Annotated in this window: 58 protein-coding genes and 2 pseudogenes (1 of these 60 running past the window's edge); 40 read left to right on the forward strand and 20 right to left on the reverse strand. The window is 60.3% G+C overall.

Translation table 11 applies throughout. The features are described from left to right. Positions 1–213, reverse strand: partial view of a LysR family transcriptional regulator gene (locus HFO71_RS32870; RefSeq protein ID WP_221969925.1) — the 5' portion only. It extends 702 nt beyond the left edge of the window; the window shows 213 of its 915 coding nt (coding positions 1–213); its start codon is at positions 211–213; its stop codon lies off the left edge, out of view. A 99-nt stretch (positions 214–312) separates the two neighbouring features. Between HFO71_RS32870 and HFO71_RS32875 the strand changes: the two genes are divergently transcribed. The 7 genes from HFO71_RS32875 to HFO71_RS32905 all read left to right on the forward strand — a co-directional run bounded on the left by HFO71_RS32875 (position 313) and on the right by HFO71_RS32905 (position 5,331). After that, a complete protein-coding gene (locus HFO71_RS32875; RefSeq protein ID WP_221969926.1) occupies positions 313–1,209 on the forward strand; it encodes a pirin family protein in 897 nt (298 codons plus the stop codon). Positions 1,210–1,236: 27 nt separating this feature from the next. Next, positions 1,237–1,833, forward strand: coding sequence for an NADPH-dependent F420 reductase (locus HFO71_RS32880; RefSeq protein ID WP_221969927.1), 597 nt, complete (start codon positions 1,237–1,239; stop codon positions 1,831–1,833). Positions 1,834–1,999: 166 nt separating this feature from the next. Then, complete coding sequence (wrbA, locus tag HFO71_RS32885; protein ID WP_221969928.1) at positions 2,000–2,608, forward strand: NAD(P)H:quinone oxidoreductase; 609 nt, start codon at positions 2,000–2,002, stop codon at positions 2,606–2,608. Positions 2,609–2,681: 73 nt separating this feature from the next. After that, positions 2,682–3,455, forward strand: a complete 774-nt coding sequence (locus HFO71_RS32890) for an SDR family NAD(P)-dependent oxidoreductase (RefSeq protein WP_221969929.1) — start codon at positions 2,682–2,684, stop codon at positions 3,453–3,455. 25 nt (positions 3,456–3,480) lie between these two features. Continuing rightward, positions 3,481–3,927, forward strand: coding sequence for an ester cyclase (locus tag HFO71_RS32895; RefSeq protein WP_221969930.1), 447 nt, complete (start codon positions 3,481–3,483; stop codon positions 3,925–3,927). An 11-nt stretch (positions 3,928–3,938) separates the two neighbouring features. Next, on the forward strand, positions 3,939–4,715 hold the full coding sequence (locus HFO71_RS32900) for an SDR family oxidoreductase (RefSeq protein ID WP_062579293.1): 777 nt from the start codon (positions 3,939–3,941) through the stop codon (positions 4,713–4,715). Positions 4,716–4,896: 181 nt separating this feature from the next. After that, positions 4,897–5,331, forward strand: a complete 435-nt coding sequence (locus HFO71_RS32905; RefSeq protein ID WP_221969934.1) for a DoxX family protein — start codon at positions 4,897–4,899, stop codon at positions 5,329–5,331. A gap of 55 nt (positions 5,332–5,386) precedes the next feature. Here HFO71_RS32905 and budC read toward each other — a convergent pair whose 3' ends face one another. The 10 genes and pseudogenes from budC to HFO71_RS32955 form a co-directional block, all read right to left on the reverse strand. Beyond that, positions 5,387–6,157 (reverse strand): meso-2,3-butanediol dehydrogenase, encoded by a 771-nt coding sequence (gene budC / locus HFO71_RS32910; RefSeq protein ID WP_221969936.1) that lies wholly within the window; start codon positions 6,155–6,157, stop codon positions 5,387–5,389. A gap of 73 nt (positions 6,158–6,230) precedes the next feature. Then, the gene (locus HFO71_RS32915) at positions 6,231–7,070 is read right to left on the reverse strand and encodes an oxidoreductase (protein WP_221969937.1); all 840 of its coding nucleotides are present in this window, start codon (positions 7,068–7,070) and stop codon (positions 6,231–6,233) included. Between the two features lie 22 nt (positions 7,071–7,092). Continuing rightward, complete coding sequence (locus tag HFO71_RS32920) at positions 7,093–7,395, reverse strand: putative quinol monooxygenase (protein WP_221969938.1); 303 nt, start codon at positions 7,393–7,395, stop codon at positions 7,093–7,095. Positions 7,396–7,429: 34 nt separating this feature from the next. Further along, positions 7,430–7,713 (reverse strand): annotated as a pseudogene (locus HFO71_RS32925) (DUF1330 domain-containing protein). A 51-nt stretch (positions 7,714–7,764) separates the two neighbouring features. Beyond that, on the reverse strand, positions 7,765–8,313 hold the full coding sequence (locus tag HFO71_RS32930) for a flavin reductase family protein (protein ID WP_221969940.1): 549 nt from the start codon (positions 8,311–8,313) through the stop codon (positions 7,765–7,767). Between the two features lie 57 nt (positions 8,314–8,370). Continuing rightward, positions 8,371–9,120 carry an SDR family oxidoreductase gene (locus HFO71_RS32935; RefSeq protein WP_221969941.1) on the reverse strand — a complete coding sequence of 250 codons (750 nt, stop codon included), beginning with the start codon at positions 9,118–9,120 and terminating at the stop codon, positions 8,371–8,373. Between the two features lie 145 nt (positions 9,121–9,265). Next, positions 9,266–10,270 (reverse strand): helix-turn-helix domain-containing protein, encoded by a 1,005-nt coding sequence (locus HFO71_RS32940; protein ID WP_376774257.1) that lies wholly within the window; start codon positions 10,268–10,270, stop codon positions 9,266–9,268. Between the two features lie 55 nt (positions 10,271–10,325). After that, positions 10,326–10,565: a hypothetical protein gene (locus tag HFO71_RS32945; protein WP_221970026.1), complete on the reverse strand. Its 240-nt coding sequence runs from the start codon at positions 10,563–10,565 to the stop codon at positions 10,326–10,328. Positions 10,566–10,601: 36 nt separating this feature from the next. After that, entirely contained in the window at positions 10,602–10,853 is a 252-nt protein-coding gene (locus HFO71_RS32950) for an Atu4866 domain-containing protein (protein ID WP_221969942.1), read from the reverse strand. Next, a complete protein-coding gene (locus HFO71_RS32955; protein ID WP_221969943.1) occupies positions 10,850–11,416 on the reverse strand; it encodes an invasion associated locus B family protein in 567 nt (188 codons plus the stop codon). The genes HFO71_RS32950 and HFO71_RS32955 overlap by 4 nt, the downstream gene beginning before the upstream one ends. A 140-nt stretch (positions 11,417–11,556) precedes the next feature. Here HFO71_RS32955 and HFO71_RS32960 point away from each other — a divergent pair, with 140 nt between their 5' ends. Beyond that, the gene (locus tag HFO71_RS32960; protein WP_221969944.1) at positions 11,557–12,456 is read left to right on the forward strand and encodes a LysR family transcriptional regulator; all 900 of its coding nucleotides are present in this window, start codon (positions 11,557–11,559) and stop codon (positions 12,454–12,456) included. 251 nt (positions 12,457–12,707) lie between these two features. On the opposite strand, the gene HFO71_RS32965 is transcribed toward HFO71_RS32960, so the two are convergent. Further along, positions 12,708–13,667, reverse strand: coding sequence for an MBL fold metallo-hydrolase (locus HFO71_RS32965; RefSeq protein WP_221969946.1), 960 nt, complete (start codon positions 13,665–13,667; stop codon positions 12,708–12,710). Between the two features lie 92 nt (positions 13,668–13,759). Here HFO71_RS32965 and HFO71_RS32970 point away from each other — a divergent pair, with 92 nt between their 5' ends. Then, entirely contained in the window at positions 13,760–14,713 is a 954-nt protein-coding gene (locus HFO71_RS32970; RefSeq protein WP_221969948.1) for a LysR family transcriptional regulator, read from the forward strand. A gap of 324 nt (positions 14,714–15,037) precedes the next feature. On the opposite strand, the gene HFO71_RS32975 is transcribed toward HFO71_RS32970, so the two are convergent. Next, positions 15,038–15,715, reverse strand: coding sequence for a transmembrane anchor protein (locus tag HFO71_RS32975; protein ID WP_221969951.1), 678 nt, complete (start codon positions 15,713–15,715; stop codon positions 15,038–15,040). Between the two features lie 20 nt (positions 15,716–15,735). After that, complete coding sequence (locus HFO71_RS32980; RefSeq protein ID WP_221969953.1) at positions 15,736–16,467, reverse strand: HupE/UreJ family protein; 732 nt, start codon at positions 16,465–16,467, stop codon at positions 15,736–15,738. Positions 16,468–16,744: 277 nt separating this feature from the next. Between HFO71_RS32980 and HFO71_RS32985 the strand changes: the two genes are divergently transcribed. The 9 genes from HFO71_RS32985 (at position 16,745) to chrA (ending at position 24,039) form a co-directional block, all read left to right on the forward strand. Continuing rightward, positions 16,745–17,422, forward strand: coding sequence for a hypothetical protein (locus tag HFO71_RS32985; protein WP_221976926.1), 678 nt, complete (start codon positions 16,745–16,747; stop codon positions 17,420–17,422). 166 nt (positions 17,423–17,588) lie between these two features. Further along, positions 17,589–17,870 carry a metal-sensing transcriptional repressor gene (locus tag HFO71_RS32990; protein ID WP_221969957.1) on the forward strand — a complete coding sequence of 94 codons (282 nt, stop codon included), beginning with the start codon at positions 17,589–17,591 and terminating at the stop codon, positions 17,868–17,870. Between the two features lie 9 nt (positions 17,871–17,879). Next, positions 17,880–19,172 (forward strand): nickel/cobalt efflux transporter, encoded by a 1,293-nt coding sequence (locus tag HFO71_RS32995; RefSeq protein ID WP_221988914.1) that lies wholly within the window; start codon positions 17,880–17,882, stop codon positions 19,170–19,172. A gap of 8 nt (positions 19,173–19,180) precedes the next feature. Continuing rightward, positions 19,181–19,609 carry a YqaA family protein gene (locus HFO71_RS33000; protein ID WP_312895278.1) on the forward strand — a complete coding sequence of 143 codons (429 nt, stop codon included), beginning with the start codon at positions 19,181–19,183 and terminating at the stop codon, positions 19,607–19,609. Then, on the forward strand, positions 19,609–20,331 hold the full coding sequence (locus HFO71_RS33005; protein WP_221969960.1) for an urease accessory protein UreH domain-containing protein: 723 nt from the start codon (positions 19,609–19,611) through the stop codon (positions 20,329–20,331). The genes HFO71_RS33000 and HFO71_RS33005 overlap by 1 nt, the downstream gene beginning before the upstream one ends. Before the next feature lie 147 nt (positions 20,332–20,478). Further along, the gene (locus HFO71_RS36260) at positions 20,479–20,607 is read left to right on the forward strand and encodes a hypothetical protein (protein ID WP_276522917.1); all 129 of its coding nucleotides are present in this window, start codon (positions 20,479–20,481) and stop codon (positions 20,605–20,607) included. After that, positions 20,604–21,659, forward strand: coding sequence for a Cj0069 family protein (locus tag HFO71_RS33010; RefSeq protein ID WP_221969962.1), 1,056 nt, complete (start codon positions 20,604–20,606; stop codon positions 21,657–21,659). Before HFO71_RS36260 ends, HFO71_RS33010 begins: the two co-directional genes overlap by 4 nt. Before the next feature lie 155 nt (positions 21,660–21,814). Continuing rightward, entirely contained in the window at positions 21,815–22,627 is an 813-nt protein-coding gene (locus HFO71_RS33015) for a chromate resistance protein ChrB domain-containing protein (RefSeq protein ID WP_221969964.1), read from the forward strand. A gap of 5 nt (positions 22,628–22,632) precedes the next feature. Continuing rightward, a complete protein-coding gene (gene chrA / locus HFO71_RS33020) occupies positions 22,633–24,039 on the forward strand; it encodes a chromate efflux transporter (RefSeq protein WP_221969966.1) in 1,407 nt (468 codons plus the stop codon). Between the two features lie 76 nt (positions 24,040–24,115). Here the strand turns inward: chrA and HFO71_RS33025 are convergent, their stop codons facing one another. From HFO71_RS33025 to HFO71_RS33045, 5 genes are read right to left on the reverse strand one after another with little or no spacing between them, the layout of a single operon-like run. Further along, entirely contained in the window at positions 24,116–25,393 is a 1,278-nt protein-coding gene (locus tag HFO71_RS33025) for an MFS transporter (RefSeq protein ID WP_221976929.1), read from the reverse strand. Positions 25,394–25,433: 40 nt separating this feature from the next. Further along, positions 25,434–26,300, reverse strand: a complete 867-nt coding sequence (locus tag HFO71_RS33030) for an ABC transporter permease (protein WP_221969970.1) — start codon at positions 26,298–26,300, stop codon at positions 25,434–25,436. Continuing rightward, positions 26,297–27,232 (reverse strand): ABC transporter permease, encoded by a 936-nt coding sequence (locus HFO71_RS33035; protein WP_221988915.1) that lies wholly within the window; start codon positions 27,230–27,232, stop codon positions 26,297–26,299. Before HFO71_RS33035 ends, HFO71_RS33030 begins: the two co-directional genes overlap by 4 nt. A gap of 4 nt (positions 27,233–27,236) precedes the next feature. Then, positions 27,237–28,748: an ABC transporter substrate-binding protein gene (locus HFO71_RS33040; protein WP_221969973.1), complete on the reverse strand. Its 1,512-nt coding sequence runs from the start codon at positions 28,746–28,748 to the stop codon at positions 27,237–27,239. 47 nt (positions 28,749–28,795) lie between these two features. Next, complete coding sequence (locus HFO71_RS33045; protein ID WP_221969975.1) at positions 28,796–29,824, reverse strand: ABC transporter substrate-binding protein; 1,029 nt, start codon at positions 29,822–29,824, stop codon at positions 28,796–28,798. A 105-nt stretch (positions 29,825–29,929) separates the two neighbouring features. Here HFO71_RS33045 and HFO71_RS33050 point away from each other — a divergent pair, with 105 nt between their 5' ends. The 21 genes from HFO71_RS33050 to HFO71_RS33150 all read left to right on the forward strand — a co-directional run bounded on the left by HFO71_RS33050 (position 29,930) and on the right by HFO71_RS33150 (position 54,029). Continuing rightward, positions 29,930–30,817 carry a MurR/RpiR family transcriptional regulator gene (locus tag HFO71_RS33050; RefSeq protein WP_221969977.1) on the forward strand — a complete coding sequence of 296 codons (888 nt, stop codon included), beginning with the start codon at positions 29,930–29,932 and terminating at the stop codon, positions 30,815–30,817. Further along, positions 30,807–31,790 carry an ABC transporter ATP-binding protein gene (locus tag HFO71_RS33055; protein WP_221969978.1) on the forward strand — a complete coding sequence of 328 codons (984 nt, stop codon included), beginning with the start codon at positions 30,807–30,809 and terminating at the stop codon, positions 31,788–31,790. Before HFO71_RS33050 ends, HFO71_RS33055 begins: the two co-directional genes overlap by 11 nt. Next, a complete protein-coding gene (locus tag HFO71_RS33060; RefSeq protein WP_221969980.1) occupies positions 31,780–32,550 on the forward strand; it encodes an ABC transporter ATP-binding protein in 771 nt (256 codons plus the stop codon). Before HFO71_RS33055 ends, HFO71_RS33060 begins: the two co-directional genes overlap by 11 nt. 30 nt (positions 32,551–32,580) lie before the next feature. Continuing rightward, positions 32,581–33,657: an MBL fold metallo-hydrolase gene (locus HFO71_RS33065; RefSeq protein ID WP_312885913.1), complete on the forward strand. Its 1,077-nt coding sequence runs from the start codon at positions 32,581–32,583 to the stop codon at positions 33,655–33,657. Positions 33,658–34,245: 588 nt separating this feature from the next. Then, complete coding sequence (locus HFO71_RS33070; protein ID WP_221976933.1) at positions 34,246–34,830, forward strand: TetR/AcrR family transcriptional regulator; 585 nt, start codon at positions 34,246–34,248, stop codon at positions 34,828–34,830. Beyond that, positions 34,827–35,429 carry a 2-hydroxychromene-2-carboxylate isomerase gene (locus HFO71_RS33075; RefSeq protein WP_221985530.1) on the forward strand — a complete coding sequence of 201 codons (603 nt, stop codon included), beginning with the start codon at positions 34,827–34,829 and terminating at the stop codon, positions 35,427–35,429. The genes HFO71_RS33070 and HFO71_RS33075 overlap by 4 nt, the downstream gene beginning before the upstream one ends. Positions 35,430–35,537: 108 nt before the next feature. Then, entirely contained in the window at positions 35,538–36,914 is a 1,377-nt protein-coding gene (locus HFO71_RS33080) for an FAD-binding oxidoreductase (RefSeq protein ID WP_221969988.1), read from the forward strand. 42 nt (positions 36,915–36,956) lie between these two features. Then, entirely contained in the window at positions 36,957–39,257 is a 2,301-nt protein-coding gene (locus HFO71_RS33085) for a molybdopterin guanine dinucleotide-containing S/N-oxide reductase (protein ID WP_221969989.1), read from the forward strand. A gap of 185 nt (positions 39,258–39,442) precedes the next feature. Next, entirely contained in the window at positions 39,443–41,095 is a 1,653-nt protein-coding gene (locus HFO71_RS33090) for an ABC transporter substrate-binding protein (RefSeq protein ID WP_221969990.1), read from the forward strand. Positions 41,096–41,128: 33 nt separating this feature from the next. Then, positions 41,129–42,139, forward strand: coding sequence for an ABC transporter permease (locus HFO71_RS33095; RefSeq protein WP_221969991.1), 1,011 nt, complete (start codon positions 41,129–41,131; stop codon positions 42,137–42,139). Next, positions 42,136–42,984 carry an ABC transporter permease gene (locus HFO71_RS33100; protein ID WP_221976937.1) on the forward strand — a complete coding sequence of 283 codons (849 nt, stop codon included), beginning with the start codon at positions 42,136–42,138 and terminating at the stop codon, positions 42,982–42,984. The genes HFO71_RS33095 and HFO71_RS33100 overlap by 4 nt, the downstream gene beginning before the upstream one ends. Continuing rightward, positions 42,963–44,666 (forward strand): ABC transporter ATP-binding protein, encoded by a 1,704-nt coding sequence (locus HFO71_RS33105; protein ID WP_221988916.1) that lies wholly within the window; start codon positions 42,963–42,965, stop codon positions 44,664–44,666. The genes HFO71_RS33100 and HFO71_RS33105 overlap by 22 nt, the downstream gene beginning before the upstream one ends. Further along, complete coding sequence (locus HFO71_RS33110; RefSeq protein ID WP_221969994.1) at positions 44,663–45,754, forward strand: LLM class flavin-dependent oxidoreductase; 1,092 nt, start codon at positions 44,663–44,665, stop codon at positions 45,752–45,754. The genes HFO71_RS33105 and HFO71_RS33110 overlap by 4 nt, the downstream gene beginning before the upstream one ends. A 138-nt stretch (positions 45,755–45,892) precedes the next feature. Beyond that, complete coding sequence (locus tag HFO71_RS33115) at positions 45,893–46,996, forward strand: LLM class flavin-dependent oxidoreductase (RefSeq protein ID WP_221969995.1); 1,104 nt, start codon at positions 45,893–45,895, stop codon at positions 46,994–46,996. Continuing rightward, positions 46,996–48,192, forward strand: coding sequence for an acyl-CoA dehydrogenase family protein (locus HFO71_RS33120; protein ID WP_221976939.1), 1,197 nt, complete (start codon positions 46,996–46,998; stop codon positions 48,190–48,192). Before HFO71_RS33115 ends, HFO71_RS33120 begins: the two co-directional genes overlap by 1 nt. A 50-nt stretch (positions 48,193–48,242) precedes the next feature. Beyond that, a complete protein-coding gene (gene msuE / locus HFO71_RS33125; RefSeq protein ID WP_206988152.1) occupies positions 48,243–48,803 on the forward strand; it encodes an FMN reductase in 561 nt (186 codons plus the stop codon). Between the two features lie 290 nt (positions 48,804–49,093). Then, on the forward strand, positions 49,094–50,128 hold the full coding sequence (locus HFO71_RS33130) for an ABC transporter substrate-binding protein (protein ID WP_221969999.1): 1,035 nt from the start codon (positions 49,094–49,096) through the stop codon (positions 50,126–50,128). Positions 50,129–50,207: 79 nt separating this feature from the next. After that, on the forward strand, positions 50,208–51,038 hold the full coding sequence (locus tag HFO71_RS33135) for an ABC transporter ATP-binding protein (RefSeq protein ID WP_221985529.1): 831 nt from the start codon (positions 50,208–50,210) through the stop codon (positions 51,036–51,038). Next, the gene (locus tag HFO71_RS33140; RefSeq protein ID WP_221970002.1) at positions 51,031–51,933 is read left to right on the forward strand and encodes an ABC transporter permease; all 903 of its coding nucleotides are present in this window, start codon (positions 51,031–51,033) and stop codon (positions 51,931–51,933) included. The genes HFO71_RS33135 and HFO71_RS33140 overlap by 8 nt, the downstream gene beginning before the upstream one ends. Positions 51,934–51,954: 21 nt before the next feature. Next, positions 51,955–52,965, forward strand: coding sequence for a C-terminal binding protein (locus HFO71_RS33145; protein ID WP_221985528.1), 1,011 nt, complete (start codon positions 51,955–51,957; stop codon positions 52,963–52,965). Further along, on the forward strand, positions 52,962–54,029 hold the full coding sequence (locus tag HFO71_RS33150) for an LLM class flavin-dependent oxidoreductase (RefSeq protein ID WP_221985527.1): 1,068 nt from the start codon (positions 52,962–52,964) through the stop codon (positions 54,027–54,029). Before HFO71_RS33145 ends, HFO71_RS33150 begins: the two co-directional genes overlap by 4 nt. Positions 54,030–54,234: 205 nt before the next feature. Here HFO71_RS33150 and HFO71_RS33155 read toward each other — a convergent pair whose 3' ends face one another. Next, positions 54,235–54,522 (reverse strand): acyltransferase family protein, encoded by a 288-nt coding sequence (locus HFO71_RS33155; RefSeq protein WP_245007057.1) that lies wholly within the window; start codon positions 54,520–54,522, stop codon positions 54,235–54,237. Between HFO71_RS33155 and HFO71_RS36090 the strand changes: the two are divergent. Then, a pseudogene (locus HFO71_RS36090) lies at positions 54,509–54,716 on the forward strand (IS30 family transposase); the annotation flags it as partial. The gene HFO71_RS33155 and the pseudogene HFO71_RS36090 overlap by 14 nt on opposite strands. Between the last annotated feature and the right edge of the window lie 609 nt (positions 54,717–55,325).

The following is a 55,325-nucleotide window of genomic DNA, read 5'->3' on the forward strand; positions in this document are numbered from 1 at the left end:
GACCGTCCTCCCCTCCAAAGTCAGCTGCGGCTTCTTCGTCGAAAGCCGGTCGAAGAGCATGACACCCAGTTGCGTTTCGAGGTTGGCGATCGTGTAGCTGATCACAGAAGTAGCACGGTTGAGCTTCCTGGAAGCAGCCGCGAAGCTGCCGGTCTCTACAACGGTAATGAAGACTTTAAGCTGATCCAGCGTCGGCTGGCCGGGGTCTAACATTTCTAATTCCTCGATCGTTTTCGCCGAAATTATCTGAGTTTTCCGAAACGTCTAGGGGACCTACCTTTAATCCATCGAATTCAACCGCCGGAGCTGACAATGTCCTATTTGTCTAACGCTGACATCGAGCAGGTTATCCTGCCCTCGACCCGTGACCTCGGAGGCTTCTCCGTTCGCCGGGCGCTGCCTGCGGCCATGCGCCAGATGGTCGGGCCCTTCATATTTCTCGACAGTTTCGGGCCGGTGCGGTTCGGTGCTGGCGAGGGGATTGATACCCGCCCTCACCCGCATATCGGTCTTTCAACACTCACCTACCTTCTCGACGGTGAGTTGCTGCATCGTGACAGCGAGAGCTACGTGCAGTCGATCAGCCCCGGGGAAGTCAATCTGATGGTCGCCGGTTCCGGCATTGTTCACTCCGAGCGGACCCCGGAACATATCCGCAAGGATGGGGGCAAGCTCACGGGCCTGCAGAGCTGGATCGCTCTTCCCAAACAAAAGGAAGAGACTGCACCGCTTTTTCAGCACATCGGTGCCCCTGAACTGCCAACGACCAATGGTGAGGGCATCGATATGAAGCTTCTCGCCGGCACGCTGCACGGACGTCGCTCACCTGCCAGCACCTTCTCCGACCTCTTCTCTGCAGAGGTCCAGCTTGAGGCTGGAGCACGCTACAGGATCGACGGTGAGCATATCGAGCGAGCGATCTTCGTCGTCAGCGGTGCGATCGAGATCATCGGACAGGACGGTACCTACGGCCCGGATCGTCTTATCGTGTTCAAGCCCGGCGCGGAGATCGTGGTGAAGGCTAACGAGCCAGCCCGGTTTCTCGCCTTCGGAGGCGAGCCGCTTCCTGAAAAGCGGTTCATCCGCTGGAATTTCGTGGCCACCGACCAGGAGCGCATTCGTCATGCTGCCGACCTGTGGCGCGAACGGCAATTTCCCGGCGTACCGGGCGACGACGAGTTCACTCCCCTCCCCGACAACTTCAACTGAAACCCCATCTAATCAAGGAGAAATACCATGACGACCTATGCAATCATCGGTTCTGGCGCGATCGGCTCTGCACTTGCTGAACGCTTCCACGCCGCAGGCGTTGATGCCGTTATCGCCAACACACGCGGTCCGGGCTCGCTTCAGTCTGCTACCGACAAGTTCGGCAGCACGGTGAAGGCTGTCGAACTCGATCAGGCTCTCCAATCCGACGTTGTTATTCTGGCCGTGCCTTATGACGCCGTACCGGAAGTTGCTAGCAAAAAAGCAGCCTGGGATGGCCGCACCATAGTCGACGCGACGAACGCTATCGACTTTCCTGCTTTCAAACCACGTGACCTTGGTGGCCGGCTATCTTCGGAAATCGTCTCCGATCACTTTCCAGGAGCTCAGCTTGTGAAAGCGTTCAACACCCTCCCGGCCGCCGTCCTGGCTGCCGATCCGGTGAAAGCGAGCGGAAAGCGCGTTCTCTTTCTATCGGGTAACTTTCCGGAGGCCAGCAAGAAGGTAGCAGACCTGATCGCTCGTTTGGGCTTTGCTCCGTCCGACCTTGGCAGTTTCAAAGCCTCCGGTTCACTTCAACATTTCGGGCAGGCGCTGGTCGCGCTCAACCTACTGAAGGATTGAAATCGTTCCATACAAAAAGGGATCGCACGGAAGGCAACATGGATTTTTGACAACGCAATCGGTCGATAAAATCGAACGTAATAGACAAAATTATGCAGCTTTTATCGAATGATGAAAAAGCAGATGTTGCATTCATCGACACCAACATCCTCACGGAGTTACCGAAATGACCAAGGTTCTCGTTCTCTACTACTCGTCCTACGGCCACATCGAGACAATGGCAGGCTCAATCGCTGAAGGCGCACGAAGCACCGGCGCCGACGTTACGATCAAGCGCGTCCCGGAAACTGTCCCGCTCGAAATTGCCGAAAAATCCCATTTCAAGATCAACCAGGACGCACCGATTGCGACGGTAGCGGAACTCGCCGACTATGACGCGATCATCGTCGGTACCGGCACACGCTTCGGCCGGATGTCGTCGCAGATTGCGGCGTTCCTCGACCAGGCGGGTGGCCTGTGGGCACGGGGTGCTCTCAACGGCAAGGTGGGCGCTGCGTTCGCATCGACCGGCACCCAGCATGGAGGACAGGAAACTACCCTGTTCTCGATCATCACCAACCTCATGCACTTTGGCATGATCATTGTCGGCCTGCCCTATAGTCATCAGGGCCAGATGAATATGGAAGAAATTGTTGGTGGCGCTCCTTATGGGGCAACGACAGTTGCCGGTGGCGACGGGTCGCGCCAGCCTTCGCAGATCGATCTCGCCGGTGCCTTCCATCAGGGCGAGATCGTCGCCCGCACTGCAGCTGCTCTTATCGCTGCCCGCAACTAAACCCGCCTAACTCACCCTTTAAATTCAGCTCCAACCAGACCAGCCGATTGCGATCGGCTGGCAAGGAGAAGTCATGTCCTCGCTTTTCTCAAACAAGGTCGTCGCGGTCACTGGTGCAGGCTCTGGGATCGGTCGGGCAATAGCACTTGGGCTCGCTCGCGACGGCGCGACAGTGCATCTGGCTGATCGCGATGCCGACGGGCTCACCCAAACGGCCGAGCTCATCCGCGCCGAAGATGGCCGGGCGTTCACAACCGAACTCGACGTAGCAAGTGAGCTCCAGGTCGTCGGATGGATCGAACAGATCGATGCTGCATCCGGTCGGCTCGACGCGGCCTTCAACAATGCCGGAATAACCGGCCCTGCAAAGCGGATTGAAGACTACCCATTAGAAGACTTTCAGCGGGTCATCGCCGTCAATCTTCAGAGTGTCTTTCTCGGGATGAAGTACGAGATCCCGCTGATCAAGCGCAGTGGTGGTGGATCTATCGTGAACACGGCTTCCGTCGCCGCTTTGACGGGACCGGGAGGCATGAGTGCCTACGCTGCTTCCAAACATGGCGTGCACGGATTGACCCGGGTTGTCGCGATGGAGAATGCAGCGCACGGCATCCGCGTCAACGCGATTGCGCCCGGCTGGACTGAAACGCCCATGGTCGCGGCAAACAGCCGGCAGAACCCGGCTTTTGCGGCACTCGCTCAAAACGCCATTCCCGCCAGACGCGGCGGCAAGCCGGAGGAAATCGCGGCCGCGGCAATCTGGCTTGCCTCCGACGCCGCCTCCTATGTCACCGGACACATGCTGACCGTCGACGGCGGCATGACAATCGGTGGTTTTGAACTCTGACACCGAACCTCGAAAGGAAAATCCCATGTCAGACCAACCTGAAGCATTGAAAGCAATCGTCCGCCGCAACACACTCGAGGTGCAGTCCGGCGGCAACTTCGAACTTTTCGACGCGCTTTTTGCCGACGACTTTCTGGACCACACACCGCAGCCAGGCGGCACGCCGGACAAGGAAGGAGCGCGTCGCCTTTACCACGCGCTGCGGGAAGCCTTCCCGGATTTTCACGCCGAAATTCACTGGCAAGCGGTCGATGGCGACATCGTGACGACTTTCAAGACCTATCACGGCACGCATCAGGGCGTCGTCCTTGGGATCGCGCCAACGGGCCGCCAGATCAAGTTCGAAACCGTCGACGCCATGCGCATTCGCAACGGCAGAATCGCCGAACACTGGGGCGTGGCCAACCTCTATTATCTTCTGCAACAACTCGACGCCCTGCCCTCCTCGGCCCCCAAAGTGCCGGAACATTAAGGATCACCACAATGAGCAACAGTAACATTCTCGACGGCAAAGTCGTCATCGTAACCGGCGCATCAAGCGGCATTGGACGTGCGATCGCCATCCGGGCTGCCGAACATGGCGCCAAAGCAGTTATCGTCTCGGACGTCGTGGAAGCACCGCGCGAAGGCGGTGAACCGACTGCCTCCGAGATCAGAAAACTGGGGGCCAAATCCGTCTTCGTGAAAGCAGACGTCAGCCGCAAGGCTGACAACGACGCCCTCGTTGCGGCGGCAGAAGAATTCGGCGGCGTCGATGTCATGGTCGCAAATGCAGGCATTACGCTGAAGACAGACGGGGCGGAGGTTCCGGAAGACGATTACCGCCGCCTGATGTCTGTCAATCTCGATGGCCCGCTGTTTGGCGCGCAGGCAGCAGCGCGTCAGATGAAAGCACTCAACAAGCAGGGTAGCATTGTCCTCATGGCAAGCATGGGCGGGATCTCCGGCGCCGGCATCACCGTCGCCTACTCGACCAGCAAGGGCGGCGTTGTGCTGATGGCCAAATCATTGGCCGACGCTCTTGGCCCGGACGGTATCCGCGTCAATGCAGTCGCACCCGGTACCATCGACACCGAGCTTCTTCGCACGAGCCCCGGTATCGCCCAGGCCTCCGAGGGCTTTCGCCAGAGGACGCCGCTTCGCCGGCTTGGCAAACCGGCGGAAGTCGGAGATGCTGTGGCCTTCCTTGGCTCGGACCTGTCGAGCTATGTGTCGGGCACCGCGCTCCTGGTGGATGGAGGGCTGCTCTCCGTTATCTGATTTCTCGACCTTCCGGTCGGACCCGCGCCCTCACAAGCGCGGGTTTTTCTTTGCCTCCATCGTTCGATTTTTTCGACGATAATCTGCGATATTATCCAGCTTTTTCGTTCACTCGGATGATGGCAATTTCTCCTCACGACGCAGCCACGGTGGCTACGCCCCAAACTTAAGGAGAACGTCCATGTCTTATTCCGATGCAATTGCCCAGCGCGTTGAAACTCTCTCCCATTCGGCCCTCATCAACGGCGTCACGCCTCTCACCGGCCGTGTCCTGCTGGCGGCAATCTTCCTTCTGTCCGGTATCAGCAAGATCTCTGATCCAGCTGGGACGATCGGCTATATCAATATGGTTGGCCTGCCCTTCCCGCCGCTGTCCTACGGCGCAGCGGTCGTGACTGAACTCCTGGGCAGCGTTGCCCTGATCCTCGGTTTCCAGACCCGCATCGTCGCTCTGATCCTTGCCCTGTTCAGCGTTGCCACGGCACTGACGTTCCACAACAACCTCAGCGACCTGAACCAGTTCATCCACTTCTTCAAGAACATCGCAATGGCCGGCGGTCTGCTGCAGGTCGTGGCGTTCGGCGCGGGTCGTTACAGCCTCGACGCCCGCCGCTAAGCGAAGCACCCGATCAAAGGAAAAGCCCGGACGATGGTCCGGGCTTTTCGCGTTTTTACTTACCCCATTCCGGACCACCGTCCGTGCAGGTCTGGCCCCCATCGACCGGCAAGACAATCCCGGTGATCCAGGCAGCTTCATCACTGGCAAGAAATGCGACCGCCGAGGCAATCTCTTCAGGTTGGCCTGCCCGCCTCAACGGGATTCGGTCCCAGGCTTTCTCCAGAAGAGCATCATCGTCCATGATGGCGTCCACCATTCCCGTGATAGTAAGTCCAGGCGCCACTGTATTGGCTCGGACGCCGAACTTGCCCAGGTCACAGGCTGCTGAGCGCGTCAGGTTTGCCACGCCACCCTTTGCAGCATTATAGGCCGCATGGCTCCAGCCGCCACCAAGGGATGACACGGAGCCGATGTTGACGATCGAACCCTTGGTCTCCTTAAGATGCGGAACCGCTGCACGGCTAATGTAGAAGACACCGGAGAGGTCAGACGCAATGCACTCGTCCCAATCCTGATCGCTCGTCTCTTCGATGGTGCCGACGAGATTCATCCCGGCGGCATTGATGACAGTGTCGATGCGGCCGAAGCGCTCCACGGTCGCGGCAACAAGGGCGTCGCAGTCCGGCCGTGAAGAAACATTCGCGACAAAGGTGCCGCTGCGGTCGGCCGGCATCTTAGAGGCAGCTTCCGATAATCGCTTCCCGGTTCTGCCGGAGATCATCACGGACGCTCCTTCCTCAAGAAGCCGGTTGGCAATAGCGGCGCCGATACCGGAACCACCGCCGGTCACAATTGCTACTCTTCCTTCAAATCGCTTTGACATGACACACTCCTTCAATCTCCGTGGCGATGGCCGCGGTAGTTTTGGTTTCGTGTTGGTTTTTGACTTGATTGGTTCAGGTTGCCGGGAAGTCGGCCGAACGAGACAAGGCCTCCCAGGCAACAACGTTTGCCTTCAGGTCCTCCGCCTTCTTCAGGGCAGCGTCCGCGGCGTCATTGCCGAGCGGAAGATGGTGCGGAGGCTGCTCAGCCAGCACGGCTTCCCGGATGGCCTTCGCCGCACGCGCCGGGTCGCCAGCCTGTTTTCCGACCGATGCGTGGTAAGCCCGACGTGCCTCGCCCGCTGTGCCATCGTAGTCGTCGATGGACGCGGAGACCTCGTTTGACGAACCTGCCCACTCCGTCCTGAAGGCGCTTGGCTCGACTGTCATGACGTCGATCCCGAGAGGGGCAACTTCTTTTCGAAGCGTATCCGACAGGCCTTCCACCGCAAATTTGGTGGCGCAGTAGTAGCCTACGCCCGTGTAGCCAACCAAGCCGCCGATTGATGTCAGATTGACAATCGTACCACTGCGGCAGGCGCGCATGTGTGGAAGGACCGCATGGATCGTGTTTGCGGTGCCAAAGAAATTGACGTCAAACAGGCGACGGGCGTTCTGCTCATCGGTTTCCTCAATAGCACCGAAGAAGCCGATCCCGGCGTTGTTGATCAGGACGTCGATCCGACCGTAGTGCGCCTCTGCGGCATCAACAACCTTCTGGCACTGATCTCGATCGATGACATCGAGTGGAAGGATCAGGGCATCGCCCTTCTGTTCAAGATCCGCAATCTTGTCAGTTTTACGGGCTGTGACCACAACCTTTTCGCCAGCCTCCAGCAGGTGTTCCGCGATGTAGCGACCGAAGCCTGTAGAGCATCCGGTTACGAGCCAGACTTTGGGGTTTTGCGTGCTCATTTCATGAACTCCTTTCTGTTTTTCAGGCCCGCGGGGACCGTTGCTGGTAGCCGCGGATTTCCACGTCTTCGACGCACAGGTCAGGGACCTTCGCCATGAAGGCCTGGACGTAGTTCGTACTCATATGCAGTTTGAAATCCGAGGCATGCCGCCAGTCTTCGAGCACCATCCACACGTCGGGAACGTCACTTGACTGGTGGATTTCGTAGCGCAGGCAGCCTTCCTCATTGCGCGAGGGGGTGACGAGCTGAAGCAGCTCAGCACCCAGATCCTGAGAACGGCCTGGCTTTGCGGTGAAGTAGGCCACGTTGGTCAATTCAGCCATTTTGGCGTCTCCTTATGCGGTAAAGCCGACAGTTTCAGACGCCGTTGATCGCAATGATGCGCGATCCAGCCGCGGCCTGGCGTTGAGCCGCGAGCGGTGCATATTCCGGCAACGCGAAGAGCTCACGGATCGCGTCCTTGTCCGGGAACTCGATGATAAGCATGTTGGTGGCTTTCCAGCCTTCCAGCTCCAGAGGAGCTCATCGAGGGCAATAAGCCTGCCGCCGGCTTTGGCGACGAGCGGCAATGCCTTGGACCGGTAGTCTTCGATCGACTCCATGTCGTGAATGTCGAGATCGACGATGAGGTAAGCAGACATGGTTTCTTCCTTTCGTAATGGGTTGCTGGTGCATTTTGGGGTCGGCGTCTCTCAGGGGAGATGGCGCCATTTGACCATGCGGTCTTTGAGGTCGAGCGTCCCGCCGTCGATGGTGAACGTACCGTCACCACGGTGGTGCATCATTCGACGCTCTTTGCGGCTCTCGTTGATCCAGATTCTCGTCGCCTCAAGGATGAAGAGGTTGTAGGGGTCGCAGAGCCTGGTATCGACAACCCGGCACTCTATGTTGGCCAGGCAGTCGGTGAGGAGCGGGGCTGACACGTCCTTGGCAGGTCGCGTCTTGAGGCCGTACCTCTGGAATTTATCCACCCGATCCCCCGAACAGTTCCCGACGTCGACAACGGTTTCCGCGAGATCAAGACTGGGTACAGCGATGACACATTCTCCGGTTTTCCGAAGAGCCTGATAGCTGTGATCCCAAGGCCCGATGACACAACCGATCAGCGGCGGGTCGTGCTGGATCATCATATGGAAGCCCATCGTCATCACGTTGGGCTTGCCGTTATCACTCGTCGAGACCATGACGATAGGGCCAGGTTCCAGGACGCGATATGCTTGAGATGCGGGTAATTCCTTCATGACAATCTCCCTTTAGAGATCCCTGCATTGATGCAGGGACCCTTCAGGGCCGGTCTGTTACCAACCCTGTTCTACTGGCAGAACGAACAGCTCGGCGACGTCCACATGAGCCGGGGCCAGGGCTGCGAAGACGATCGTGTCGCCGATATCCTCGCCCTGAAGGAAGGTCATCTGGCCGGCCAGCTCATCCATCTGCTTGCGGTAGCCCGGATCTGTGATGTGATCGTAGAGCTCGGTGGCAACCGCGCCCGGCTGGATGCAGGTCACGCGAATGCCATGCTTCTGACCGACTTCCATACGCAGGCCATCAGAGAAAGCCGTGACCGCATGTTTTGTCGCGCAGTAAACCGACAGGCCCTTGAAAACCTTGCGACCAGCGATCGAGGACATGTTGAACACATGGCCGGAGTGCTGCTTGATCATCTGGGGCAGAACGGCAGCTGTCGTGTTGAGCAGGCCCTTCACGTTGACGTCCACCATCCGCTGCCACTCGTCGACCTTGAACTGATCGATATCGGAAAGCGGCATAAGACCGGCATTGTTGACGAGGATGTCGATCGAACCATAGGCATCGATCAGCTTCTTCACGCCCGCATCGACCGAGGTCGTGTCAACCACGTCCATCTCGATCACAAGAGCTTCTCCGCCCTTGGCTTCGATCTGTTTCTTGAGATCTTCGAGCTTGTCGATGCGCCGTGCAGCGATACCGACCTTGGCACCGGCTTCAGCAAGCTTTGCAGCAGTCGCGGCGCCAATGCCACTCGATGCGCCGGTGACCAGTGCGATCTTTCCGTTGAGGTTGGTCATTGTCTTCACTCCTTGTCTTGAAGCCCACCACCGCGGTGGGCGTTTCCTTTTGACAAGGAGGAATTTAAGCCGATCGTCGGCGCCCTTCTCTCGGGGCCTTGCTCGACCTGTCGCGATCTTGCTCGAAAACGCGACAGGTCGAAATTTAGCCTCGCCGATAGTGGCTCGGCGGCAGGCCGGTCTCCCGACGGAAGACCTGGGCGAAGTGGCTTGGGCTTGAATAGCCGACGGACATGCCAATCTCGATGATGCTGGTATCCGTCTCCTGCAGGAGAAGCTGTGCCCGGGCAACGCGCTGGCGAATGAAGTAGCGAGAGGGCGAGAGTCCGGTCGCCTTTTTGAACAAGCGGCTGAAATGGAATTCACTCATGCCCACTGTCTCGGCAAGCTGTGCAAGATTGAACGGCTCGGCCAGATGTTCTTCTAGGTGGGCCACGGCCCGACGGAGCTTGAAGCTGGGCAGCGCATTTTGGCGATCGTCGGGAGCTTCACTGGCGACATAATTCCGGATCAGATGCACGGCGAGACTTTGCGCAAGCCCCTGGATGAACAACTGACTTCCCTTTCCTTCAGCGGTCAATTCCTGATGAACGAGCGCCAGGAGATGTGATAGCTGCGTGTCCTTGCCCCCGGAAATGTCGCGCAAAGCCGGAGGGGCCGCGCAGCCCAGCACGTCATAGGCGACGCGCTCGAACAGCGGAACGGAGAGATAAAGGTGCATGACCTGGAAAGGTGGGTCGCCGATGGCGCGCCAGCGCATCTCGTATGGGGTGGGGGAGCGGGTCAGGAAGAAATCGCCAACTGTGACCGTGTTGGCGACCCAGTCCCCGTCAAGGTCGCGTTCCTCAACGACAGCTTCGCCTGACATCACCCAAACGATCAGGGGCTCCGCGACTGCGGGAACAAGAAATGGCTCCTGCTTGTTGAGACGGGAATAGACCTGCACGAACATGTCATTCCACGCCGGACTATCGCCACTGACAAGCGTGCGACCGGCTATATATTGTTCAAGCCCGAGCGGGGACGTCCGATCGGGCCGAACAGCAATATCTTCCAGTTCAGGCGCCACCGCCGCCGGATAAATGGGATTTCCGGCAATCGCCGGGATGGCGGGCATTACCTTTTGACCGGGTGCTACGATGTTCACCAATGCGGACCCTTTCTGAAACGGAGCGGCACAGCAGCTCTGAACGAGGTGGGGAGCTTCAATGGAACAGCTCGCTGTTCACATCGCCGCCCATGATCACCATAAATGACGCAATGCAGCATTTGGTTTCTTCCGACAGGAAGATGAAACCGGTGTCATTCGTCTCCTTTAGGCAGATAAAGTCGGGATCGACATCACAGGTAAGGATTTCCGGTTTTTCCGCCATGCCGGGGCAATCTAACACCGCGTCGTTTTTCAAAAGCACGCGCTCGCCGCGTGCGAAAGAAAAATGGATCACGCCGACAATGACTATGCCGGCGTGATCAATGTCCGACTACCGCTTGCGATAGAGAACCATCCCGGCATGGTGCAGGACGTCATCGACAAAATCGCCATCGGCCGTAAACCCGGTATCATCCCAATACTCGATGTGATTTCCGGACACCTCGTATCGTCCTTGATAGGCGCTTTCGCGTGAGCCGCGCGCTTCGTCGTAGCGGCCATTCGGGAGCAACTGATGCCGGATGCGGCCGTCTGCGGTCTCCCACATTCCGACATAAGGGTGGGAGGGCGTTGGGGTCGTCATTGTGCTGCCTCCGTCTTGCCGAGGAAAGACTGAATGGTCTCGGGCTCGACGACCCAGGCGTAGTTCAGTTCATGGCGGATCTTCCATTTGCCGGCGGTGCATGTCCAGCCGAGCTGCGAGCGAGCGTCAAAGGCGATAACCTTGCCGTCAAGACGATCAATGCGGCCAACGAAGCCGAGCGTCGTCGAAGCGACGGTGTCGCCGACGATCGCGTCGTGACCTCCGGTCAAGCCGTGGCGAACCGATCGGGCGGCGTTCTGCAACCCCTCCCAGTTGGCGCCATAGCGGGCAGCGTTGTCAAAGAGCTGTGTGCTACCTGGCGCGAAATTGTCGTAGAAAACTCCTTTGGTGTTTTCCAGGTCGTAATACCGGTTCAGCTTTTGCGAGAAAACGAATTTGCCATCACCTTCATTGCGTTCCCAGCCCTTCATGATCCAGTCGGCATGGAGTGCGAGAGGAGCATCGGCGCCGTCCCGAGGGCACGCGCTATCCTGTGCAACGACAGGTCCGGCGCAGATCCCAAGAGCCAAGGCTGCTGCGAGTCTGATCTTGATGTGTGTCATGGGAATATCTCCTTCGATGATCGGTTGTTCTGTCTGCCAGCCGCCAAACTTCACCGGTCGGCTATGGGCAAAAGGTAGACAAATTCGATTGTCGCTTGTATTCCCTTTTCGCTAACGTAATTGGTTAGCAGGATGCGACAATGACGATCGATCTGAACCTGGTTCCGGTGTTTCTCGCGGTCGCCGAAGAGGGAAATTTCAGGGCAGCGGCTGACCGCCTCGGCGTCACACGCTCGGCGGTTAGCCAGGGAATCAGACGGCTCGAGGATATTTGCGGCATTGCACTCGTCAGCCGCACGACCCGCAGCGTGCGGTTGACGGAGGCGGGCAATCGCTTCCATGAAACCTTGTCTCAACCAATGGCCGAGGTCAGATCCGCCTTCGAGAACGTGGCGGGTGACGCCAGGCCCGGCGGCTTGCTGCGGATCGCGGTCACATCAATTGCCGAACAATTTCTTTCCGGCCCGCTAATCGCGTCCTTCGCAGAAGCGCATCCCGGCATCACGATCGACGTCACGGTGACCGACGATATCTTCGACATCGTAGCAGCCGGCTTCGATGCAGGGGTTCGGCTGGGTGAGGTGATCGAGCAAGATATGGTCGCGGTGCCACTCACCAAAGAAGAGAGAGAAGTGGTCGTCGCGACGCCGGGATATTTTGAGGTCCACGGAACGCCCCGCCACCCTCGGGAACTCGTGCATCATCGCTGTATCGGGTGGCGTCCGTCTCCAAGTGCTGCGCCGTATCGATGGGAGTTCGAGGAGGATGGCATACCTTTCGATGTCGCCGTCGAGCCGCAAATCACCACAAACGATCTGTATCTGATGGTACGGACCGCGCTCGCTGGCGGCGGGATCACATTCGCGCTGGAAGAGACGTTTCGTTCATACATCGATCGCGGCGAGTTGATCACGGCGTTGGACGACTATCTGCCGCCATTTCCAGGGTTCTTCCTCTACTTCCCCAATCGCCGAAATATGGCGCCCAAGCTGCGCGCGCTCATTGATCACGTTCGCGCGTACAGACTGACGTCGTCCTAGCTGCAGTGGCTAGAGCTAACTGGGTTTTGTGCGTCGCGTTGGACGCCTATAACACCCTGCAATTCCCTGGTTCGGCGGGCCCAAACCAGGTGCGGGTGACGCCGATTGGTGAGAATGGGCACGCGTCTCCAAAATCTAAGACTGGGCAGGAACCTCGGCGAAACGACGTTCGTCACTGCGGAAGAAGAGGCTGTTGTGGAGCCCCTTCAAGGATCCGTCTGTTTCACTGGATGACAGCTGGCTGTCATCCCTTAAGTGTAGTTGATGGGCAGCCAATCGTAATTCGTGCTGTCTTTGCGGACATGGCCAATGCCCGGAAAGGCGATATGAGCGCCTGCCACCAGATATTTGCCTGCCACCGCCTGCTTGAACGCGATGTCGCGTGCAGCCACGGCGGCGTTCTGGTCGATATCGAATTCGATGGCGACGCCGGGTTCATCGAATTGCAGGATATCGCCATGGGTGATGTCGCCCCAGAATACGATCTTCTGGCCTTCGCTTTCCACTGTGATGGCGCTGTGACCCGGCGTATGCCCCGCGTAAAGAATGGAGCCCAGACCTGGAACGGGCGCTTCGTTGTCTCCGAAGGTTTCGAATTGTCCGGCTTTCACGTAAGGCGTCACGCACTGATCCGCCTCGCCAAAATGCTGCTTGACGATGCCGGTCGCCGCCTTGGCGTTCTCCGGACTCAGCCAGAATTTGGCCTCCCGTTCATTGACCCGCAATGTGGCATTCGGGAAGGTGGGTTTGCCATTGCTCATCAACCCACCGGAATGATCGGTGTGGATATGGGTGAGGACGACATCGTCGATGTCATCCGTCTTATATCCTGACGCCTCGATGTTGGTGACGAGTTTGCCGAGCGATGGCCCGAGATAGGCACCGGTGCCCGCATCGATCAGTACCAGTCGTTCGCCGGTGTTGACGAGGAAAGCGTTGACGGAGGTTGGTACGCTCTCCGGCAGAAAGGCATCCTTCAGCGCGCTCTGCGCGTGCTGTTCGCTGGTGTTGGTGTAGAGCTTTGCCAGCTGCAAAGCAACGGTGCCGTCGGATAGGGCCGTGACCTCGGCTGAGCCGATCTTCAGCCGGTAGAAAGCGGGTGCCTGAATAGCGGCAAAGGGTGCCTTGGCCAAGGCGATTGATGGTGCGACGAAGGGTGCTGTGACCAGGCCCGTCAGAGCGCTTTTGAGGATGGAACGGCGGGATGGCATGGGTTTGCTCCTTGGGTGAGGGTGCGGAACGCTTGCAAGTTCCTGCCCATCAGCTAAGGATGCGTCGGTCAGCAATCAAATCGATACGATTCATGCAAGTCATCGATCATTTCAATCTTCGTTCATTCGACCTAAACCTTCTCGTGGCCTTCGATGCTATGATGGAAGAGATGAGCGTCACCCGAGCAGCGCAGCGGCTGAAAATTCAGCAGCCTGCCATGAGCCACAATATATCCACCCTGCGGACGCTGTTTCAGGATGAGCTTTTCATCCGTGTAGGACAGGTGATGAAGCCCACCGCACGGGCGCTCAATTTGTCTGGTCCGGTGCGCCAGGCTCTGCGGCAGGCACAGGCGGCGGTGTTGATGGCGGACGCATTCGATCCGGCCACCGAGCAACGCACATTCCGGCTGGGACTTTCCAGCGAGGTGGAACTGTTGTTGCTACCCGATCTGACCGCTCAGTTGCGCGATATAGCGCCAGGCATACGCATTCTGGCCCGTGGTGGTGATGCGGCAGAGGTCGACGCGATGCTGGACGCGGGCGTCATTGATCTGTCTGTGGGGTGCAGCTATCTGCCGGACTCACGCCACCATTGCGAGCCGCTGTATCAGTCCAGCGTATTATGCTGTTTCAATCCGCAATTGCTAAAGGTTTCAAATCCGGTGGGCTTGGATGCCTATATGGCCGCACAGCACGCGGTGATTTCGCAGACTGACAGCCTGCATGGCTGCGTTAAGGATGCGCTGGACCATGCAGGAGCAGAACTGGAAGTCGTGGCCGCAGCTCCCGACTTCATGTCAATATTGACCACCGCGCGTTCATCTGCGGTGATTGCCACCGTATCCTCGCGCATTGCGCTGCGTTACGGGCCGCTGTTGGGGCTTGAAGTCAGCCCGGTGCCACTGGCGCTTTCTTTTCCACCGGTGGCGATGGTCTGGCCCCTTCATATGGACAGCGATCTTGGCTGCGCCTGGTTGCGGAAACAAATCCGCGAGGCAATGCTGACGACGACTGGGGGTAATGTCGCGGATATTGCGGCCTGACGTTCCAAAACAATCAGCGTGTGTCTGAAGGCCTCGCCTTGAACCGACTCGAACCGTCGACCCGCCCGTCACTTTCTTAAGCTACTGAAATGCCAGCTTTCTGCGCCTGGATGTCTGGGCCGCCGAAAGATGTTTGCGGTTCATGAGACGATGCGCCGGAGGCTATGCCCTCTGAAGGCTCTCAGTCATCTGCGTCCGGAGGATCGACCACATCGTCTTCCCTCAGCGGGTCGGGGTCACCTCCTTCAGACCTGCAGCATCATCGGTCTCTGGAGATGTCAGAGTGAGGAGACGGCGCGACGAAGCCGCGCCGTCTATATCTGATTACATCATGCGCTTGATGTCGCTGTAGGCTCCGCTGGTCTTCAACGTCACTGTGACTGGGCTGCTGGTGCGATTTCGCCAGAACCAACCGTGCTTTCCGTCGAAGGCGGCTTCCAGTTCGCCGGAATCGGTGGGCTCCGCGCGGCCCTTCTTGTAGCTCGTCGTCTTTCCGCCGTCGCCGTCGGCATGCATGTCATAGTTCACGCCGCCGCCCTGGGCCGTCCATTCGTATGTGGCCTTTGCGCCCTTCGACATTGTCAGCTTGATCTCCGTTGCCTCGCCGGGCTGCAGGGTGACGGACATCTCATCCTTTCTTGTCGCCGCCTGGGCGTAGGCTGCCGAGACCCCGAACTCGCGGATAATCCGGTCGAGAACGCTCGAACCCTGCTGCGGCACGGGTTGCGTGGAGTTCTGAGACGTCGACGGCTGGACTGGAACGGGCTGCCCCCCGCCGCCCTGACGATCCATCTCCGCTTCTTCGGCGAGCTGTGTCTTGATCTCGCCCATCTCGGTCAGACCGAGCACCGAGCCGACCCCGGTCGGATCGATGCCGTATTCCGAGGGAAGGACGACGGTGACGAGGATCGCTCCGGCGGCAATTGCAGAGATGACGGTGGACTTCACGAGCTGCGCCGAGGTGGGCAGGTCGTCAGTCTTGGGAGCCTGGGAATTGAACATGTTGTTTTCCTTTTCTGGAATCAGGAGACGAAATAACCGGTGAGCTGATACCCGATCAGCACCCATCCGGCGGTCATCATGATGACGTTGGCGGTGTAGGCGTGGCGCAGAAAGCTTCCTGTCTTGCGCCAGTAGCTCATGCCGATCAGGATGATGGCCAGAGCGATGAGCTGGCCGACCTCGACGCCGACATTGAAGGCGAGCAGGTTCGGGACGAGCCCGTCCTTGGCTATGTCGTATTCGAGGATTTTGGTCGCCAGACCGAGGCCGTGGAAGAAGCCGAAGATCAGCGTTGCCAGCTTGGTGTTCGGCTGGAAGCCGAGCCAGCGCTGGAAGGCTCCGAGGTTGTCGAGAGCCTTGTAGACGACCGACAGGCCGATGATGGCGTCGATCAGGTACGAGCTGACGTTCCAGCCATAGTAGACGCCGAGCAGCATCGTCGTCGAATGGCCGACGGCGAACAGGCTGACGTAGATGCCGATGTGCTTCAGCCTGTAGAGGAAGAAGATCACCCCGAACAGGAAGAGCAGGTGATCGTAGCCGGTCACCATGTGCTTCGCACCCAGGTAGATGAACGGGATCAGATGGATGCCCGATATCTCCTGGATATAGCCTTTATCCCCTTCAGCGACCGCATGGGCGGCGGCGGCTCCCGCAAACAGCAGCAGGGACAGGGCGACGAGCGTCAGTAGGAGTGCGAACTGCCGGGTTTGCGAACCGAGCAGCGCGCCTCCGAAGGGAGGTGCTTTCATAATTGGATTTCCATGTACGTGTTGAACCAGCCGCCGGGGCGGCGTCGGATCACGTCATGGAGCGCGGAGGTCTATCGATTCCATATAGCGGACCGCCAGGAAGATTGAGGTCCGCCATCGGTCGGGATGAAGATCGCGTTGCAGGCGGCAGAACGTGAGCAACCACCACTAGGCCCGCCTTATCGTGGGTGTGATCGGCGTGATGATGGTCGGTTTCATCGGACGTTTCATCGGCGACATCCCAGACATCGTGAGAATGGCCGCCGTGGTCGTGTGAGTGAACGCTCTGACTTACGAGCAAGGCCTTCCCGTGAAGGTCCGGGGAGTGAGATGCCTGCTTGGCGAAGAGGAACAGGAAGGCCAACAGGAAGGCCGAGAATACGACCAATGTCCGAGCTGTTCCGGTTTTGAAGCGAAGCATCATAGTATGCACATAACCCGCCGACCACGTCGAAACAAGGACGGCTTGTCATTTCCGCTGGACAAGACATCGTTTCGGCATGATCACCGTATTCACATCGAATTCTTTACGAGCACGTGGTTTGGAAGAAGGTTGATGACATCGATCAGGCTGATATCGGCAGCCATTTTACTCATGGCATCCATGGCCCCGGCGGTCGCCGCTCCGGCCGACGAGGCTCCTCGGGACCTCGCCAATACGTCATATCGGCACCTGAACATGGCCTACATGTGCCGTCAGGCAATCGGCATCTCGCAGTTCCGCGAGGCCAGAATTGCCGTTGAAAATGTCCTTCGGATGACGGGTCTGCCTGCTGACGCCGCTATGTCCTCTGTGGACAATATGGTGTCGCGCATCATCGCCGCACCTCAGTCGACCCCGCCTGCGTTCAACGAGTGCATTGCCCGTATCGCCCGGACGCGCCAGGCGCTTCTTGTCTTGAGGGCACAGTTCCACCAACTCGCCGACCACGGTCTCGATGCCGACCAACCTTAGTCATCCTTGTCCGGACTGGTTTCGTTGTGCGTGGCGGCTGCGGGTCAAATCCGCCGTCGTCAGGTAGTTGAGCCTCGTCACCAGGTTTCGAAAGATACCTTCCCCTAAAGTCCGTACCGCTGAAAGGAGTATTGCCTTATCCACTCCAGGGGGATAGGTAGCCCATATGACAGAACACGAACATACACACGAATCCCATCCGGAAATCGTCAAGCGGCTGAAGCGGGCCGAGGGGCACCTGAAGAGCGTCATCGCGATGATTGAAGCTGGTAAACCCTGCCTCGACATCGCCCAGCAGCTCCATGCGGTCGAGAAGGCGATCATCAACGCCAAGAGGACGCTGATCCAGGATCACCTCGACCATTGCCTGGAAGATACGGTCGGCGCTCTTCCCCGCGAGCAGCGCCAATCTATCGACGAGTTCAAGGCGATCACCAAGTACCTCTGAGGTTGCCCGATGCCAGAATTTTCCCAGTTGCTCACCCAAGGGGCGGCCAACGCCTGGCTGTTCATTCCGAGCGCTATCCTGCTCGGCGCTCTCCACGGCCTTGAACCGGGCCACTCGAAGACGATGATGGCCGCCTTCATCGTCGCGGTCCGGGGAACCGTCGGCCAAGCGGTGCTGCTCGGCATCGCCGCCACCATCTCTCATACAGCCATCGTCTGGGCTATCGCCTTCGCGGGCATGTATATCTGGCAGGGTGTGGACGCGGAGACCTTCGAGCCATACTTCCAGCTCGCATCGGCAGCGATCATCATTGCCATCGCGCTGTGGATGCTGTGGCGTATCTGGCAGGACCAGCAGATGGCAAAAGAGGCGGCGGGACATGTCCACGGCGGGCATCATGGCCACCATGGCGGCCACGACCACGGGCATTCTCACGGCCATGACCACCATTCGCGTGATCACGATCACGATCATGCACACGGCCACGCCTCAGAAGGTCATGGTCGCTCGCACGCTGCCCATGCTCATGGCGATATCCGCCGTGTCGACACCGGACATGGTCTGATCGCCCTCGAGGTCTTTGAAGACGGCGTGCCGCCGATATGGCGTCTGCGCAGCGAACGCGGGCAAACCTGGAAGGCCGAGGACGTGAAGATCACGACCGAACGCCCGGATGGCTCGCTGCAGACATTCGCCTTCACCGACAAGGGCGGCTACCTGGAATCCACTGCCGAAATTCCCGAGCCTCACGAGTTCATGGCTCGCCTGAGCCTGGGCCACCGCAACCATACGCATGACTACGACCTCTCGTTCGTTGAAGGGGAAGGCCACGATCACATGCACGAGGAGCTGCGCGGTCTCGAGGTCGGCACGGACGGATATCAGGACGCCCACGAACTGGCCCATGCGAATGACATCCGCCGCCGTTTCGCAAACCAGAACGTCACGACCTGGCAGATCATCCTGTTCGGCCTGACGGGCGGGCTGATCCCTTGCCCCGCGGCGATCACCGTGCTGCTGCTCTGCCTGCAGCTTAAGCAGTTCACCCTCGGGTTCGTTCTGGTGCTTTGCTTTTCGATCGGGCTGGCCATCACGCTCGTGACCGTTGGCGCTCTCGCGGCTCTCAGCGTTCGCCACGCAACAAAGCGCTGGAGCTGGTTCAATACGGTTGCTCGCAGGGCCCCGTACGTTTCGAGCCTGCTGATTATCGCCGTCGGCATCTATGTTGGCATCCACGGCTGGCAGGGCCTGAATGCCCAGGCCGGGGACGCCCCGCCGTCCTCGGTTACGCAGCCGACGTAGGGCTGAGAGTGGGCGGCTATGTCGGTCTGTTTGTGGCAGCGTTGATCGCCGCCACGATCTTTCCAGCTCAGTCCGAGGCGGTCCTCCTCGGGCTGATCCTGAGCGGTGACTATTCTGTGGTGGCACTAACAGCGGTCGCGTCTGTGGGGAACATTCTGGGAGCCGTCGTGAACTGGCTCCTCGGCCGTGGATTGGAACAGCTCAAGGACAAGCGCTGGTTTCCCATCCGGCCGGACAAGCTCGTCCACGCCCAGCGCTGGTATCAGCGCTACGGAAAATGGTCTCTGCTCGCGAGCTGGGTGCCTTTTGTCGGAGACGCCATCACCGTGGTCGCGGGCGTCATGAAGGAGCCGCTTCCGATCTTTATCCTCCTGGTCGGCATTGCCAAGACCGCGCGCTATGGCATCCTCGCCGCCGTCACCACGGGACTGATCTAATGTGGACCTGGATCATCGGCTTCCAGAGGGAAATCTACCTCGCATTCGCCGACCATATCCGCGCCTTCGCCGAGGGCGGCAGCCTCGCGGCTTTTCTCGCCTTCCTGCCGATGGGCATCGCCTTCGGCTCCGTCCACGCGATGACACCGGGCCACAGCAAGGCGCTGCTGGCCACCTACCTTGCGGGATCGTCGGCCGGGATGTGGCGGGCGCTGCTGACTTCGATGGCATTGTCGTTTACCCACGTGTTCGTATCGGTCGCCATTGTTCTTTTCTCGCTTCCGTTGGTGAACATGATGTTCGGAGGCAGCGGTCCGGGATCATCGCCCGTCCTCGAAAACCTCAGCCGTGGCCTGCTGGGGGTGATCGGCGTCTGGATGATCTGGCGCGCCTTCTCGAGGCGCAGTCATGCGCACCATGACCGCGAGGGCATTGCCGTGGGAGTAGTGGCAGGCCTCATTCCATGCCCGCTGACCCTCTTCATCATGAATTTCGCGGTCCTGCATCAGGTCGTCTTCGTGGGAGTCCTATTCGCGGTTTCGATGATGGTGGGGATTGCGCTTACGCTGGCGGTCGTGGCTGTGGCGGCCGTCCGGTTCAGAAGCCGGATCGCACGACTGCTCGAGACCCGACCGAGACTGCTCGACTATACCTCGAAGTCGCTGGAGACCCTGGCCGGACTGGTCCTGATTTCCGTGGCCGCCATCGAGCTGTCGCGGTGAATTTGATGCGGCTTATGCATTCGGTGGAATGAGACGCTTGACATCCAGTGCGAGTGCGGCAGATTCCAACGTATGGGGTTGCGATCACCCCACGAGGCCACGGCTAGAGAATCGCGTCCATGAACCCGCAACAACGGAGGACGCGTTATGCCGTCATTTCTTGAAATCACACCTGACAAACTTGGCCGCATCCCAGGGGCCGGGCTGTTGACCGCTCTGGCGGCGAGCGCTGTCGCCGGGCTGGCCTATGGCCTGACGTTGGGAGCGCATTCATGACGAACTCGCCTCCACGTGTTGCGATCGTCTGGCGCGGCGACCGGGAAGCCCGGCGCGCGGCGACGCCACAGAACAACCGCTTCCACCGGATCTTCGAAGAACTCGCGGCAGTCGGCCTTGCGCCGGAGCCCGCCGTCTTCGACGAAGAATTCGCCGACGAGGTCCTCGAACAGCTCCTTTCAGTCGACGCCGTGCTTGTCTGGGTGAACCCGCTCGACGATGGAAAGACGAGAAAGATCCTCGATCCGCTTCTGCGACAGGTGGCGGAAGCCGGCCGATTTCTAAGCGCGCATCCGGACGTGATCCTCAAGATGGGCGTCAAGGAGGTGCTCTATGAGACCAGGCATATGGGCTGGGGCGTTGACACACGTCTCTATCGCACCGCGGCAGACTTCCGCCAGGCGTTCGTTCCAACGTTCCTGGCCGCCGGGCCGCGCGTGTTGAAGCGGAACCGCGGCAACGCCGGGCAAGGTATCTGGAAGGTCGAACTCGCTGGAACGCCCGCCGGCGATGCGACCTTGATCAGTGTCCTGGAAGCGAAATCCGGCAGTGTCCCTGAAACCATCGATCTTTCAGACTTCATTTGCCGCTGCGAAGCCTACTTCACCGAGGGTGGCTGCATCGTCGATCAGCCGTTTCAGTCCCGTCTGCCCGACGGCATGATCCGCTGCTACATGTCTGGAAGCAGGGTCGTGGGCTTCGGACAACAGTTGGTCAAGGCGCTGGTGACGCCGCCGTCGGGACCTGGTCGTGAGCCACTTCAACCCGGTCCACGCATCATGCATCCAGCATCCGCAGAACCGTTCCAGACCTTGAGGACAAGGATGGAAAGCGAGTGGACGCCTGAGATGTTGTCGACGCTTGGGATCGAAGCAGCGTCGTTACCGATCATCTGGGACGCCGATTTCCTCTACGGGCCACCAGACGCTTCAGGCAACGACACCTACGTTCTCTGCGAGATCAACGTCAGTTCCGTCTTCGCCATTCCTGACGAAGCCCCTGCGGCGATTGCGCGCGCGATGGCGATGCGGCTGCACCGGCCAGCAGTGTAGTTACCGTATTGGACGCGGCTTTTGTTCTTCCTTGCGTACTTCGCCTTGACATTTGATGTCAGTATTGCAGAATCCCGGCCATGGGGTTGCGATCACCCCACGAGGCCACGGCTAGAGAATCGCGTCCATGAACCCGCAACAACGGAGGACGCGTCATGCCGTCATTTCTAGAAATCACACCAGACAAACTTGTCCGCATCATCGGCACGCCCAACCTGCCGACGATCATCGACGTCCGCAACGATGAGGATTTCGGAAGTGATCCTCGGTTGATCCCCGGATCGGTCCGCCGCGACTTTCGCCGCGTCACCGAATGGGGCCCTGAAATATCCGGTCCTGCCATCGTCCTCTGCCAGAGAGGACAGAAACTCGGCCATGGAGTCGCGGCATACCTGCGGACGATGGGAAAGGACGCCGAGACACTCGAAGGAGGATTTGAGGCCTGGCGCGACGCGCAAGGCATCCTCGTTCCCGAGGACAAGCTTCCCCCTCGCGACATGCAGGGACGCACTGTCTGGGTAACCAGGGCTCGGCCGAAGATCGACCGTATCGCCTGCCCATGGCTGATCCGCCGCTTCGTCGATCCATCCGCAGTGTTTCTCTTCGTTCCCGCCCCCGAGGTTGCGCTCGTTGGAGACCGCTTCAACGCGACTCCCTTCGACATCGAGGATGTCTTCTGGAGCCACCGCGGCGAGCTATGCACTTTCGACGTGATGATCGAGGAATTCGACCTCAACATCGAGGCTCTCCTGCGCCTGGCCACGATAGTACGTGGTGCCGATACGGCGCGACCGGACCTCGCTCCTGAAGTGCCGGGCCTGCTCGCGGTATCACTTGGCCTCTCGCGCATGTTCGATGACGATCTTGAACAACTGGAAGCGGGATTGACGATCTACGACGCCTTCTACCGCTGGTGCCGTGACGCGACCGACGAGACCCATAACTGGCCCAATCCAAGGAAGGGGTGACGACTATGACCGACCTTACTAAAACCGAAGTCGAGAACGGTTCCGAAGCCTCGGGGGATGTTGTCCCCTTGGCGGACGCAGTGAAAGTCTGGGCACGGGTTGCGGCACTCAGCTTCGGGGGCCCGGCGGGACAAATTGCCGTCATGCACCGAATTGTCGTCGACGAGAAAAAATGGGTGGGAGAACATCGCTTCCTCCACGCCCTCAACTACTGCATGCTTCTGCCAGGTCCAGAGGCTCACCAGCTCGCAATCTACATCGGCTGGCTACTCAACAAGACCAAGGGCGGCATGATCGCGGGCCTCCTGTTTGTCCTGCCGGGCTTCATCTCGATCCTGGCGCTCAGCTACATCTACGTCCTGTTCGGAAACCTGACCTTTATCGAGGGAATGTTCTTCGGCCTGAAATGCGCCGTGCTCGCGGTCGTCATTCAGGCGGTCTTCCGGATCGGCAGTCGCGCCCTCAAGAACAAGGTAATGATAGCGCTCGCGGCGGCTGCCTTCGTGGCGATCTTCTTCCTTCATGTGCCGTTCCCGTTGATCATCATCGCCGCTGGCATCATCGGGTATTTCGGCGGTCGCGCTGACATTGCCGCGTTCAAGGTCGGTGGCGGTCACAAATCAGGCTCCGGGAAGATACTGGAAGACAGAGACTCCGTCCTCGGCGAAGAAATTCCAGCTCATGCCCGACCAAACCTTGCGTGGTCGTTGAAAACATCGGGCGCTTTGGTTGCACTCTGGCTGCTGCCGGTCGCAGCACTGCTGCTCACGCTCGGCTGGAACAACGTCTTCTCGCAGATTGGCGTGTTCTTCAGCCAGATGGCGGTTGTCACCTTCGGAGGTGCTTACGCCGTGCTGGCATACGTAGCGCAGGAGGCGGTCGAAGGTTTTGGATGGCTGCGGCCGGGCGAGATGCTGGATGGGCTCGGAATGGCGGAGACGACCCCGGGGCCGCTCATCATGGTCACGCAGTTCGTTGGCTTCCTTGCCGGCTACCGTGATCCCGGCAGCATCAATCCATTGATAGCCGCTACTCTGGCCGCCATCCTGACGACTTGGGTGACGTTCCTGCCGAGCTTCCTCTGGATTTTTGCAGGCGCGCCATTCATCGAGAAGATGCGGGGCAACGCGGCTCTCAGCGGGGCGATGTCGGCGATCACCGCCGCCGTCGTGGGCGTCATATTGAACCTTGCGATCTGGTTCGGCCTGCACGTGCTGTTCAACGAGGTGCGGGCGGTCTCCTTCGGCCCGTGGACGATGGATATTCCGGTTCTCGGCTCCGTCGCGATACCATCGCTAGTCCTGACCGTGCTGGCCGCTATCGCGATCTTCCGCTTCAAGCTCTCGGTGATCACGACACTTCTTGCGTCCGCTGTTCTTGGCATCATATGGACCTTTATTGCAGCGCGGTGAATTTGGCTGAAGGTCAGAGGCCTTTCCAAGTGGCTTCACTGACATCGGCCGTCTACCCGATGCCGACCTTCACAGCTCACCGCTTGTTGGCCCGGCGGCGTTCGAGACGCTCGATCTCTTCTTTGGGTCGGACGTTTCGGAAGGTCTGCCAGATGATCAGATCGTACCCAATCTTTATCGCTCCAGCGACGACGAAGGGCAGGCCCAACGATGCCGAAGCGAAGGCGGCGGTGCTGATTACGGGCGAGATTGCGGATGCAGCCGCCCTGGCGACGTTGGTTATACCGGCCGCCGGAACGCATTCGGCTGGATCGACTATCGCCATCATATAGGATTGACGAGCCGGCACATCCATCTGCGATACCAGCATGCGACCCACGAACAGGGCGATCGCGATCTCAACGTTTGGCGCCAGCGGAACCATCATCAGCATGATGTTGGAAGGGATGTGCGTCCACACCATGGTGTTGAGCAGTCCGATCCTCTCGGCCAAGACGGGCGCGAGCAACATGGAGAGCCCCGCCACCAGGTTCACCGCAAAAAACACGGATCCCAGCGACATGAGATCGAGGTCCCAGCGCAGGTGGAACCAATAGGCGACCACAGACTGCACCACTAAGCCGCCCGCAAAGGCATCAATCGCAAACAGAGCGCTGAGCTTGAAGACCACAGCCTTGCTCCGATCCAGGCCAAGATAGCGGCTGGCGCCGTCAACCCGGCTCAATTCCACCGCGGGCGACAGAATGCCGAACAGGAGCGCGTTGGCGACACCAGCCAATCCATAGGCCACAAAGACGATCTGAAGGCCATCGCCTAGAATTCCCGGAAGCATGGATGATCCGGCAAACCCGGCGAGCAGGCTGCCAATGGCTGCGGCGATGTAGGCGGCCATGTTGTAGATCGAAAAGGCCCAGGTGCGATGGGCAGGAGACACGACCTGCGGAAGAATGGCCTGGTCGATCGATTGGAACGGTCCGACTTCGGAAGCCGTGGCTGAAATCGTCCCGGCGAAGGCGGTGATGACCAGCAGCCATACCTCATTCGTGATTGCAAAGATGAAGCCGCTCACGGCCATCACCAGCGCCATTACCACGACCGTGCGGCGACGACCGAAGCGGTCGGCGGTAAGCGACCATATTATATTGGCGGCAAGGGATCCGACGAGTGCGCTGGTCAGGACAGCGCCAACCTCGAGTGCCTCGAGTCCAATACGTTCGAGGTGGATCGAGAGCACCGTTGCGAGTGCGCCGTAGGCCGCGCTGCGCAAGATACGCGCGATGAGGATCCACCAGGCATCGGCAGACAGGCGCTTGGTCGTTTCGCGGACAGTTGGAGAAGCGTTGCTGGTCATCATCCTGTCTTTTTCTTTGAGTGCAAGCTGCCGTCACGGGTGGTCAGGCGACGGTGGCGGCGCGGCCGGCGGGGTCAAGCATATCCCTCAACGCATCACCGATCATATTGACTGCGAGCACCGCGATGACGATGGCAAGGCCGGGAACGGCCATCAGCCAGGGTTTCAGTTGGAAGAAGGATCTCGCCTCGCTGATCATCAATCCCCATTCCGGAAGCGGGGGCTGCGGCCCAAGCCCGAGGAAGGACAAAGAGGCGAGACTGAGGATGTGCGAGCCAAAGGCAGCAGTCGCCACCACGATCGCCGGTCCGATGATATTCGGTAAGATGTGCTGGATCGCGACCATTGCCGGATGCACGCCAAGCAGACGGGCGGCCGTGACGTAGGTCTGGGTCTTCTCGGCCCGGATCAGCGAGCGGTAGATGCGAGCGTGCCAAGGCCAGTGCGCGAAAATGATTGCTAGCACGACGTTGTTGAATGAACGGCCGAGCAGTGCGGCAATCGCGAGAGCAATGACAATGGTCGGCAGTGCGAGCCAGGCATCGACGATGCGGCTGATGATGGTGTCTACGATCCTGGGACTGAATGCCGCCAGAGCCCCGACGAAGAAACCGAGCAGCGCTGTGCCTGCGGAGATCGCCAGCGCCCCGCCGAGGGACCAGCGCGCGCCGACCACGATACGGGCGAGGATGTCCCGGCCATATTGGTCGGTGCCGAGCAGGTGCTGCGGTCCGGGATTAAGCAGTCGCGCGCCGGTAGGAGTAACCGGATCCATGTGAAATATCGCCGGAACGAGAAACAGCGCGGCCACGAACAGAACGACTGTCCCTCCGAACAACCATTTGAAGCTTCTAAACCGCCGGCGCTTCGGTGTGCCGTCAGGGATGATCGAGGCAGACGGATAGGTCATGGGTTTCGTAGCCTGGGATCAACGATCAACGTTATGACGTCGATCAGCAAGTTTACCACGACGAAGGTGAGGCCGGCGAACAGGCAAAATCCGACGACGACCGGCATGTCCGCGCCGATTACGGAATCGATCGCCAGCTTGCCGATCCCAGGCCAGGCAAAGACATATTCCACCACGGCGGCACCCGTCATGAGGTTTGCGAATTCCAGGCCGGAGACCGGCAGCATCGGCCCAAGCACTGCCGGAAACAGATGATGGAAGGCACGCCGAAAAGGAGGTACGCCCTTGGCGTTAGCCATGTGCATCCAGGGTTGCCCCAGTGCATCAAGGGCCGCCGAGCGGGCAAGCCGGGTTAGCACGGCCGTCTTCTGAAGAGCCAGCACCGTGACGGGGAGAATGACGCCAGCCGGGGTTGGGGTGCCGAAGGCCGGCAGCCATCTGAGGGTCACCGCGAACAGGACGATCAGCATGAAGGCTAGCCAGAAACCGGGAATAGCCGCGACCAGAATGACGAAGAACTGGATCACCCGGTCCACCCAGCTGCGATGAAAGAAAGCAGCCAGAATCCCCAAGGGTAGGGAAATCAGGAAGGATACGACGGTAGCGAGGATCGCCAGCAACAGTGTGTTGGGTAGCCTGTTCAAATAGAGATCAAGGACCGGTGTATAGGTGCGATACGAGTGGCCCAGATCGCCGTGAATTGCATCCGAGAGCCAGCCAAAATAGCGGAGGAACAGCGGTTCATCGAGCCTCAGTTCCTCTCGCTTGGCCGCAAGGTCCGCCTCCGTGATTGTCTCCAGTCCCTGAGCCTGTAGCAAGAGAGTGGCCGGGTCCGCCGGGTCCAAATCCGAGAGCACGAAGCAAAGGACTGAGATTGTCAGAAGGACAACCAGCATCCAGGGCAGGCGCTCTCGAATAAGGGAGGCGATCATCGGATCAATCCGCCGACAGGATCAGGTCGGGACGGATAAAATAGGACGATGCCGGATGGACGACGACTTCACTCACCTTTTGCTTGCTCCACATCACGGTCTGCGACGGTGTCAGCAGATAGATATTGGCGACGTCGTTCAGCACGATCTCCTGCGCGCGCCGGAACAATCCGGCGGCCTTGGCCGGGTCGTTTTCACCGCGCAAGGCACGAACGGTGCTATCGAGTTCCTGGTTCTCATAGCCGCCAAAGCCCTCCGGAGCGCCCTTGACCAGGGAATTCAGGAAGGTGCGCTGCGGGCCCGCCCCCATCGCGTTGGTGGAAATGATGCAGACATCCCACTGACCCTTCATGGGTTCGCGGATGTCACGCACTTCCTGTACGGTGGTCTTGTAGCCCAACGCATTGAGTTGAATGGAAACCGCAACCGAGATCGGCGTCATTTCAGCGCGCGAAGCATAGCTGAAGATCGTGAACGCGAGAGGAACTCCGTTCTTGGCGCGAACGCCGTCGGACCCGACTTTCCAGCCAGCCTCGTCCAGGATGCTGGCCGCTTCCTTCTTGTCGGTGCCGAAACCCTCGACCACGTCCACGCCGATGGTCGATGGAAACATGCCCTTGAGGGCCTCGCCCTGCCCCGCGAGCGTCACATCGAGAAGCTGCTGGCGGTCGATCGCCATCGATGTGGCTTTCCGCACGGCCTTGTCACCGAAGATCGGGTTGCGCTGATTGACGACGAGATAGTGGATGCGGGTCGAGGGCTTGGAAGCGCCGACGAGGTTGCCCGACAGAGTGCCAAGCATTTCCGGCGGCATGCCGTTGACGACGTCGAGTTCGGCGGATTGCAAACCGAGCAAGCGCGCGTTGGCGTCGACGATCGGACGAAGTTCAATGCGTGAGAAGGCCGGCTTGCCGCCCCAGTGCAACGGGTTGGCGACCATGACCAGGCGCTCGTCGGCGACGAAGGTTTCCGGCTTGTACGGCCCGGTCATGATGCTGTCGCGGTTCCCGGCAGCCTTGTGGATCTTGAACTCCTGACTAGCCAGCATGTGCGGAAGGTCGGACTGGGGTTCGACAAGCTTCAGTACCAGGGTCTTGTCGTCCTCGGCCTCGAAAACTGTCTTGTCGGAAAGCAGAAGCTTGTGGCCGGGAACCGCTTCCCAGATGCGCCGGAAGCTGTTCTCGATATCACGGGGCCTAACGGGCGTGCCGTCCCAGAAGACGGCATTTTCGCGCAGCTTCACCCGCCAGGTCGTGGCATCGATCTGTTCGTAAGACTTTGCCAGCCAGGGCACGACCTGCATGTTGGTGTCATAACGCAGCAAGGTCTCTCCAAGACCACTCTGAAGGATGCCGCTGGTGCGTGCCGCATCCATGGTTTTGGGGAAGTCGATGCCAACCCCGATCGTGAGTTGGTCGTTTTTGCCTTCGGAAGCCAGGGCCCCCGAGCGGGTCGCGATAAAGGCAACGGCGCCGGCAGCGCTTGCCTGGAGAAGGTTACGACGAGAGATCTGCATGTTCTGCCTCCTGAAGTGGCCAGGTGCAAGGTGAAAGGGAAAAGGGATCAGGCAGCCTTGCCGCCTGGTTCCCGATCATCGCGGCGGCCGGTGCGGCCGACCGATATGAAACGCCGGTTCTCGTCGGTGACAGCTCCCACGTCAAAACCCTTGGCGCGTAGCATCGTCTCGGTTGACGCGACGAGCGGGGCGATCTGATTGAGAGTGGCCGGGATGCGGCGGATGGAGGATGTCGGACGCAGCCAATCGACGCGGGCAGCGCTGTTGACCGGCGTCTCGCCGTAGAGGCGGGCAAGGAATTCCTGGATTTCGCGGCTCAGCAGAAAGTCGATGAAATCGCGCGCCGCCTCCGGATTGCGCGCGCCCTTGAGCACGGCCACGGTATGGGCTTCGATCAACGTGCCGACCTCGCCATCGCCCTGATCGAGCCAGGCTTCGCCGACCGGGTGGCCTTCCAGGAAGAAGGCATGGGTATTCGAACCGTTGGCGAGGGTTGCGGCATAACCTTCGCGCACCAGCGCATTGCGGCAATCGATATTGGACCGGTAGATCCGCATGCCGTTCGCGAGCAGGCCATCGACAAGTTTTTCGACCCATTCATCGCCCTTGCTGACCCGCAACGCGGCGAAATAAGACGTCATCATGGTTTCACCAGCCGATGAACAGAGCGTGGCGTCGCGAAGTTCCGGCGACAGAAAGTCTTCGATGCGGGTTGGCCAGCGCGAGCCGTCCTGGCCCAGAATGCGCCAATTGATCATGGCGGTCCGCGGCCAGACGGTAAAGCTCAACCAGCTGAAGTCTTCGGCCCGGAGCCAGGGATCGTAATCTGCGGCGACAGAGGCCCGGTAGGGTTCGAACACGCCTTCCCGGCGCACAAGTTCGGGCATGACCTGGGTATTGGTAACCAGCAGGTCGACTTGCGGGTCGTTTTTCTCAGCGACGATCCGATCATAGACATCCTCGGAGGGAATGTGGATCATCTCGACCGTTCGCCCGGTGAGTTCCTCGTACATGGCGTAGATAGGCGTAAGGTCAGGGCGGTTTCGGCCGGAATAGATCCGCAGGGTATCGGTCATAGGGTGGAGATCCTGTCACATGTTTGTAGCGTTTGTTACGTAAATTGACGCTACATAACGTTTGTTACAGCAAGATGTCGGTCTGACATCACTCATGAGGACCCGATGCCCAAGCCGGAAAATGCCCAGATCGCCGATCGCTTCGCCGAACTCATCCGTCAGAGTCAGGACAAACTTTCACCTGCCGAGCAGCGGGTTGTGAGCTTCATCGACAGAAACAGGGCGGCGGCGCTCGCTCAGTCGGCGACCCAACTGGCGGCCGACATCGGAACCTCGAACGCGACCGTGGTAAGGGCGGTGCAAACTCTGGGCTTCAAGGGTCTTGCCGAGCTTCGACGGTTGATCGCCACCGACATGGATCGGCAGCCGAGTTCGACCGAGAACATGCGGCGCACATTGGCCCAGGTGGGCGAGAGCAGCGAGCTTGCCGCCACACTGGTGTTGGAAAGTCACCTCAAGGCGCTGCAGGCGCTGCACGAGCCGGAGGCCAGGAGGCGGCTCAATCAGGCTGTCTCGTGCTTTGCGTCGTCCGAGCGGATCGTGCTGCTGGGAATTGGGCGCGCCGGACCGATCGCCAGCTACGTTGCCGTCATGCTCGGCCGGATTGGTCGCCGGGCGCGTGCATTTACGGCGTCAGGCGCCGGTCTGGCCGATGACCTGCTCGATTTGCGCCGAGGAGACGTCCTCGTCCTTCTTGCGAACGGCAATCCCTATAAGGAAGCCGTGACGGCGATCCGCCAGGCACGTCTGGTCGGGATTCAGGTGGTTCTCCTCACCGAAAGCGAGACCAGCAAAATCGCCAAGCGATCCGATATCGTGGTGCCCGCCCCCCGCGGACGCACCGAACATGTCAGCCTGCACGGCACCACGATGTGCGTCATGGAAGCGCTCGTCACGGGCCTGGCCGCTTGTGACCGGGATCGTACACTGCTCGAGCTCGATCGGTTCGAAGATCTGCGCACCCAGTTGGGCGGACGCGACTATGTCGAATGAGCCTAACAGACCTCTGCTAGATGTCCGGAATCTCAGCGTCCATTTCGGCGCCACCGAGGTGGTGAGCAGCCTGTCCTTCAGCCTGGCTGCCGGTGAGATCATGGCTGTTGTCGGTGAGAGCGGATCGGGAAAAACTCAGACGGCCTTGGCGGTCCTCGGCTTGTCTCCACCTTCAGCAACGGTCACGGGCTCGATTGTGTTCGAAGGAACTCGACTGCCGGATCATCCTGCACAACGGCGGGCGCTACGCGGAAGCCGTATCGCTCTGGTGCCTCAGGACCCGATGAGTTCGCTCAATCCCTATCATATGATCGGCGGGCAAATCGCCGAAGTCATGACCCTGCATTTGGGCGTGCAGGCTTCCACCGCGAAGATCCGGGTGCTCGACCTGCTTGATGCCGTCGGCATTTCCGATCCCAAACGCGTTGCGCGTTCATATCCCCACCAATTGTCTGGTGGGATGCGCCAACGCGCATTGATCGCAATGGCGCTCGCGGGTGAGCCTCGCCTGATCATTGCCGATGAGCCGACCACCGCGCTCGATTCGATCGTCCAGGCCCGCATCCTGGACCTGCTCGGCGATACGGTGAAACGGTTTGGGCTCTCGATCCTGCTGATCTCTCACAATTTAGCGGTCGTATCCCGCATCGCGAACCGCGTCGCGGTCTTCTATGCCGGCAATATGGTCGAAACCGCCAAGGCAACCGAACTCTTTGCGGATCCGCGCCATCCCTACACCAAGGCTCTGATCGCTGCGATTCCAAGGCTCTCCGAAGACGGGCAGTTGCCGCATGCCTTGCCGGGGTCGCCGCCACCCGGAAACGCCGCCGGCCAGCCCGGCTGCATCTTCCACCAAAGATGTCCCGTGTCCATTCCACAATGTCGATCTGTGACGCCCGATTGGCGCCATACAAACGGGCGCGGTGTGGCTTGTCACCGTGTGCTGGAGGGAGAGGCATACCGTGCGGCTTGAGGTCGACAATCTGGGGGTCTCGATCCGCAGCGATAACATGCTGGGTCGTGCCAGGACGGTTCATGCCGTCAAAGGCGTGAGTTTCTCGATCGGCACCGGAGAGGCCGTGGGCCTGGTCGGCGAAAGCGGCTCGGGCAAAAGTACGATCGCCCGAGCCATCATGGGCGTCGTTCCAGCGTCAACCGGGGAAATCCGTTTTCGTCAGGAAGGTCACCCACCCGGTCAGCCAAAAAACAGTCGGGCAAAACTTGCGCAGATGATTTTTCAGGATGCGGCGGCAAGCCTGAACCCGCGCCTGAAAGTGAGTTCAGCTCTGAACCAGGTGATCGCCGTACATCATCCAAAACTATCGGTGCGGGAGCGTGAAGCGATGGGACTCCGGCTGCTGCGCCGGGTGGCGCTCGATGAAAATATCTCCGATCGGTTCCCGCGAGAACTGTCGGGCGGTCAGGCGCAGCGAGTGGCTATTGCCCGAGCACTTATCCCTGAGCCCTCCCTCCTTGTTTGCGACGAACCGGTATCCGCCCTCGATGTGTCGGTGCAAGCCGGCATTTTGCGGCTTCTCGACGATCTGCGACGCAATTCCGGGACGGCTCTCCTGATGATCAGTCATGATCTGGCTGCCGTCAGGGCGCTCTGCGATCGCATCATTGTCCTCAAAGAGGGTGAAATCGTCGAAGCCGGACCAGCCGGCAGCATATGCTCTTCTCCCACCCACGCCTACACGAAGGCACTCGTTGATGCGGTGGCGCAGATCTGACCACCGTTCGTCCAAGATCCTCGAAACAGAGTGCTCGACTTGTTGATACCATCCCTGTCCGTTCGCCCTCTCGCTGGTTATGGCGAAAAGTCCCCCGCATGCTTTTTGGTGGAGTTCGAGGGCAGACGTTTTCTTCTCGACTTGGGCGAAGAACCCGCAACCGGCAGACTGCCCGAACTTTCTGAAGCCGGGCATATTGATGCGGTGCTGATCAGCCACGGCCACGCCGACCATGTCGGCGGGTTGCGGGCGCTCGACCGCATCGGCAATCCACCGATCTACGCTTCGGCGATGGTTCGCGCACTCGATGACGCGCCGCTAAGGTCCGCGCAAGATCTGCCGCTTCGAGGACGGATCACGATCGGAGGCGTCGAGATCGAGACCGGCCGATCTGGTCACGCGCCGGGTGCTGTCTGGATTCGCGTCGGCGGCCCGGCGGGAGTGCTCTATTCCGGGGACTTCTCCCGGGAGGGAACGCTCTATGCTTTCGATGCGCCCTTACCCGCCAGATACCTGATCGTCGATGCGTCTTACGGCACATACGATGAGCCGCTCGAACCGACGGTGGATATACTGGCCAGGATGGCGAGAAGCGGACCGTTGCTGCTGCCGACCCAGCCCAACGGCCGGGGCCTGGAAATGGCTGTTCACCTCCATGAACGTGATATTCCGATCGCACTTTGCGACAACCACATCGCGATTGCTCGGGACGTGCTCGAGAGCGACCAAAGCGCACTGAACGACAACGCTGCTGACCGCCTGTCGGCGGCAGTTGCCGCGGCAGTCGATTATAGGCGCATTGAATCCACCTATGGTGCCATTCTCGCGGCCGACGGATCCGCAGCGAGTGGCCTTTCCGAAACCCTGCTGGCGACTTTCCTCGAAAGAGGGCTTTCGGTGATGTTCACGAGCAGCCCGGCTGAAAAGTCCGCCGCGGGCCAAGCGATCGCTAGTGGGCACGCACAATTCTATCGCTGGAATGTGCATCCGAGGCTCCGGGACTTGCGTTGGCTTATCGAGCGCGTTCAGCCGGACCTAACTATGCCAGCTTTTCTGAGGAAAGGGGAAATTGAGAACCTCCCTAGAGATTTAGCGTTCTGGCAGTGACATATTTGAAGTCGTGTCCCGACAAGGCCCCCGATCGTTAGACGGCACACCAACGACCGTGGCGCCGGAAACGCTACCTGCGAATTCGCTTAAGTTGCTCGTGCCGCACATAGCAGCGGTTACACGAAGCTGAATCAGGGCAGCTGTCTGGCTGATCGAGAACGAGGAGCCTCTACCCCTTGAACGGGCAGAACCAGCGACGGAGCCGGGAGCGGGAAATCCGCTACCTGGCGCATGTGCCGGATAGCTGCCGTTCAGCAACCAGCCTCGTTGGTGGGTTCAGGCTTCTCTCATCGCGGCGCGAAGCTCGCCATTCGCTCGCCGCATCTGGCGGAAAAGTCCGTTTTTCCTCATTGCTCGCCCAAGATGGCGAGGCGTCCCGCGGCAGCTCGACTTGGGGTTCTCGCCTGCGCGTGAACGGTCGCACGTCCAAAGACGCTTCCACAGGCGTCAGAGCAAAAATATTTCCAACGATGCATCCAAACGGAATGACCTGTCTTTCTCTTATCGGTCGGCGCGCATAGAAACCTCTCCTGCTGCACTCGCATGTCAGGGCGCACGTTTTGAGAAGGCTCCGCAAGCAGTTCGATGAAAGCTTCCATTTCAGATCACATCCTCGCGTCTGCCGGCGCACTCTTCTACCGCGAAGGCATCCGCGCTGTCGGCATCGACCGCATCATCGAAGAAACCAAGGTTGCCAAGGCAACGCTGTATAGGCATTTCCCGTCCAAGGATCATCTCGTGGCGGCCTATCTTCAGGACCGTCACGAGCGGGTCATCCGTTCTCTGGAAGAGGCTCTGAACGAAGTCCCGAGCCCGCGGGATCAGCTCAATCTCATCTTCGAGCGGCTGCATGAGAAGGCGGACAGCCCCGAATTTCGTGGATGCGCATTCGCCCTGGCGGTGGCCGAGCACGGCGATTCAGAACGCGTTGTTACCGTCGCGCGCGTGCACAAGGCGACCGTCAGCCAGATGTTTCGAGCGCTGATGGAAAGAGCGGGTATTGAGACAGCGCAGCCGGCCGGCCATCTTTCCCTCCTCTACGAAGGAGCTTTGGCGACCGTCGCCGTTGGTCGCGATCCGCATACTGTGCTGACCGCCAGAGACTGCGCTCTCTTTGTATTCGACACCGCACTTTCTTCGATCAATACCGCTGAAAAAGGCAGAGCATGACAAAGGCAATAGACTATTTCTTCGGCATCGGTTCACCCTGGTCCTTCATCGGTCTTGATGCTTTTTCGGAAGTCGCGTCCAGGCACGGTGCCGTGATCCGGCCGCAGGTCATCTCTCTGATCGAGGACAATGGTGGCATCTATTCGCGCAATCGGCCGGAAGCCCGGCGTGCGTATTGGACCAAGGACTTGAAGCGCTGGGCATTCCTGCGCGGCAAGACGCTGAACTTCGAAAATCGCGCTGCCCTGTCCGATCCAACGCCCGCCGGCTTTATGGTCATCGCCGCCGTCGAAGACGGCTTGGACTGGCTCGGGCTCACCCGCGCGCTGCAGACCGCATTCTGGACCGACGCGGCGGATATCGGGCGGAGCGAGGTGCGTCAGGCGATCGCCAGTTCTGTAGGGATCGACGGGGCAAAGCTGGAAGAACGCGCCCAGGCCGAGGTCACCCAATCGATCTGGAGATCCAATATCGAAGGCGCCAGGTACGCCGGCGTCTTCGGCCTTCCGACGTTTCGTTACGAAGACGAGCTTTACTGGGGGCAGGACAGCCTGCCCTTCCTTGAGCGCCACCTGAACGGCGAGAAGATCGCCGTCTGACGGCTCGCCTGTTGAGACTTGGTACTAGTCAATCTGCATCCATGCCCGATCGCGCCGGCATGGCGCGATTTCGGCTGGCACGGTGAGCACCGAAAGAGGATGTGAAAGATGGGGATCCTATCCGCTGAACTATCGGACCGATTGCTGGCGAGGTTCGGCGATCGCTTCTCGATCTCGCAGGCGCTGCGCGAGCAGCATGGCCGCGGCGAGTCCCATCACACGCCGGCAATCCCGGATGCTGTGGTATTCGCGCAAAGCACCGACGACGTCGCCGAAACTGTCCGGCTCTGCGCCGCGGCAGGCGTGCCCGTCATCGCCTTCGGCGCCGGAACCTCGCTCGAGGGGCACCTGACTGCGGTGCGCGGTGGCGTGTCGATCGATCTTTCGCAGATGTCGCAGATCATTCGTGTCAGCGCCGAGGATCTCGACTGCACCGTCCAGGCCGGCGTCACGCGCGAGGAACTCAACGCGCATCTGCGCGACCAGGGCCTGTTCTTCCCGATCGACCCTGGGGCCAACGCGTCGATTGGCGGCATGGCGGCGACACGGGCATCGGGCACCAACGCCGTGCGCTACGGCACCATGCGCGAGAATGTGCTGTCGCTGACCGTCGTGCTGCCAACGGGTCAGGTCATTCGTACCGGTGGCCGGGCGCGCAAATCGTCTGCCGGCTACGATCTCACGCGCCTCTTCGTCGGCTCGGAAGGCACGCTCGGCATCATCACCGAAGTCACCTTGCGGCTCCAGGGCGTTCCGGAAACCATTTCGGCGGCCCTCTGCTCGTTCGAGAGCGTGGAGCAGGCAGTGAGCGCCGCGATCGCGGTTGTGCAGCTTGCCATCCCAGTCGCCCGGATGGAACTGATGGACCGTGGCCTGATTGCTGCCGCCAACGCCTACTCAGGCCTGTCGCTGAAGATCGAAGATACCCTCGCCTTCGAATTCCACGGGTCTCCTGCCTCGGTTCAGGAGCAGGTCGAACTGGTTGCGGATATCGTCAAGGATCACGGCGGCAGGGATTTCGAATGGGCCAATGCGCCGGAGGAGCGAAATCGTCTCTGGAAGGCCCGGCATAGCGCCTTCTACGCAGTCGTCTCGCAGAGACCGAACGCCAAGGGCTGGTCATCCGATGTCTGCGTTCCGGTATCCGAACTTAGCGGCTGCATTCTCAGGACCCGCGCCCTATTGCAGGGCTGCAGTGTTCCGGCTGCCATTCTCGGCCATGTCGGCGACGGCAACTATCATGTGGTCTTCGCCGTGGATCCCGAAAACACTTCGGAACTCGCCGAGGTCGCGGCCATCAACAAGGCGATGGTCGAACACGCAATCTCCATCGGCGGAACCTCGACCGGGGAACATGGCGTCGGCACCGGCAAGATCGGCTATCTGCGTCAGGAACACGGAGACGCCGTCGAGCTGATGGCCCTGCTGAAACACGCCATTGACCCCAAGGGCATCATGAACCCCGGCAAGATCCTGCCGGTGTGAGTGTTGCCGATCTTTCCACCCTTGTTCACGGGAGACGGTGCGATGGACGGCTTCAAACCCCACAGCTCTCATTGGGGCGCATTCTATGGTCGTCATCAGGGCGAAACCCTCGAAATCCGTCCGCATCCCGCCGACCCCCACCCATCTCCCCTGCTCGGCAACCTGCCCGCAATCGCCAAGAGCCCCGCCCGCATCCGGCGCCCGGCCGTCAGGCGCGGATGGCTTGAAGGCCGGCCCGACAATGCCCGGAAGCGCGGGAGCGACGGCTATGTCGAGGTCAGCTGGCCGGAAGCGCTCGATCTGGTCGCCATCGAGCTTCGCCGCGTTCACACCGAAGCCGGACCGCAGGCCATCTTCGGCGGCTCGTATGGCTGGTCCAGCGCAGGGCGGTTTCATCACGCCCAAAGCCAGATCCATCGTTTCCTCAACGTGCTCGGCGGATATGTCAGATCGGTCAATACCTATAGTTCGGGCGCGGCGATGGTCATCATTCCGCATGTGCTCGGTCCTTACGATAGCTTCGATCGAAAGAGCGTCACCTGGGAGGCGATCGAGCGCAGCAGCGAGCTGATCGTTGCCTTCGGCGGCATGGCGGTCAAAAACACCGATGTCCATGGCGGCGGCATCAGCCGGCACGTGGTGCGCCCGGCGCTGAGTGGTGCCCGTGCGCGCGGCGCGCGCTTCGTGCTCATAAGCCCGCTCAAGGATGACATCGCAAGTGATCTCGATGCCGAATGGCTGCCGGTCACCCCTGGAACCGATGTCGCGCTCATGCTGGCGATCGCCTTCGTCCTGGTCAGTGAGCGGCGCCATGACCGGGAATTTCTCGACCGCTATACGACAGGCTATCCACGCTTCGAGGCTTATCTGCTGGGACGAGAAGATGGCATCGAGAAGAGCCCGCAGTGGGCAGCCAGCATCTGCGGTATCGCTGCCGATACGATCGTGGATCTGGCGCGGCGCATGGCGAACGCCCGAACGCTGATCACCGTCAGCCATTCCCTGCAGCGCGCCGACTACGGCGAACAGCCGGTCTGGATGGGGATCGTGCTCGCGGCCATGCTCGGACAGATAGGCTTGGATGGCGGCGGCTTCTCCTATTCGCTCGGCGCGCTCGGCAATATCGGCAAGAGCCAGCTCGCCGTTCCCTTGCCGACGCTCAAGCAATTCCACAATCCCGTGCCGGACTTCATTCCCGTTGCACGGATCGCCGACATGCTGCTGAACCCGGGAGAACCGTTCCACTACAATGGCCAGGCTCTGCGCTATCCCGACATCCGCCTCGTCTATTGGGCCGGCGGCAACCCGTTCCATCATCATCAGAATCTCAACAGACTTCGTCAGGCATTCAAAAAGCCGGAGACGATCATCGTGCACGAGACGGCCTGGACGTCCTCGGCGCGCCACGCAGATATCGTCCTGCCCGCAACCACGACGCTTGAGCGCGATGATATCGGTGCAGCCGACCGCGATCCGATGATGATCGCGATGAAGAAGTTGATCGAACCGGTCGGCGAAGCACGCGACGACTACGAGATATTCGCGGATCTCGCAGAGCGCCTCGGCAAGCGCGGCCAATTCACCGAGAACCGGTCGAGCCGCGAGTGGCTCGCTTTCCTCTTCGAGACAATACGCGCCGCACTCACCGCCGCTGGTCGCCCGGCGCCGGATTTCGAAACGTTCTGGGAGATGGGCGAACTGCAGCTGCCGGTAAAGCCGGACGATGGCGGCCCTGCGCGCGCATTCCGGGCCGATCCGGACGCCAATCCGTTGCCCACGCCATCTGGCAAGATCGAGATCTTCTCTGAAACGATCGCGAGCTTTGGCTATGACGATTGCCGCGGCCATCCGCGCTGGTTCGAACCGGACCCGACGGCCAAGGTGGTGGACAGCCGCTATCCTCTCTATCTCGTCTGCAACCAGCCCCACTCGCGTCTTCACAGCCAGCTGGACTATGGCGACTTTAGCCGCTCGACCAAGATCGACGGCCGCGAACCGGTGCGCATCAACCCGGCGGATGCGGCAGAGCGCGGCATTTCGGATCGCGATATCGTCAGGCTGTTCAACGCCCGCGGCAGCTGCCTGGCGGCTGCGGTGATCAGCACGGATGTCAAACCTGGGGTGATGCAGCTTGCCACCGGCGCTTGGTTCGAGCCTGATGATGCCGATGCCGAGTTGGCCATGTGCATTCATGGCAACCCGAATATCCTCACCCGTGATGCCGGCACGTCGCAGCTTGCCCAGGCCTCGACCGGACAGCTGACAAAAGTCAATGTCGAGAGCTATGCCGGAGAATTGCCGCCGGTGCGCATTCTCGACGGGATGACTTTCATCGAGGAATAGAACGCCGGCGCGATTGCGCTCATCGCGCTGGCAGTTGCCGGAAATCCTGATCCTCGTGCTTCAGATTGCGCTGATAAAATAATCTACAAAATTGATGGAAAAAGAACAACCAGTCTTTCTCGAAATCGATCCACTGCCCTAGGCTCCTGTTCGCAATCAGCCCGGCAACCGAACAGGACCGCTTCATGAACGACCGCTCTTTCCGCCCTCTTCTTTCCCGGTGCCGTCTGCTGACCGCCACCTCTGCACTGGCATTTGCTGCCCTGGTCGCGACAGCTGGTATCAACCCGGCCCTGGCTGAGGGCGGAGCGCATGATGGCGGAAACGTCGTCTTCCTGATCGACTCCCTGGGCGACACCTGGATCCCCAACAACAGCGCGATCTCCAGTTTTCAGGGCCATATCTGGGGCCATGTGACCGACAAGCTTCTCTATGTCGATGCCGATGGCAAGGTCAGCCCGTGGATCGCCGAGCGCTGGGAGCAGAACGACAATGCAACCGAATTCACCCTGCATCTGAAGACCGGCGTGACTTTCTCCGATGGCAGCCCGCTCGATGCGGCAGCCGTCGTCGCCAATCTCGATATCTGGTATGCCGGGCGCAAGAGCGAGGGCATCAATCCGATTGGCCTCTTCCCCAAGACCTACGATCACGCCGAAGCCGTCGATGCGGCGACTGTGAAGGTCTTCTTCAAGAAGCCGACGCTCGGCTTCATCCCGACGCTCGGCTATCACGGCTCGATCCTCATTTCCCCAAAGACCATCGCCTCGCCGGCGAGCGCCCAGGCGGACCTGAGCAAGACCTCCGGCAGCGGCCCTTATGTCGTCGAGTCCTGGAAGGAGGGCGACTACGTCACGCTCGCCAAGCGCAAGGACTACAACTGGGGGCCGGTAGCGGTCGGCCAGACCGGTCCTGCCCATCTCGATACGATCACCTACAAGCTCGTCTCCGAACCGTCGCTGCGCGTTGCCGCAGTCCAGTCTGGTCAGGCCGACGTCGCCTACAACGCATCGCCTCAGGAACTTGAATCCCTAAAGTCGGAAGGCTTCACGGTGGCGACGCCCCGCTATCTCGGCTTCGTCAACGGCTGGGCTGTTAACACCAAGCTTGCCCCTTACGACGATGTGAAGGTGCGTCAGGCACTTCAGGCCGGTATCAATCGCCAGGAAATCATCGACACCGTCTATACGCCCGACTGGAAGCTTGCGACGTCGTTCATCCAGAGCAACGTTCCGGGTGCGACCGACCAGAGCGCGCTGCTGGCCTACAATCCTGAAAAGGCGGAGAAGCTTCTCGACGAGGCAGGCTGGAAGAAGGGCTCGGATGGCATCCGCGTCAAGGATGGCAAGCCGCTGTTGCTGACGCTGAACTCGAACCCCTACCTCGCGACGTCGAAGTCGATCGACGAACTGATTTCGCAACAGCTCGGCAGGATCGGCTGGAAGGTCCAAATCCGTGCCTATGACGTCGTCACCTTCGGCCAGAAGGTCAAGTATGGCGGCGCCGGAGTGCCTGCCTATGAGGTGACGCGCTCCTTCATCGATGCCGGCACCGTCGCCAGCATCCTGACCAACGCCAACAATGGCGAGAACTGGTTTGCGCTCGACGAGAGCGACAAAACCCTCAACGATCTGCGCGACAAGATCGCCGGCGCCGGCTCTATCGAGGCTCGCAAGCCGCTTCTCGACGAGCTGCAGAAATATGTCCTCGACCAGGGTTATTTCATTCCGCGAACGCAGATCGTCCAGCGCATCTACGTGCAGTCGCCGAAGCTCAAGGGCGAAGTCTATAACGGCGTCGCCTATGCCAGCTACTACACGGCAACGAAGAGCGAATAGCCCGACCATTCAACAGACACAGAGGTGATGGGCATGAGCAAAGCCTATTTCAACTATGCCGGAAAACTGCTGCTGCAGGCGATCGTCGTGATCCTGCTGTCTTATGTCTTCACCTTTGTCGTCGTCAGCATCCTCCCCGGCGATCCGATTACCAATGTCCTGAACAACCCGCAAAACGGCTTCACGCCGGATGAGATCAAGGAGATCATCGCTGCGCAGGGACTGGACAAGCCGATCCCCGTGCAGCTCTGGAACGCCTTTTCCGGCTTCGTGACCGGCGATCTCGGCCTGTCGATGCGGACCAACAGGCCGGTGGCGACGCTGATCGGCGAGGTTCTGCCGTCGACGCTCGTGCTTGCCTCGGCGGGCCTTGCGGTAGCACTTTTCCTGGCTGCGATCATCGCCTACGGCACGCAATTTTTGCCCCGACGCTACGGACAGGGTCTGCTGCGCGGCTTCCCCTCGCTGTTCCTGTCGGTTCCGAACTTCGTGATCGGCCTGGTGCTGATCCACCTCTTCGGCTTCCAGCTGAGCGTCTTTCGCGTCATCGAACCCGACAGCTTCTGGGCGACGCTTTTCGCAGCGATCGCCCTCGGCATCCCGATCTCGGCGCAGATTGCCGAAGTGCTGATTGCCAATCTCGACCATGAGTCCGGCCAGGACTACGCCGCCGTCGCACGCGGCCGGGGACTTGGCCAGATGCGGCTCTTCGTCATGCACCTGCTGAAGCCGTCATCGCTGCCCGTCATTACCGTCGTCGCTCTGACGATCGGCGAGTTGCTCGGGGGCTCGCTGATCACCGAGACGGTGTTTGGCCGCAACGGGCTTGGCAGCCTGGTGCAGCGGTCAGTCAGCACTCAGGACCTGCCGGTTCTACAGGCGGTCGTTTCGCTCGCCGCGGTGGTCTTCGTCGTCGTCAATCTGATCGCTGACCTGACCTACCCGCTGCTCGATCCTCGCGTAAAACTCCTCGGCACGCAGCAGCGTCGGCCGACGACCGCTGATGACAGCTCTCTCCCCATCTCCAAGCCGGTGACCCCATGACGCTCGCCTCGCTTTCGTCCACTCCGCGTGCGACGCTGATCAGTCGCCTGACGGGCCTGCGTGTGCCGCCGGTCGTGATCCTTTCGTTCCTGGTCGTAGCCCTCGCAATCGCCTGGTCCTTGGCGCCTGGCCTGTTCACGAGCTACGATCCGGTAAACGGCACCCCCGCCCAGAAATTGCTCGGCCCAGGTGCGGCGCACTGGTTCGGCACCGATCATCTCGGCCGCGACCTCTACGCACGCGTCGTCTATGGCACGGCCTCATCGGTGGCGAGCGCTCTGATCGCGGTTGTGATCGGCGTTGTCGCCGGCGGGATCATCGGGCTACTGGCCGGCTTCTTCGGCGGCTGGGTGGACACCGTCTTTGCCCGCCTCGTCGATGTCTTGCTGGCAATCCCCAAATTCCTGCTTGCCGTCATCGTCGTCACCGCAATCGGTTTCGACACGACCAATGCGGCGGTCGCGACGGGCGTCTCCGCGGTTGCCCTTTTTGCCCGGGTGATGCGCTCCGAAGTCATCAAGACCCGGCAGGCGACATTCGTCGAATCGTCCTTCCTGCTCGGCGGATCGCGCTGGCACATTCTGTGGCGCCATGTGCTTCCGAACGCATCGAGATCGGTGCTGCCGCTTGCCGTCTTGCAGTTCGGCGATTCCATCCTGGTGATCGCCAGCCTTGCCTTCCTTGGCTACGGCGACCCGCCGCCTGCTTCCGATTGGGGTCTGCTGATCTCGATCGGCAAGGATTACCTCAAATGGCCGTGGCTCGTTTACGCCCCGGCCCTCGTCACGATCGCAACCGTTCTCTCTGTAAACAGGATCAGCCGATGGCTCCGCAAGACAGACTGACCACGTTTTTGAAACGCCCATCTTCCCCGTTGCTGCGGGCCGAGGGATTGTCGGTGGCCTACGGCACCCACAGGGTTGTGACCGATGTCGGCTTCGAGCTTGGACGCGGCAAAAGCCTCGCGCTGATCGGCGAATCCGGATCGGGCAAATCCACCATCGCCCGCGCCGTCCTGCGGCTGCTACCCGCAACGGGACACGCCACCGGCCGCGTCGAATTCGATGGCCAGGAACTTCTGGGGCTTTCGGAACGCCGCTTCCGGGCATTCAGGGGACGCAGGATCGGCTTCGTGCCGCAGGACCCCGGCAATTCCCTGAACCCGGTCCGCACCATCGGCGCGCAGGCAATGGAAGCGGCCGCTCTGCTGGACGAACCGGACAAGGCGCTTCGCAAGGCACTTGTTCTGGAGACATTCGCGCATGTCGGGCTCGACAATCCGCAGCGCGTCTATGACTCCTACCCCCACCAGCTTTCCGGCGGCATGCTCCAGCGCGTTCTGATCGGTCTCGCCGTTCTGCCGCGGCCGTCGCTGCTGGTCGCAGACGAGCCGACCTCCGCACTCGATGTGACGATCCAGAAGCGAATTCTCGACCTGCTGTCGAAGCTGCAGGAGGAGCTGCAGATCAGCCTTCTCCTGATCACCCATGACCTGGCGATCGCAGCCGAGCGCGCGAATTCCATTGTCGTCCTCAAGGACGGCGCCATCCAGGAAGCCGGAAACACCGCTACCGTATTCTCCGCCCCTTCCTCGTCCTACGCCAGAAAACTCCATGGCGACGTGCCGGCGCTCAATCCTGACCGTTACAGGCCATTGCGAGAGCCCGGCTTCCGGCAGCTTGCCGCGAGGGGCGAAAAGACACCGAAGATCGAGGTCAGCGGCGTAACGAAGAAGTTCACCGTCGACGGCAAGGTTCTAACCGCCGTCAACGACGTCTCGTTCGAGGTTCAGGCGGGGACGACGCATGCGCTGGTCGGGGAATCCGGATCCGGGAAGACAACGGCGATCCGGCTTCTGCTCGGGCTGGAGCAACCCGATGACGGAAAGATCGTCGTTGGCGGCGAACAGGTGAACGGTCGATCCCCCGAGCAGCTTCGCTCTGTCTGGCGGCACCTTCAGCTTGTCTACCAAAACCCGTTCACATCCCTCGATCCGACCTGGACCGTCGAGAAAATCGTGCGCGAGCCGCTGGACCGCTTCAAGATCGGAACACATCAGGAGCGGGCACTCGCGGTGCGCAAGGCGTTCGCAGATGTCGGCCTGGGCGAGCATCTCTTGTCCCGCAAGCCCGCCGCCCTGTCGGGCGGCCAGCGCCAGCGCGTTGCCATCGCCCGGTCGCTTGTCCTGAGACCCGATGTGATCGTGCTTGACGAGCCTACCTCGGCGCTCGACGTAAGCGTTCAGGCCGACATCGTCGAAGTGCTGCTGTCGCTGCAGGTCAAGCTCGGCCTCACTTATGTTTTCGTGTCGCATGATCTGGCGCTGGTGCGCCAGCTTGCCCACACGGTCTCGGTCATGCAGCGCGGCCGCATCGTTGAGCACGGCACTGTCGGAGAGATCTTCGACAGGCCCCGCCAGCCCTACACCCGCTCGCTGCTGGAATCGATCCCTTCAGGGACCGCGCGTTTTGCGCGAACCCCGCCTCTGCAGCAGCGGCAGATCTTCAAGGAGGAAAAGATCGCATGACCGTCATCGCCCCCGCCCCGGCACCGTCGGCGTCATTCCGTCCGAAGAAGCGCCTTGGGTTCAACACGCGCGTCTCGTTCAACGATGAAACCGGCCCCGCCCACGGCTTGTGGGAGGGCATCGAGCTTTTCAAGGCGGCCGAACGCCTGGGCTACCAGTCAGGCTGGGCTTATCAGCGGCATTTCGATCACTATCTATCTTCGCCGCTGCCCTTCTTTGCCGCGGCAGGTCAGCATACCAGCCATATCGTGCTGGGCTCTGCCGTCATTCCGATGCGTTATCAGGATCCTATCCTGCTGGCGGAAGCCGCAGGCACGACCGACCTCCTGATCGGCGGCCGATTGGAACTGGCGATCTCGACCGGCACCAACGCCGCCTTTGATGCCGTCTTCGGCACGGTCGACACCGACGCCAGGACGGAAGCCAGGCGCCGTCAGGCGCGTTTTCTGTCCGCGATCTCCGGCGAGGTTCTGCACACCGTCGCAGAACCAGGCGAGGGTGCCGCGGAAGGCAGCCAACTGAGGGTGACACCACACAGTCCGACCCTTCGCTCACGCATCCGTCAAGGCTCCGCCAGTCTCGGCTCGGCGATCCAGGCCGCCGAACTCGGCATCGGCCTGATCGCCGGAACCGTACAGCACGACCACGCCGAGGGTGAGAGCTTCGGAAATTATCAGGCCCGTTGCATCGAGGCCTTCCGAGCCACCTGGCGAAAGCAACGGACGAGCGAGCCGCCGCCGGTCGCCGTCGCGGCTTCGGTCCTGGTCGGCACGACGCCGGAGCTTCGTGAGAAATACGCAGCCTATGATCTCGAGCGCCGTACCCAGGGCATCGCCGCATCGCGGCCGAAGGGCGCTCTTCAACCGAACTCGCGAACCAACCAACCGCCAGGAAGCCAGATCTCGCCGGTCTTCCACGGCACACCGGATCAGGTAATCGAAGCAGTGCTGAGTGATCCTGGACTCGCCGCGGCCGACGAAATCGTTCTCTTCCTGCCGCCGGCCTTCCGCCTCGCCGAGAATATCCAGCTGCTGACCGACCTTGCCAGGACCGTCGCCCCAAGCCTCGGCTGGTCGCCTGACTGGTAGAACCTACACGGATCTTAAAGGCCGGCGACCGCGGATGAGAGATATTTTCTATAGTTTCGGTAGAAATAGAAAGACCTGTCTTCCTCAGCCTGTGTCCGCCGCCTAACTTTCAACCCATCGACAATCAGAGGAGCTCCCATGTCTGCGGAATTCATCAGCGTCAGCTTTCCCAACGCCTCGAACGATCTTAATCCGATCCCGGACGCCCCGGTCGATCCCCGCTATCTCGAACGTTACTCGCGTGCCCTCGACGACTATGGCTTCAACTATACGCTGATCCCTTACTCCTCGTCTTCCTTCGATCCCTTCACGATCGGCGCCACGGTTCTGGCCCATACGAAAAACATCAAGATCATCGTCGCGCTGCGGCCCAACACCGTTTACCCCACGGTCGCGGCCAAATCGCTTGCCACCCTTGATCAGTTGAGCGGCGGACGCGTCGTCGTCCACTTCATTGCCGGCGGCAGCGATGACGAGCAGGCCCGCGAAGGCGATTTTCTCAACAAGGAGGAGCGGTACGAGCGGCAGGAAGAATATATCCGGATCCTGCGTCAGGCCTGGACGTCCAAAGAACCCTTCGACTTCGATGGGAAATATTATCAGTTCAAGCAGTTCCGCAGCGCGGTGCACCCAACGAACGGGCTGATCCCGATTTCCGTCGGCGGCTCTTCTGATGCCGCGTATCGCATCGGGGGATCACTGGGGGACATTTTCGGGCTGTGGGGCGAGCCGCTGGCTGAAACCAAGCAGCAGATCGAACGTATCTACGCCGAGGCGGCAAAGGCAGGCAGGACGGACCGGCCTCGGATCTGGGTGACCTTCCGGCCGATCGTCGCGGAAACCGACGAACTGGCCTGGGAGAAGGCCCACCGGGTGCTCGACCGTCTCAAGGACAACCGGGAAAACGGTCTTCACCGCGCGCCGCCCTCCGCCCCTCGCCCCGCCAATGTCGGATCGCAGCGGCTCCTTGATATCGCCGCGCGTGGCGACGTGCACGATCGCGCCCTTTGGTATCCGACGGTCACGGCGACCAACGCCTCCGGCGCCACGACCGCACTGGTCGGATCACCGCGCACCATCGCCGATTCCATCCTCGACTATATCGATCTCGGCGCCGACCTGATCTCCATCCGCGGCTATGACAATTTCAACGATGCCGTCGATTACGGACGCTATATCCTGCCCCTCGTGCGCGAGGGCATACGCGAACGGGAAGCGGCAAAGAAGAAGGCCGCGGCCTGATGCTCGAGCGCGAGACGGCTTTCGATCCACGTCTGCTGAGCGCGACGACGCGCGCTCTTGCCGACGCTGCTCCCGAGGCGGACCGGACCGGGGATTTTCCCTGGGCGGGCATCCGGGCGGTTCATCAAAGCGGCCTGCTCGAAAGCACTGTCGCGGCAAGATACGGCGGCGCCGGCGCGACGCTCCATGAGGCCGCAACGATCCTTGCGGCCCTCGGCCGCGGTGATCCGTCGGTCGCGCTGATCAGCGCCATGACGATCTTCAACCACCTCGGTCAGGCAACGAAAAGCCATTGGCCCGAAGACCTCTACAAACGCCTGCTTACTGAGGCCAAGCAGCATCCGCTGCTGCTCAATGCCGCGCGTGTCGAACCGGAACTCGGCTCGCCCGCCCGTGGCGGCCTGCCGGCAACGGTTGCCCGTCGTACCGCGTCCGGCTGGTCGATCACCGGCCGCAAGCGGTTCGTCACCGGGGCGTACGGTCTGACCCATTTCCTGGTCTGGGCACACACCGATGAAACACCTGCCCGCGTTGGAACATTCGTCGTTCCGAACGAGCTTCCCGGCATTCGCGTCATCGAGAACTGGAACAGCCTTGGCATGCGTGCCTCCGGCTCCCACGATGTCGAATACACCGACGTGGAAATCCCGCTGGAATACGTCATCGATCTGGTCGATCCATCCGTTGCGCAACAGGACAACCGCGCCCACGCAGCAATCACGCTGGCGCTGACAGCGCTCTATCTCGGAGTGGCCGAAGCGGCTCAGGAGGCGTTCATCCGCTTTGCTCACGAGCGCGTTCCGACTAACCTTGGCCATCCGATCGCGCGCACCGAACGCTTCGTAACGCTTTCCGGCGAGATCGACCTTCTCGTCTCCGGCGCCCGGCAAATCATTTTCGATGCCCTGAGAGACAAGCACGCCGAGGCAGAAAAGCACATTCGGGCCCGGCTGCTTGCAGGCGGGCAGCTGCGGGACGCGGTGCAGATCGCAGTCCGCGGAATCGGCAATCCGGGCCTTAACGCCGATCTGGGCCTTGAACGGCATTTCCGGGATATCCAGTCCGTGCTCGTCCATGCCCCGCAGGAAGATACGTCCATCTCCATTCTCGGTCGCGCCGCCTTCGACCGGTGGAACCGGGGTGAGGCCGACCGCTCAAGCAATTCCACGAGCATACCCATTCTCAGGACGGCCTGAAGCAATGGGCATCGTCTCCGGCCTCTGAACACTTTTTGAAAGGAACTGGAATGAGCAACAACCTGATCGTCGGCTTCTCGGGCAACATCTCCCGCCCGTCGAGCACGAAACGCTTCGTTGAAAGCGTGACCGAAGCGCTGGCGAAACAATCTGGCCTGCAGCATGTGGTCTTCGACGTCGAGGACCTTGGATCATCTCTGACAGCAGCAAGATCGGTGGCCGATCTCGATCCCGCCGCACGCAAGGTGATCCGAACGATCATCGAGGCCGACGCCCTCGTCATTGGGTCTCCGACCTACAAGGGAAGCTACACCGGGCTGTTCAAACATGTCATCGATCTGCTCGATCCCTCCGATCTGCGCGGCAAACCGATCGTGCTGACGGCGACGGGCGGAGGGGACCGGCATTCGCTTGTCGTCGAGCACCAGCTGCGCCCGCTTTTCGCATTTTTCGAAGCCTTCGTTACACCGACCGCGATCTATGCCTCGGGCCGTGATTTCACCGATGGCGCCCCTTCGCCTGCCATTCTCGGTCGCGTGAACCAGGCGCTTGGCGAAGCAGCCTTGCTTATCAATGCACGCTCGATCTCCGCGGCGATAGCGGCGGAATAACAATCCCGCCGCGGCATCGTACCGGACACTCGGGAAGTCTCGTGCCTCAAGCGGAACACCCGCGCCAAGTAGATTTTTCGACAATTCGACAGAGCGGAGCGATTCTGCTCTCATTTCACGCGTCGAAATAGAACACCCCAATGTTGATAGATTTGATGTTGATACTTAGCCTGTGGGCATTAAGCTGGTTCCCGACTCAAGCGAAGAAGCAGCTTTCCAAGAAATCCTCGCGGAGAAGCATGCGCGTCATCCGTGTTCACTCAGATCATTTGGCCGAATAGGGGTATTTTATGAAGGCACTTGGCCTTACGACATTGAGCGTCAAACTTGGTCGCCGCAAGGCTCTCGCCGCGGCGTTCGGTATTGCCGCCGCGCTGATCGCAGGACAGGCCGCAGCCGAGGGCAAGATCAGGATCGCACAGCAGTTCGGCATATCCTACCTGATCCTGGACGTTGTTCGCGACCAAAAACTCATCGAAAAACATGGCAAGGAAGCCGGCGTCGACATCGAGGTCGAGTGGGCAAGCATTTCCGGCGCGACCGCGATGAACGAGGCGCTCCTGGCCAACAATCTGGACATCGTCTCCGCAGGCGTGCCGCCGGCGCTGACGATGTGGGATCGCACCAAGGGTAACGTAAAGCTGGTGGCAGCCCTTGGCTCCTTGCCGAACTATCTCATCACCACCAATCCGGATGTCCATGCCCTAAAGGATTTCAGCGAGAAGGACCGGATCGCCGTGCCTGCCGCTGGTGTTGGCTTCCAGTCGCGGACGCTGCAGATCGAAGCTGCCAAGCTCTTCGGGGCTGACAATTTCCAGAGGCTCGACCAGATCTCCATCAGCCTGCCGCACCCGGACGCGACCGCAGCATTGATTTCGGGCGGCACTGAGGTGAACTCGCACTTTTCCTCTGCACCCTTCTATTATCAGGCGCTGCAGGGCAACAAGGCCGTGCACAAGGTCATCAGTTCCTATGACATTCTGGGCGGGCCCGCGACGTTCAACGTGCTTTATACCAGCACGGCGTTCCACGACGAGAATCCGAAAACCTATGCCGCCTTCTACGCCGCGCTGCGCGAAGCTGCAAACTGGATCAACGCAAACAAGCAGGAGGCTGCAGAAACCTTTATCCGTCAGCAGGGTTCCAAGCTCTCGCCTAAACTGGTTCTCGACATCATCAACGATCCCGAGAATGACTTCACGGTCATCCCGCAGAACACCTTCGTTTACGCGGCGGAGCTTCACAAGCTGGGTGTGCTGAAGAGCGAGGCCGGCTCCTGGAAGGACTATTTCTTCCCCGAGGCACACGGCGAAAACGGCAGCTGATATCGCATCACAACATTCACGGCTCAGGGCTGGATGCATTGAAACCGGTTCTGGGGCCGTCAACATGGTGGAAGTGAGAATGGACGGCATGTCTGCACCCATTCGGGAAACCGGTGTCCCGCCTTCCCGGCCCCTTCTTTCGGTCGAGGGCGTCACCCTCGAATACCAGGCGCCCGGTCGGGTGGTGCGCGCAACGCAAAATGTCAGCTTCGATGTTTGGGAAGCCGATCGCTTCATCCTGCTCGGCGCTTCGGGCTGCGGCAAGTCCACCCTGCTGAAGGCCGTCGGCGGCTTCTTTGCACCGCGCCAGGGTCGGATCCTGCTGGACGGCCGGCCGGTGCACGGTCCCGGTCCGGATCGCGTCGTCGTTTTCCAGGAATTCGACCAGTTGCCCCCATGGAAGACGGTGCGGGAGAATGTGGCGTTCCCGATGCGCGTTTCAAGCCGCCTCAGCCGCAAAGAGGCTGCTGAACGAGCCGAGCACTATATCGAGAAGGTCGGCCTGGCCCGTTTCGCCGATGCCTATCCGAACACGCTGTCCGGCGGCATGAAGCAACGCGTGGCCATTGCTCGCGCGCTCGCCATGGAGCCGCGCGTCCTGCTGATGGACGAACCATTTGCCGCACTCGATGCCCTCACCCGGCGCAAGATGCAGGAGGAGCTCCTGGCGCTCTGGGAGGAGGTTCGCTTCACCCTGCTGTTTGTCACGCACTCCATCGAGGAAGCTCTGATCGTCGGTAATCGTATCGCGCTTTTGTCGCCGCATCCCGGGCGAATGCGGGCCGAGATCAACAGTCATGAATGGGATCTGAAAAGTGGCGGAAGCCCGCAATTCCAAGCGGCTGCCAACCGCATTCACCGGCTTCTCTTCGAAGAGGCCGGAGCAGCCGATGGAGCCAGCCATGAGTGACATCTTGAGCCCCGGCCTCAAAACAACGACGCCCGCCATACCACCGGTCCGGCCAGAATATGAGCGACCGCTCGAGCCGCTGGCCGAGACGAAAAGCCAAGAGGCTTTGCCGATATACCGGCGTCTCTGGCAGTACGCCTGGCTGAGGAAGAGCCTTATCCTGATCTGCCTTGCCCTGCTGTGGGAAATTGCAGCCAAGCTTCAGGGAAATGAGCTGCTCCTGCCGTCGTTCACCGCCTCGATGAAAGCCTTGGTAGAGGATATTTCCAGCGGCATCATCCCAAGCCGAGCCGTGACCTCGCTGGAAGTCCTGATCAAAGGCTACGCGGCAGGGGTCGTTCTGGCCTTCGTGCTGACGTCGCTTGCCGTTTCAACGCAGATCGGACGCGACCTCCTGTCGACCCTCACCTCCATGCTCAATCCCTTGCCGCCGATTGCATTGCTGCCGCTGGCACTCCTCTGGTTTGGGCTGGGACAGGGAAGTCTCGTCTTCGTGCTGATCCATTCGGTGCTCTGGCCGCTGGCGCTCAACATGTATACCGGCTTCACCGGCGTGCCGGAAACCTTGCGGATGGCGGGCCGCAACTACGGACTGCGCGGTTTGCGGTATGTTTTGCTGATCCTCGTGCCGGCCGCGCTGCCCTCAATCATTGCGGGGCTCAAGATCGGCTGGGCTTTCGCCTGGCGCACGCTGATTGCGGCCGAGCTCGTCTTCGGCGCCTCCTCGGGCAAGGGTGGGCTTGGCTGGTACATCTTTCAGAACCGGAACGAACTCTACACCGACCGGGTGTTCGCCGGGTTGATCATGGTCATCCTATTCGGCCTGCTGGTCGAAAACGTCCTGTTCCGCCAATTGGAGCAGCGAACCGTGGCAAAATGGGGAATGACGCGCTAGCGCGAAAACATCGGGACTAGAATGACAGATCGTAAGAAATACGTGGTCGGGATAACCGACCACATGATCGGCGCGCCCGATCTTGAAGCCGACGTGCTCGGCGATGATGTCGAGATAGACTTCTTCGCCAGCACGGACGAAGCATCATTCGCCCCCGATCGCCTGACCAGGCTCGACGCCCTGATAGTCTGGGGGGCACCGCTTGGGCCAAAAAGCATCTCGCACCTGACCCGCTGCAGGGGCGTCGTTCGTTATGGTGTCGGCTACGAGAAGATCGATCTCGCCGCGCTCCGCAGCGCCGGCATCCCCTTCGCCAACAACCCTGATTATGGGACTGAAGAAGTCGCCGATCACGCGCTTGCTATGATCCTGTCCTTGCATCGACGGCTTTGGGAACACGACGCTCGTGCCCGTAGCTATACGTCGGGATGGCAGGTCCACAGCCTCAAACCGCTTTCCCGATCCAACCGGGCGACAGTAGGCGTTGTCGGCGTCGGACGGATCGGAACCGCGGTGATCAACCGGCTCAGACCTTTCGGCTTCCGCATCCTTGGCTATGATCCCGGTCAGCCGCCAGGACATGAAAAAGCGATCGGCTATGAACGCACGGAGCGACTGGAGGAGCTTCTCGTTCAGTCTGACATCGTTACGCTCCATTGCCCGGCGAACGCAGAGACGCGCGGCCTCCTGAACTCTGATGGTCTTGCCCGACTGAAGCCCGGCGCGATCGTCGTCAACACCGCACGCGGCGAGTTGATCGAAGATCTCGACGCGCTTGAGGCCGCGCTGCGGAGCGGACACCTGGCCGCCGCAGCAATCGATACGCTGGTCAAGGAGCCGCCTGGTGACCATCCGTTGCTGACGACGTGGCGTAACCGCGAGGACTGGCTGGCCGGGCGGCTGGTGATTACGCCGCACAATGCCTTCTACTCCGATCATGCAGCAGTCGAGATGCGCCTGAACGCGGCGAAGACAGTCAAGATATTGCTCGAAGAAGGAAGACTTCGAAATCAGGTAACGGACAGATCATGAGCAGTCGCTCCGAATTTCTCTGGTACATTCCCAACGACATCAAATCCGGTCACCGAGGCGATGTGGCTGTTCCGGATCACAACAGCCTGGATACCCTGACGAGCCAGGCCGAAGCTCTGGAACAGCATGGCTGGAAAGGTGCTCTCATCGGCACGGGTTGGGGACGGCCCGATACTTTCACCATCGCCACTGCGCTCGTCGCCCGGACGACGACTTTCGAGCCACTGATTGCGGTTCGGCCGGGCTATTGGAGGCCAGCAAATTTCGCCTCCTCAGCGGCAACCCTCGATCACCTGAGCGGCGGCCGCGTGCGGGTCAATGTCGTATCCGGGCCGGACGCGCTTGCCGCCTATGGGGACCAGGAAGGCGATCAGGCGCATCGTTATGCGCGGACCAAGGAATTCATGCGGCTGGTCCGCAGGCTGTGGACAGAAGAAAACGTCACCTTCACTGGTAAGCACTTTCAGGTGGACGGGTCCACCGTGGCTCCAAGGCTCGCACCGATTGGTGATCGCCGCCATCCCAAACTCTATTTCGGAGGTGCCTCTGAAGCAGCCGAGCGGGTCGCCGCCACCGAAGCCGATGTGCAGATGTTCTGGGGCGAACCGCTTGATGGCGTGCGACAGCGGATCGATCGGCTGAAGACGCTCAGCAACGCACTTGATCGCGATCTACCGCCACTGGAATTTGGCCTCAGGATCACCACCCTTGTTCGCGACACGACGGAGCAAGCCTGGGCGGATGCGGAAGCGAAGGTTGCCAAAATGGCGGAAGGAGCGGCGGGAAGCTGGCAGGATCATCACCACGGCATTGCCGTTGGTCAGCAACGCCTTCTTGACCTTGCCCGACAAGGCGACGTTTTGGATGACAATCTCTATACGGCACCAGGCAAGTTCGGCGGAGGTGGAGCGGGAACGACTTGGCTGGTTGGCTCAGCAGAGGATGTTGCGCGATCATTGCGCAGATATGAAGAGCTTGGGATCACCCAGTTTGTGCTCTCTGATACGCCATACCTCTCGGAAATTAAACGGCAGGGTCACCAGCTACTTCCGCTTCTGACCTAGCTGGCCGTTCGTAGTACGTGGCTAGCGGTGTCCCATTCCATCCACTTCGATAGGTGCGACGCGCTGAGCCTGTATCCGTAGCTCTTGAAGGGATGTGAACCGGCGACGCCCTACTCAGAATAAGCCGCTGTTGTGTAACCCTTATTTATGGAACTATTCCGTCTCCGCGGATTCGCTGCGATGTGTGGGTGGAAGTCAGCTTTTCTCAAGCGCTGACAGGCTGTCGCTGGCGGAGCGAGATCCGTTTCAAGCGTAGCGCACGCTTTTCAAGTAGATGCCATGAAAGCCAGCCGAGCAACCACGCTGTCGGCAGGGAAAGGGCAAAGACCGCCCACCACGTGCTGGACGGGCCGAGGGCATGGTTCACCACCTGCTCCGCTGGCCAGCCATAGAGATAGGTCCCGTAGGAGACGTCGCCCAACCGCTCGAGAGTGGGCAGGCGTATGATCGGCGAGGTCGCGATGTAGACAAGCGGATAGGAGTGCGATCTCATCCAGTTTCGCAAGATGTTCGGCAAGGCCAACTGACGTCACTGGTCGAGCGGGTTAGTCGCTTTGCCATTTTCCTGCGCAGCAACGACCGACAATCCAGGCCGGTGACCGACGGCCCGATCCAGGTGCTGCAACCCCTGCCCCACCTCGCCGTCGTTCGATCACCTTCGACCGTGGTACTGAGTTCACCGACTGGCCCTAACTGCAGGCAAGCGTCTGTCGGCACCTTGTTTCATCCGAATAAGAGCACATCTCGATGGAGTAAGCGTCGTCAGGAAAACAAATGGCTTACGAGCCTGATTGGCCATCGTCTTCGATAGCGCGACAAAGGCGGTGATCGTCAGTTTCCGCGGAGTCACAGTCTATCTGCCAGGTCCCTATGCTGACCGAAAGGCGGCCGTCCTGACCGCCGAAGCGCATTGCCGCCGGCTTGGCTGGCGAGATTGATTGCGATTTATATCAACGATCCACAAAAGGCAGATATTACTATTAGGAATCGCTCGTCCTTTCGCAATGAGCGCGCATGCCGAGGCAAAATGTGCTAAGGTCTTTGGCAGGTATCGAAAGATCGCTACCGATTTTCCGTCGCTGGTTGTCAACAATTTCAGCGGCTTATGTGCGGTTTTGTCATAAACGCACAGTTCCTTGGGACCTATGGTCAAACCAACGGCCGTCCCGTAGTTTTTCACCAACTCACAGGCGTTTGGTTTTGACATCCAAGCTCCCATGCGGAGCCGCTATGACTCACATTGACCAATCGACTGTCGAAAACACTCTGCTGAAAATGTTGAGCGCGGACCGCTTC

This window comes from Rhizobium laguerreae, from assembly GCF_019778565.1.
Classification (GTDB): Bacteria; Pseudomonadota; Alphaproteobacteria; order Rhizobiales; family Rhizobiaceae; genus Rhizobium; species Rhizobium laguerreae.

Bases quoted from the DNA above. Each gene is read 5' to 3' on its own strand.
- HFO71_RS32875 (WP_221969926.1), top strand. From the start codon at position 313: ATGTCCTATTTGTCTAACGCTGACATCGAGCAGGTTATCCTGCCCTCG.
- HFO71_RS32950 (WP_221969942.1), bottom strand. From the start codon at position 10,853: ATGACGACCCCAACGCCCTCCCACCCTTATGTCGGAATGTGGGAGACC.
- HFO71_RS32920 (WP_221969938.1), bottom strand. From the start codon at position 7,395: ATGGCTGAATTGACCAACGTGGCCTACTTCACCGCAAAGCCAGGCCGT.
- HFO71_RS33080 (WP_221969988.1), top strand. From the start codon at position 35,538: ATGGGGATCCTATCCGCTGAACTATCGGACCGATTGCTGGCGAGGTTC.
- HFO71_RS32975 (WP_221969951.1), bottom strand. From the start codon at position 15,715: ATGTTCAATTCCCAGGCTCCCAAGACTGACGACCTGCCCACCTCGGCG.
- msuE (WP_206988152.1), top strand. From the start codon at position 48,243: ATGAGCAACAACCTGATCGTCGGCTTCTCGGGCAACATCTCCCGCCCG.
- HFO71_RS33145 (WP_221985528.1), top strand. From the start codon at position 51,955: ATGACAGATCGTAAGAAATACGTGGTCGGGATAACCGACCACATGATC.
- HFO71_RS33075 (WP_221985530.1), top strand. From the start codon at position 34,827: ATGACAAAGGCAATAGACTATTTCTTCGGCATCGGTTCACCCTGGTCC.
- HFO71_RS32955 (WP_221969943.1), bottom strand. From the start codon at position 11,416: ATGACACACATCAAGATCAGACTCGCAGCAGCCTTGGCTCTTGGGATC.
- HFO71_RS33005 (WP_221969960.1), top strand. From the start codon at position 19,609: ATGTGGACCTGGATCATCGGCTTCCAGAGGGAAATCTACCTCGCATTC.
- HFO71_RS33090 (WP_221969990.1), top strand. From the start codon at position 39,443: ATGAACGACCGCTCTTTCCGCCCTCTTCTTTCCCGGTGCCGTCTGCTG.
- HFO71_RS33030 (WP_221969970.1), bottom strand. From the start codon at position 26,300: ATGACCTATCCGTCTGCCTCGATCATCCCTGACGGCACACCGAAGCGC.
- HFO71_RS33155 (WP_245007057.1), bottom strand. From the start codon at position 54,522: ATGAGATCGCACTCCTATCCGCTTGTCTACATCGCGACCTCGCCGATC.
- HFO71_RS32995 (WP_221988914.1), top strand. From the start codon at position 17,880: ATGCCAGAATTTTCCCAGTTGCTCACCCAAGGGGCGGCCAACGCCTGG.
- HFO71_RS33110 (WP_221969994.1), top strand. From the start codon at position 44,663: ATGACCGTCATCGCCCCCGCCCCGGCACCGTCGGCGTCATTCCGTCCG.
- HFO71_RS33135 (WP_221985529.1), top strand. From the start codon at position 50,208: ATGGACGGCATGTCTGCACCCATTCGGGAAACCGGTGTCCCGCCTTCC.
- HFO71_RS33070 (WP_221976933.1), top strand. From the start codon at position 34,246: ATGAAAGCTTCCATTTCAGATCACATCCTCGCGTCTGCCGGCGCACTC.
- HFO71_RS32980 (WP_221969953.1), bottom strand. From the start codon at position 16,467: ATGAAAGCACCTCCCTTCGGAGGCGCGCTGCTCGGTTCGCAAACCCGG.
- HFO71_RS33040 (WP_221969973.1), bottom strand. From the start codon at position 28,748: ATGCAGATCTCTCGTCGTAACCTTCTCCAGGCAAGCGCTGCCGGCGCC.
- HFO71_RS32990 (WP_221969957.1), top strand. From the start codon at position 17,589: ATGACAGAACACGAACATACACACGAATCCCATCCGGAAATCGTCAAG.
- HFO71_RS36260 (WP_276522917.1), top strand. From the start codon at position 20,479: ATGCCGTCATTTCTTGAAATCACACCTGACAAACTTGGCCGCATCCCA.
- HFO71_RS33010 (WP_221969962.1), top strand. From the start codon at position 20,604: ATGACGAACTCGCCTCCACGTGTTGCGATCGTCTGGCGCGGCGACCGG.
- HFO71_RS32970 (WP_221969948.1), top strand. From the start codon at position 13,760: ATGCAAGTCATCGATCATTTCAATCTTCGTTCATTCGACCTAAACCTT.
- HFO71_RS33130 (WP_221969999.1), top strand. From the start codon at position 49,094: ATGAAGGCACTTGGCCTTACGACATTGAGCGTCAAACTTGGTCGCCGC.
- HFO71_RS33150 (WP_221985527.1), top strand. From the start codon at position 52,962: ATGAGCAGTCGCTCCGAATTTCTCTGGTACATTCCCAACGACATCAAA.
- HFO71_RS33115 (WP_221969995.1), top strand. From the start codon at position 45,893: ATGTCTGCGGAATTCATCAGCGTCAGCTTTCCCAACGCCTCGAACGAT.
- chrA (WP_221969966.1), top strand. From the start codon at position 22,633: ATGACCGACCTTACTAAAACCGAAGTCGAGAACGGTTCCGAAGCCTCG.
- HFO71_RS32895 (WP_221969930.1), top strand. From the start codon at position 3,481: ATGTCAGACCAACCTGAAGCATTGAAAGCAATCGTCCGCCGCAACACA.
- HFO71_RS33100 (WP_221976937.1), top strand. From the start codon at position 42,136: ATGACGCTCGCCTCGCTTTCGTCCACTCCGCGTGCGACGCTGATCAGT.
- HFO71_RS33025 (WP_221976929.1), bottom strand. From the start codon at position 25,393: ATGATGACCAGCAACGCTTCTCCAACTGTCCGCGAAACGACCAAGCGC.
- HFO71_RS32900 (WP_062579293.1), top strand. From the start codon at position 3,939: ATGAGCAACAGTAACATTCTCGACGGCAAAGTCGTCATCGTAACCGGC.
- HFO71_RS32890 (WP_221969929.1), top strand. From the start codon at position 2,682: ATGTCCTCGCTTTTCTCAAACAAGGTCGTCGCGGTCACTGGTGCAGGC.
- HFO71_RS33015 (WP_221969964.1), top strand. From the start codon at position 21,815: ATGCCGTCATTTCTAGAAATCACACCAGACAAACTTGTCCGCATCATC.
- HFO71_RS32905 (WP_221969934.1), top strand. From the start codon at position 4,897: ATGTCTTATTCCGATGCAATTGCCCAGCGCGTTGAAACTCTCTCCCAT.
- HFO71_RS32960 (WP_221969944.1), top strand. From the start codon at position 11,557: ATGACGATCGATCTGAACCTGGTTCCGGTGTTTCTCGCGGTCGCCGAA.
- HFO71_RS33140 (WP_221970002.1), top strand. From the start codon at position 51,031: ATGAGTGACATCTTGAGCCCCGGCCTCAAAACAACGACGCCCGCCATA.
- HFO71_RS32880 (WP_221969927.1), top strand. From the start codon at position 1,237: ATGACGACCTATGCAATCATCGGTTCTGGCGCGATCGGCTCTGCACTT.
- HFO71_RS33045 (WP_221969975.1), bottom strand. From the start codon at position 29,824: ATGACCGATACCCTGCGGATCTATTCCGGCCGAAACCGCCCTGACCTT.
- HFO71_RS33055 (WP_221969978.1), top strand. From the start codon at position 30,807: ATGTCGAATGAGCCTAACAGACCTCTGCTAGATGTCCGGAATCTCAGC.
- HFO71_RS33050 (WP_221969977.1), top strand. From the start codon at position 29,930: ATGCCCAAGCCGGAAAATGCCCAGATCGCCGATCGCTTCGCCGAACTC.
- HFO71_RS33120 (WP_221976939.1), top strand. From the start codon at position 46,996: ATGCTCGAGCGCGAGACGGCTTTCGATCCACGTCTGCTGAGCGCGACG.
- HFO71_RS33035 (WP_221988915.1), bottom strand. From the start codon at position 27,232: ATGATCGCCTCCCTTATTCGAGAGCGCCTGCCCTGGATGCTGGTTGTC.
- HFO71_RS32930 (WP_221969940.1), bottom strand. From the start codon at position 8,313: ATGAAGGAATTACCCGCATCTCAAGCATATCGCGTCCTGGAACCTGGC.
- wrbA (WP_221969928.1), top strand. From the start codon at position 2,000: ATGACCAAGGTTCTCGTTCTCTACTACTCGTCCTACGGCCACATCGAG.
- HFO71_RS33105 (WP_221988916.1), top strand. From the start codon at position 42,963: ATGGCTCCGCAAGACAGACTGACCACGTTTTTGAAACGCCCATCTTCC.
- HFO71_RS32965 (WP_221969946.1), bottom strand. From the start codon at position 13,667: ATGCCATCCCGCCGTTCCATCCTCAAAAGCGCTCTGACGGGCCTGGTC.
- HFO71_RS32935 (WP_221969941.1), bottom strand. From the start codon at position 9,120: ATGACCAACCTCAACGGAAAGATCGCACTGGTCACCGGCGCATCGAGT.
- HFO71_RS33095 (WP_221969991.1), top strand. From the start codon at position 41,129: ATGAGCAAAGCCTATTTCAACTATGCCGGAAAACTGCTGCTGCAGGCG.
- budC (WP_221969936.1), bottom strand. From the start codon at position 6,157: ATGTCAAAGCGATTTGAAGGAAGAGTAGCAATTGTGACCGGCGGTGGT.
- HFO71_RS33085 (WP_221969989.1), top strand. From the start codon at position 36,957: ATGGACGGCTTCAAACCCCACAGCTCTCATTGGGGCGCATTCTATGGT.
- HFO71_RS32915 (WP_221969937.1), bottom strand. From the start codon at position 7,070: ATGAGCACGCAAAACCCCAAAGTCTGGCTCGTAACCGGATGCTCTACA.